The organism is Planococcus shenhongbingii (assembly GCF_030413635.1).
GTDB classification, from domain to species: domain Bacteria; phylum Bacillota; class Bacilli; order Bacillales_A; family Planococcaceae; genus Planococcus; species Planococcus shenhongbingii.
The window spans coordinates 3,570,130-3,627,800 of sequence record NZ_CP129235.1 but is presented as its reverse complement, the minus strand read 5'-3'; the positions used below and the strand labels follow the sequence as shown (position 1 = coordinate 3,627,800).

58 protein-coding genes (2 of these 58 only partly in view) are annotated in these 57,671 nt (G+C 45.3%); 44 read left to right on the top strand and 14 right to left on the bottom strand.

Translation table 11 applies throughout. The annotated features are described in order from the left end of the window. The 12 genes from QWY16_RS17580 to QWY16_RS17525 all read left to right on the top strand — a co-directional run. On the top strand, positions 1-150 hold the final stretch of the coding sequence (locus QWY16_RS17580; RefSeq protein ID WP_300990528.1) for a nucleoside permease. Its footprint begins 1,116 nt before the window's first position; the window shows 150 of its 1,266 coding nt (coding positions 1,117-1,266); its start codon lies beyond the left edge, outside the window; it ends in the stop codon at positions 148-150. Between the two features lie 336 nt (positions 151-486). Beyond that, the gene (locus tag QWY16_RS17575) at positions 487-1,197 is read left to right on the top strand and encodes a GntR family transcriptional regulator (protein ID WP_300990527.1); all 711 of its coding nucleotides are present in this window, start codon (positions 487-489) and stop codon (positions 1,195-1,197) included. 32 nt (positions 1,198-1,229) lie between these two features. Then, complete coding sequence (locus QWY16_RS17570; RefSeq protein WP_300990526.1) at positions 1,230-2,285, top strand: NAD/NADP-dependent octopine/nopaline dehydrogenase family protein; 1,056 nt, start codon at positions 1,230-1,232, stop codon at positions 2,283-2,285. 99 nt (positions 2,286-2,384) lie between these two features. Continuing rightward, the gene (locus QWY16_RS17565; protein WP_300990525.1) at positions 2,385-3,149 is read left to right on the top strand and encodes an amino acid ABC transporter ATP-binding protein; all 765 of its coding nucleotides are present in this window, start codon (positions 2,385-2,387) and stop codon (positions 3,147-3,149) included. Between the two features lie 14 nt (positions 3,150-3,163). Then, positions 3,164-4,003 carry a transporter substrate-binding domain-containing protein gene (locus tag QWY16_RS17560; protein WP_436837153.1) on the top strand — a complete coding sequence of 280 codons (840 nt, stop codon included), beginning with the start codon at positions 3,164-3,166 and terminating at the stop codon, positions 4,001-4,003. Positions 4,004-4,104: 101 nt separating this feature from the next. Continuing rightward, entirely contained in the window at positions 4,105-4,812 is a 708-nt protein-coding gene (locus QWY16_RS17555; protein ID WP_300990523.1) for an amino acid ABC transporter permease, read from the top strand. Then, complete coding sequence (locus tag QWY16_RS17550; protein ID WP_300990522.1) at positions 4,813-5,505, top strand: amino acid ABC transporter permease; 693 nt, start codon at positions 4,813-4,815, stop codon at positions 5,503-5,505. It begins immediately after the preceding gene. A gap of 217 nt (positions 5,506-5,722) precedes the next feature. Next, entirely contained in the window at positions 5,723-7,129 is a 1,407-nt protein-coding gene (locus QWY16_RS17545; protein ID WP_300990520.1) for an MATE family efflux transporter, read from the top strand. Positions 7,130-7,405: 276 nt separating this feature from the next. Next, positions 7,406-8,356 (top strand): ribose-phosphate diphosphokinase, encoded by a 951-nt coding sequence (locus QWY16_RS17540; protein ID WP_300990519.1) that lies wholly within the window; start codon positions 7,406-7,408, stop codon positions 8,354-8,356. A gap of 244 nt (positions 8,357-8,600) precedes the next feature. Further along, positions 8,601-9,290, top strand: a complete 690-nt coding sequence (locus QWY16_RS17535) for a GntR family transcriptional regulator (protein ID WP_300990518.1) — start codon at positions 8,601-8,603, stop codon at positions 9,288-9,290. A gap of 17 nt (positions 9,291-9,307) precedes the next feature. Beyond that, positions 9,308-10,207 (top strand): isocitrate lyase/PEP mutase family protein, encoded by a 900-nt coding sequence (locus tag QWY16_RS17530; RefSeq protein WP_300990517.1) that lies wholly within the window; start codon positions 9,308-9,310, stop codon positions 10,205-10,207. A gap of 119 nt (positions 10,208-10,326) precedes the next feature. After that, a complete protein-coding gene (locus QWY16_RS17525; RefSeq protein WP_300990516.1) occupies positions 10,327-11,637 on the top strand; it encodes an MFS transporter in 1,311 nt (436 codons plus the stop codon). Between the two features lie 74 nt (positions 11,638-11,711). Here QWY16_RS17525 and QWY16_RS17520 read toward each other — a convergent pair whose 3' ends face one another. Together QWY16_RS17520 and QWY16_RS17515 are read right to left on the bottom strand one after the other, a co-directional pair. Then, positions 11,712-12,641, bottom strand: coding sequence for an SDR family NAD(P)-dependent oxidoreductase (locus QWY16_RS17520; protein WP_300990515.1), 930 nt, complete (start codon positions 12,639-12,641; stop codon positions 11,712-11,714). Positions 12,642-12,668: 27 nt separating this feature from the next. Then, positions 12,669-13,274 carry a hypothetical protein gene (locus tag QWY16_RS17515; RefSeq protein ID WP_300990514.1) on the bottom strand — a complete coding sequence of 202 codons (606 nt, stop codon included), beginning with the start codon at positions 13,272-13,274 and terminating at the stop codon, positions 12,669-12,671. Between the two features lie 151 nt (positions 13,275-13,425). Between QWY16_RS17515 and QWY16_RS17510 the strand changes: the two genes are divergently transcribed. After that, the gene (locus QWY16_RS17510; RefSeq protein ID WP_300990513.1) at positions 13,426-14,097 is read left to right on the top strand and encodes an HAD family hydrolase; all 672 of its coding nucleotides are present in this window, start codon (positions 13,426-13,428) and stop codon (positions 14,095-14,097) included. A 370-nt stretch (positions 14,098-14,467) separates the two neighbouring features. Here the strand turns inward: QWY16_RS17510 and QWY16_RS17505 are convergent, their stop codons facing one another. Continuing rightward, positions 14,468-15,292 carry a MurR/RpiR family transcriptional regulator gene (locus QWY16_RS17505; RefSeq protein ID WP_300990512.1) on the bottom strand — a complete coding sequence of 275 codons (825 nt, stop codon included), beginning with the start codon at positions 15,290-15,292 and terminating at the stop codon, positions 14,468-14,470. 157 nt (positions 15,293-15,449) lie between these two features. Here QWY16_RS17505 and QWY16_RS17500 point away from each other — a divergent pair, with 157 nt between their 5' ends. From QWY16_RS17500 to QWY16_RS17470, 7 genes are all read left to right on the top strand, one after another. Next, complete coding sequence (locus QWY16_RS17500) at positions 15,450-17,033, top strand: ABC transporter substrate-binding protein (RefSeq protein ID WP_300990511.1); 1,584 nt, start codon at positions 15,450-15,452, stop codon at positions 17,031-17,033. Positions 17,034-17,121: 88 nt separating this feature from the next. Then, positions 17,122-18,072, top strand: a complete 951-nt coding sequence (locus tag QWY16_RS17495) for an ABC transporter permease (RefSeq protein WP_300990510.1) — start codon at positions 17,122-17,124, stop codon at positions 18,070-18,072. Between the two features lie 16 nt (positions 18,073-18,088). Further along, positions 18,089-19,006, top strand: a complete 918-nt coding sequence (locus tag QWY16_RS17490; protein ID WP_300990509.1) for an ABC transporter permease — start codon at positions 18,089-18,091, stop codon at positions 19,004-19,006. A gap of 68 nt (positions 19,007-19,074) precedes the next feature. Next, complete coding sequence (locus QWY16_RS17485) at positions 19,075-20,097, top strand: ABC transporter ATP-binding protein (protein ID WP_300990508.1); 1,023 nt, start codon at positions 19,075-19,077, stop codon at positions 20,095-20,097. Further along, complete coding sequence (locus QWY16_RS17480) at positions 20,072-21,073, top strand: ABC transporter ATP-binding protein (protein ID WP_300990507.1); 1,002 nt, start codon at positions 20,072-20,074, stop codon at positions 21,071-21,073. The genes QWY16_RS17485 and QWY16_RS17480 overlap by 26 nt, the downstream gene beginning before the upstream one ends. A gap of 20 nt (positions 21,074-21,093) precedes the next feature. Beyond that, positions 21,094-22,218 carry an o-succinylbenzoate synthase gene (gene menC / locus QWY16_RS17475; protein ID WP_300990506.1) on the top strand — a complete coding sequence of 375 codons (1,125 nt, stop codon included), beginning with the start codon at positions 21,094-21,096 and terminating at the stop codon, positions 22,216-22,218. Between the two features lie 102 nt (positions 22,219-22,320). Next, positions 22,321-23,487 carry a M20 peptidase aminoacylase family protein gene (locus QWY16_RS17470; protein ID WP_300990505.1) on the top strand — a complete coding sequence of 389 codons (1,167 nt, stop codon included), beginning with the start codon at positions 22,321-22,323 and terminating at the stop codon, positions 23,485-23,487. A 679-nt stretch (positions 23,488-24,166) separates the two neighbouring features. Here the strand turns inward: QWY16_RS17470 and QWY16_RS17465 are convergent. Genes QWY16_RS17465 through QWY16_RS17455 form a run of 3 tightly spaced genes read right to left on the bottom strand, consistent with a single transcriptional unit; the run spans position 24,167 to position 27,231 of the window. Next, positions 24,167-25,165 carry a VOC family protein gene (locus QWY16_RS17465; RefSeq protein WP_300990504.1) on the bottom strand — a complete coding sequence of 333 codons (999 nt, stop codon included), beginning with the start codon at positions 25,163-25,165 and terminating at the stop codon, positions 24,167-24,169. Positions 25,166-25,177: 12 nt separating this feature from the next. Beyond that, complete coding sequence (locus QWY16_RS17460; RefSeq protein WP_300990503.1) at positions 25,178-26,344, bottom strand: acyl-CoA dehydrogenase family protein; 1,167 nt, start codon at positions 26,342-26,344, stop codon at positions 25,178-25,180. A 23-nt stretch (positions 26,345-26,367) separates the two neighbouring features. Then, positions 26,368-27,231 (bottom strand): alpha/beta fold hydrolase, encoded by an 864-nt coding sequence (locus QWY16_RS17455; protein WP_300990502.1) that lies wholly within the window; start codon positions 27,229-27,231, stop codon positions 26,368-26,370. Positions 27,232-27,393: 162 nt separating this feature from the next. Between QWY16_RS17455 and QWY16_RS17450 the strand changes: the two genes are divergently transcribed. The 3 genes from QWY16_RS17450 (at position 27,394) to QWY16_RS17440 (ending at position 29,862) form a co-directional block, all read left to right on the top strand. Further along, complete coding sequence (locus QWY16_RS17450; protein ID WP_300990501.1) at positions 27,394-29,157, top strand: V4R domain-containing protein; 1,764 nt, start codon at positions 27,394-27,396, stop codon at positions 29,155-29,157. After that, entirely contained in the window at positions 29,150-29,296 is a 147-nt protein-coding gene (locus tag QWY16_RS17445) for a hypothetical protein (protein ID WP_300990500.1), read from the top strand. The genes QWY16_RS17450 and QWY16_RS17445 overlap by 8 nt, the downstream gene beginning before the upstream one ends. Before the next feature lie 92 nt (positions 29,297-29,388). Then, positions 29,389-29,862 carry a flavin reductase family protein gene (locus tag QWY16_RS17440; protein ID WP_300990499.1) on the top strand — a complete coding sequence of 158 codons (474 nt, stop codon included), beginning with the start codon at positions 29,389-29,391 and terminating at the stop codon, positions 29,860-29,862. Between the two features lie 582 nt (positions 29,863-30,444). On the opposite strand, the gene QWY16_RS17435 is transcribed toward QWY16_RS17440, so the two are convergent. The 3 genes from QWY16_RS17435 to QWY16_RS17425 all read right to left on the bottom strand — a co-directional run bounded on the left by QWY16_RS17435 (position 30,445) and on the right by QWY16_RS17425 (position 33,300). Beyond that, positions 30,445-31,500 (bottom strand): hemolysin family protein, encoded by a 1,056-nt coding sequence (locus QWY16_RS17435; RefSeq protein ID WP_300990498.1) that lies wholly within the window; start codon positions 31,498-31,500, stop codon positions 30,445-30,447. 70 nt (positions 31,501-31,570) lie between these two features. Beyond that, positions 31,571-32,875, bottom strand: coding sequence for a hemolysin family protein (locus QWY16_RS17430; protein ID WP_300990497.1), 1,305 nt, complete (start codon positions 32,873-32,875; stop codon positions 31,571-31,573). 38 nt (positions 32,876-32,913) lie between these two features. Then, positions 32,914-33,300 (bottom strand): MerR family transcriptional regulator, encoded by a 387-nt coding sequence (locus QWY16_RS17425; protein WP_300990496.1) that lies wholly within the window; start codon positions 33,298-33,300, stop codon positions 32,914-32,916. A 364-nt stretch (positions 33,301-33,664) separates the two neighbouring features. Here QWY16_RS17425 and QWY16_RS17420 point away from each other — a divergent pair, with 364 nt between their 5' ends. From QWY16_RS17420 to QWY16_RS17405, 4 genes are all read left to right on the top strand, one after another. After that, positions 33,665-34,432, top strand: coding sequence for a TerC family protein (locus tag QWY16_RS17420; RefSeq protein ID WP_300993510.1), 768 nt, complete (start codon positions 33,665-33,667; stop codon positions 34,430-34,432). Positions 34,433-34,689: 257 nt separating this feature from the next. Next, a complete protein-coding gene (locus QWY16_RS17415) occupies positions 34,690-35,016 on the top strand; it encodes a YnfA family protein (RefSeq protein ID WP_300990495.1) in 327 nt (108 codons plus the stop codon). 95 nt (positions 35,017-35,111) lie between these two features. Beyond that, on the top strand, positions 35,112-35,417 hold the full coding sequence (locus QWY16_RS17410; RefSeq protein WP_300990494.1) for a hypothetical protein: 306 nt from the start codon (positions 35,112-35,114) through the stop codon (positions 35,415-35,417). Between the two features lie 79 nt (positions 35,418-35,496). Further along, positions 35,497-35,943 carry a DUF4357 domain-containing protein gene (locus QWY16_RS17405; RefSeq protein ID WP_300990493.1) on the top strand — a complete coding sequence of 149 codons (447 nt, stop codon included), beginning with the start codon at positions 35,497-35,499 and terminating at the stop codon, positions 35,941-35,943. Between the two features lie 61 nt (positions 35,944-36,004). Here the strand turns inward: QWY16_RS17405 and QWY16_RS17400 are convergent, their stop codons facing one another. After that, entirely contained in the window at positions 36,005-36,859 is an 855-nt protein-coding gene (locus QWY16_RS17400) for a metallophosphoesterase family protein (protein WP_300990492.1), read from the bottom strand. 156 nt (positions 36,860-37,015) lie between these two features. On the opposite strand from QWY16_RS17400, the gene QWY16_RS17395 reads away from it, so the two are divergent. The 11 genes from QWY16_RS17395 (at position 37,016) to QWY16_RS17350 (ending at position 46,247) form a co-directional block, all read left to right on the top strand. After that, complete coding sequence (locus QWY16_RS17395; protein ID WP_300990491.1) at positions 37,016-37,630, top strand: glycerol-3-phosphate responsive antiterminator; 615 nt, start codon at positions 37,016-37,018, stop codon at positions 37,628-37,630. A gap of 184 nt (positions 37,631-37,814) precedes the next feature. Beyond that, on the top strand, positions 37,815-39,110 hold the full coding sequence (locus QWY16_RS17390; protein WP_300990490.1) for an ABC transporter substrate-binding protein: 1,296 nt from the start codon (positions 37,815-37,817) through the stop codon (positions 39,108-39,110). Positions 39,111-39,178: 68 nt separating this feature from the next. After that, positions 39,179-40,027, top strand: coding sequence for an HAD family hydrolase (locus tag QWY16_RS17385; RefSeq protein WP_300990489.1), 849 nt, complete (start codon positions 39,179-39,181; stop codon positions 40,025-40,027). After that, on the top strand, positions 40,020-41,099 hold the full coding sequence (locus QWY16_RS17380) for an ABC transporter ATP-binding protein (RefSeq protein ID WP_300990488.1): 1,080 nt from the start codon (positions 40,020-40,022) through the stop codon (positions 41,097-41,099). Before QWY16_RS17385 ends, QWY16_RS17380 begins: the two co-directional genes overlap by 8 nt. Further along, on the top strand, positions 41,086-42,015 hold the full coding sequence (locus tag QWY16_RS17375; RefSeq protein ID WP_300990487.1) for a carbohydrate ABC transporter permease: 930 nt from the start codon (positions 41,086-41,088) through the stop codon (positions 42,013-42,015). The genes QWY16_RS17380 and QWY16_RS17375 overlap by 14 nt, the downstream gene beginning before the upstream one ends. A gap of 17 nt (positions 42,016-42,032) precedes the next feature. Further along, positions 42,033-42,857, top strand: a complete 825-nt coding sequence (locus QWY16_RS17370; protein ID WP_300990486.1) for a carbohydrate ABC transporter permease — start codon at positions 42,033-42,035, stop codon at positions 42,855-42,857. Between the two features lie 282 nt (positions 42,858-43,139). After that, on the top strand, positions 43,140-43,853 hold the full coding sequence (locus QWY16_RS17365) for a glycerophosphodiester phosphodiesterase (protein WP_300990485.1): 714 nt from the start codon (positions 43,140-43,142) through the stop codon (positions 43,851-43,853). Between the two features lie 45 nt (positions 43,854-43,898). Continuing rightward, positions 43,899-44,975, top strand: coding sequence for an acyltransferase family protein (locus tag QWY16_RS17360; protein ID WP_300990484.1), 1,077 nt, complete (start codon positions 43,899-43,901; stop codon positions 44,973-44,975). Between the two features lie 152 nt (positions 44,976-45,127). Then, the gene (locus tag QWY16_RS17355) at positions 45,128-45,325 is read left to right on the top strand and encodes a hypothetical protein (protein WP_300990483.1); all 198 of its coding nucleotides are present in this window, start codon (positions 45,128-45,130) and stop codon (positions 45,323-45,325) included. Next, positions 45,326-45,478: a DUF4181 domain-containing protein gene (locus QWY16_RS19405; RefSeq protein WP_367281346.1), complete on the top strand. Its 153-nt coding sequence runs from the start codon at positions 45,326-45,328 to the stop codon at positions 45,476-45,478. A gap of 91 nt (positions 45,479-45,569) precedes the next feature. After that, positions 45,570-46,247 carry a serine/threonine protein kinase gene (locus tag QWY16_RS17350; RefSeq protein WP_300990482.1) on the top strand — a complete coding sequence of 226 codons (678 nt, stop codon included), beginning with the start codon at positions 45,570-45,572 and terminating at the stop codon, positions 46,245-46,247. A 115-nt stretch (positions 46,248-46,362) separates the two neighbouring features. On the opposite strand, the gene QWY16_RS17345 is transcribed toward QWY16_RS17350, so the two are convergent. Further along, entirely contained in the window at positions 46,363-48,798 is a 2,436-nt protein-coding gene (locus tag QWY16_RS17345; protein ID WP_300993507.1) for an EAL domain-containing protein, read from the bottom strand. Positions 48,799-49,198: 400 nt separating this feature from the next. On the opposite strand from QWY16_RS17345, the gene QWY16_RS17340 reads away from it, so the two are divergent. Next, entirely contained in the window at positions 49,199-50,257 is a 1,059-nt protein-coding gene (locus tag QWY16_RS17340; protein WP_300990481.1) for an LLM class flavin-dependent oxidoreductase, read from the top strand. Positions 50,258-50,432: 175 nt separating this feature from the next. On the opposite strand, the gene QWY16_RS17335 is transcribed toward QWY16_RS17340, so the two are convergent. Both QWY16_RS17335 and QWY16_RS17330 read right to left on the bottom strand, forming a co-directional pair. Continuing rightward, positions 50,433-51,716, bottom strand: coding sequence for an ATP-binding protein (locus tag QWY16_RS17335; RefSeq protein WP_300990480.1), 1,284 nt, complete (start codon positions 51,714-51,716; stop codon positions 50,433-50,435). Positions 51,717-52,071: 355 nt separating this feature from the next. Further along, complete coding sequence (locus QWY16_RS17330) at positions 52,072-52,935, bottom strand: alpha/beta fold hydrolase (RefSeq protein ID WP_300990479.1); 864 nt, start codon at positions 52,933-52,935, stop codon at positions 52,072-52,074. A gap of 225 nt (positions 52,936-53,160) precedes the next feature. Here QWY16_RS17330 and QWY16_RS17325 point away from each other — a divergent pair, with 225 nt between their 5' ends. Next, positions 53,161-53,889 (top strand): class I SAM-dependent methyltransferase, encoded by a 729-nt coding sequence (locus tag QWY16_RS17325; protein WP_300990478.1) that lies wholly within the window; start codon positions 53,161-53,163, stop codon positions 53,887-53,889. Between the two features lie 54 nt (positions 53,890-53,943). Here the strand turns inward: QWY16_RS17325 and QWY16_RS17320 are convergent, their stop codons facing one another. Then, on the bottom strand, positions 53,944-54,837 hold the full coding sequence (locus QWY16_RS17320; RefSeq protein WP_300990477.1) for a YsnF/AvaK domain-containing protein: 894 nt from the start codon (positions 54,835-54,837) through the stop codon (positions 53,944-53,946). A gap of 322 nt (positions 54,838-55,159) precedes the next feature. Between QWY16_RS17320 and QWY16_RS17315 the strand changes: the two genes are divergently transcribed. From QWY16_RS17315 to QWY16_RS17300, 4 genes are all read left to right on the top strand, one after another. Then, the gene (locus QWY16_RS17315) at positions 55,160-55,351 is read left to right on the top strand and encodes a hypothetical protein (protein WP_300990476.1); all 192 of its coding nucleotides are present in this window, start codon (positions 55,160-55,162) and stop codon (positions 55,349-55,351) included. Positions 55,352-55,523: 172 nt separating this feature from the next. After that, positions 55,524-56,441, top strand: a complete 918-nt coding sequence (locus QWY16_RS17310) for an SDR family NAD(P)-dependent oxidoreductase (RefSeq protein WP_300990475.1) — start codon at positions 55,524-55,526, stop codon at positions 56,439-56,441. Positions 56,442-56,480: 39 nt separating this feature from the next. Then, positions 56,481-57,395, top strand: coding sequence for an SDR family NAD(P)-dependent oxidoreductase (locus QWY16_RS17305; RefSeq protein ID WP_300990474.1), 915 nt, complete (start codon positions 56,481-56,483; stop codon positions 57,393-57,395). Positions 57,396-57,434: 39 nt separating this feature from the next. Beyond that, a protein-coding gene (locus QWY16_RS17300; RefSeq protein ID WP_300990473.1) for an SDR family NAD(P)-dependent oxidoreductase crosses the window boundary here: on the top strand, positions 57,435-57,671 show its start. It continues 672 nt past the right edge of the window; 237 of the gene's 909 nt are visible here — the first part of the coding sequence; the start codon lies at positions 57,435-57,437; its stop codon lies off the right edge, out of view.

Here is a 57,671-nt window from a genome sequence, read left to right as displayed (position 1 = left end):
ACGGTGGACGGCATCAAAGACTGGCAGAGCATCTGGCTGGTTTTCGCCGCCTACACCCTCGTTCTTGGCATCCTGTTTGCGGTAAGTTTCAAATCCAAAAAAAGTCCGGATGCAGTGGACTCTGTAGATAAAGCTGCCCAGTCTGTATGATTTAGATTCAAGTTGGGACATAAGCTATAAAAAGCAGCCGATTTTCCTTCTTGAACTGACCCTTTTTAATGGACAATTTAATAAAATCTCCATGCAGCTGCGCTGCGAAAAGATGACTTCGGTATTGTGCCGAAGTCATCTTTTTTTAATTTCATTTCCTTTATGTTCACTCGTACAATTCTATGCCCAAAGAACTCAATCAAGGAGTCTCGATCATCTATAGAATGTATGGAATAGTCCAAACTAAAATGTTTATAGAAAATTCTAAATATTCATTGTAATTGAAAATCTGTACGCTATAATATTTGTATACAGATATTAATTTATGCAAGGGAGGTGGAAATCATTTTTAAAACGATGGAAAATAGTTTGAGCAGGATTTCAGCCAAAGATATCGTTTATGAGCAGATCAAAGAAAAAATCATCAACTGTTTACTCGAACCAGGCCAAGCCATTGTGAATGGGGAGTTGGGGAAAGAGTTGGGGATAAGCAGAACCCCGCTTAGAGAAGCTTTGCAAAGGCTTGAGGGAGAAGGGCTGGTTGTCCGCAATTCGAATGGGACATTCAGTGTTGCTCCGATATCCATAAAAGAAGTCAAAGAATTATTTGTCATACGCAGCAAATTAGAAGGAATCCTAATCGGAGACGCAATCGATAATCTTACTGAAGAGCACATCGAGCATTTATCCTATCTGACTGAAATGGTTAAATTGACTTCCAAAATCGAAAATTATGCAGACACTGAGAACTTCGGCGGCAAATTTCACAGCGCTATTTACTCCATCAGTGAAAATACAACGGTTGTCAATATCATTTTTCAGCTGAATGATCGGATCAACAGATATAGACATTTAGCCCATGAACACGGAGTGGATATAGAAACGTCATCTGCTGAACACGAATTCATCCTTAATTTCATGATCAAAAGAGATAAAGTTAACGCAGAATTGGCAATTGAAAATCATATTATAGGTGCGATGGAAGTGGTCGTTAAAGCAGTAGAAAAATATGAAAGCGCTAACAAATTGGAGAGTAAGATCAAATGATTGAACAATAAAATAAACTTAGAGGTGTTTCTATGACATATGCAGTGATTGGCGGCGGCAATACGGGTCAAGCAATAGCTGGCTATCTGGCTTTATCTGAAGAAAAGGTCAAATTATTCACAAGAGATGCGGAAAGAGCAGACCGGATTTCCAGGAATGGATTAGAACTAAAAGGTGTTTATTCTGGAAGCATAAATTTAGAAGTGTACACATCAATGGAAGAAGTCGTTCAGGATGCTGAAATTATTATTGTTTCAACTACTGCTGATGGCCATAAACCGATCATTAAAGAATTAAAGCCCTTATTAAAGAACGATCAGACAATCGTGTTTATCCCGGGATATTGGGGGGCTGTTGAATGCAAACAGATACTTGGGGAAGATATCGAGATTAAAAATATCACGATTGCAGAAACAAGCGCACAGCCTTTCATCAGCAATGCAGATGAAGAAGGGGCGGTAAGTGTAAGAATGATTAAAAGTAACGTCTTAGTCAGTACACTCGCTACTTCAAAAGGACAGCCATCATTGCCGCCAAAATTTCTTGAGCGATTCCCGCATCTGGTTCCTTCAAAAAATGTATTTGAAACTTCTTTGAACAATTCTAACGTTGTGGTTCACGTGCCAATATCCGTATTTAATGCCAGCAGGATAGATGATGCGCAGGAATTTCAATTTTATCCAGAAGGCATATCTCCTTTGACCATCAGATACATTGAAAAAGTTGATGATGAAAGAAGAAAAATAGCTGATTTGTTCCATGTAGAAACAAAAGACATCCTGACCATTTTGAATGACTTCTATGGAACCGAGTATTCCAGCTTATATGAGGCGCTGCCGAGTTTGTTCCCGGAAGGAGCCGGCCCGACTACTCTGAAGCATCGGTACTTTACTGAAGACATTCCTTTCGGTTTAGTGGCAATTTCAGAAATCGCCAAGAAAGCGGGCATTGAAATACCTTACACAGATTCACTTATTGATATCACCTCTTTATTGTCGGCAGTGGATTACAGAAAAGAAGGCGTTAATCTCGAGAATATAACTTTCGAAGAACTCTCCAGTTATGGAGGGCTGATTGAAAAAATCTAAAAGAGAAAATCTATAGACCGGCAACCTGCCGTTTTAAAAGATCGATTCATAGCTTTTTTCAAGGACAGGAACAGGTAATCGAAAGGGGGAGATTTTCAAATGTTGGATATCCAGAATTTGAAAGTGTCATTTGGGGATGTAGAAGTTTTAAAAGGCGTTGACTTAACTGTCAACAAAGGGGATGTTGTCACTTTTATAGGACCGAGTGGTACGGGTAAGACAACCATATTGAAATGCATCAATTACCTGGTTGAACCAGACGAAGGCCAGATGCAGCTGTCAAACCTGAGCGTGGACTTTAAGAACATCAACAAAAAAGAAATCCTTCAGCTGAGACGCAACACGGCAATGGTTTTCCAGCAATTTAATCTGTTTAAAAACAAAACAGTTGTAGAAAATGTGATGGATGCCCAAATTGCCGTCCAGAAAAAGTCGAAAAAAGAAGCGTATGAGAAAAGCATCGATTTGCTGGAAAAAGTAGGCTTGCTGGAAAAAGAAAATGAATATCCATCCAGATTGTCAGGGGGACAGCAGCAAAGGGTAAGCATTGCAAGAGCTTTAGCTGTTGAACCCGAAGTGATTCTGTTCGATGAACCCACATCTTCACTCGATCCGGAGCTGGTGACTGAAGTGCTGAAGGTTATCGAAAGAGTGGCGAAAACGGGTGTAACCATTCTTCTGGTTACCCATGAAATGGATTTTGCGCGAAAAGTATCAAACAAAATTGTATTTATGGAAAAAGGGAAAATTGTTGAAGAAGGACCGCCTGAACAGATTTTCGAGAACTCGCAAAATGAAAGAACTAAACAGTTTTTGAAAAATTATTATGCAGAAACAGCTGAAGCCGTAGAAGTCAGACAATAAAAATTGAAAAGGGGATGTTATTATTGAAAAAATTATCAGTGTCATTATTAGCTTTAGGAGCGGCTTTTACATTAGCAGCATGTGGCGGGGAACCGGCAGCAGACGGCGCAGCAAGCGGAGACGTACGGACAATACAAGTGACTACACCTCCCACTTCCAAGAATTTAAGCTGGCAAACAACGGAAGGCAAAATCCTGGGTTATGAGCCGGATGTTTTGAGGGCTATCGATAAAAAATTGGAAGGATATGAATTCAATATCCAGGCAGTAGCTGACAGTGCCCAGGAAACAGGCCTGAAAACGGGGAAATATGAACTCAATGTCGGCGGATTCTATCCGACTCCTGAACGTGAAGAGCAATTTTATGTACCGAAAGAGCCGACTGGAAGAAGCCTGATAAAAATGTACGTCAAAGAAGACAGTGGCATTGAATCGCTTGAGGATCTGGTTGGAAAGAACATCTCGCCTTTTACAGCTGGAGGAGGGACTTTACGGGTAGTAATGGATTGGCAAAAAGAAAATCCTGAACATAAACTTGAACTTAAGGAATCGAGTGGTGATATTCCATACGCTCAGCGTCTGAAAGAAATAGACACTGGCAAATATGATGCTTTTATCGGTCCTGCTAACTTGGGGCAGAATGAAGTTATTGAAGAACTTGGTTTGAAAGTGAAAGAAACCGATCCTATTTATGTAGGGGAAACAATTATGCTGATTTACAAATCAGAGCAAAATGAACAGCTGGCAGAAGATGTTACCCAGGCATTGAAAGAATTAAGAGAAGATGGAACACTCTCTGAGATTTCCAATGAATATTATGGAGAAGATGTATTCCAATATGAAGTGACGAAGTAAAAGGTATAAATCATCTGATGGTTGTGCCCCTTATAAGAAAAGAGAATGAACTTACTTATAATGGGGCATTAAATTTATTTATGAAGGGGTGAATCATCGATATGGATGCACCGAATACACTGGAAATCATGACTTTATTGCTAAAAGTGGCGCATATCACTTTCATCATCTTAGTGGTGTCCGCGGTATTGGGATTACTGCTTGGAGCATTGCTTACCATGATCAACGTTAAGAATATACCGGTACTCAAGCAATTTACTGTAGTGATTTCATCGTTTACACGAAGTGTCCCCATCATCATCCAGTTGTTCATTGTTTATTATGCCTTGCCGCCCCTTATGGCGAACTTCGGCATCAATGTCAGCAATATGAGTGCCACTGTCGCCGCTATTTTGGCTTTGACCCTATACCATGGCGGCTATCTTACCGAAGTCCTGAGAGCGGCATATAAAGCAGTCGACAAGGGGCAGCACGAAGCTGCAGACAGCTTAGGCTATACGCCAATGACCAAATTCTTTAGAGTCATACTTCCTCAAGTCGTGCCTGTTGCTTTGCCTGGATGGGGCAACGCCCTGATCCACTTAATACACGATACTTCGCTCGTTTTTGCTCTCGGGGTTGCGGATATCATGGGACGCGCAGAGCTGATTGCGGCAGCATCGTTCGGTGTGAACCAGGTGCAGGTGTTTATTGCCGTTGCGGTAATTTACATTATTGTTACTTTTCTTTCGGATGGGATGGTTCGTCTGTTTGAAAAGAAAACAAGAAAATACAAGTTGGATTCGGGACTTAAGGCAAGGGGGATTTAAATGCTTAACTTTGAAATATTAGTCGAGAACTTTTTTGGAATATTGACGGTAGTTCCGCAGACTGTTGCCTTGGCTGTCACTATATTTATCTTGTCTATTTTAATAGGGACTGTGATGGCTTTGATCCAGGAATATAATGTGCCTGTGCTTCAGCACCTTGTTATGCTGTTTAAGCTGTTTCTGAGAGGTACTCCATTGATTGTGTTTATCTTTATCATGTATTATTCCTTGCCTGGGGTTGTCAGCTTTTTTACGAATTTACTGAACCTGGATTACAACCCTCATAATATGTCGCCCATTGTCATACTCATCGTTGCTGTATCCCTGACAGTATCTGCATTCCAAGCGGAAACCATCAGAGCTTCATTTCTGTCGGTGCATTATGGCCAAATAGAAGCTGCACGGTCCTTAGGATATACCCCTTTCCAGACATTTTGCAGAATCATCACTCCACAGGCGCTGGTGGAGGCCTTGCCGGAGTTCGGGAGTGCGTTTTTAGTGGTCATGAAGGCCATTTCGTTAGGGTTTATGATTACAGTGGTTGACATATTCGCTGAAGCGAGACTCATCGCATCTTCAAACTCATATTATGTTGAAGCATTTATTGTAGCTGCTTTGATGTATTGGGGAATTGCGTATTTTGTAGTTACACTTACCAGCAAATGTGAATCTTATCTGGTAAGAAGAACTTAGCAGCTCTATAGCCGGAATGATTTCCATGATTTTCTATACGCCTGTTAAAAAACATAAACCTTTAGGTGATATGAACGGAGCGCCAGTTAATGGACAGTTTAATAAAAGCACCCTGCAGCCTGTACTGCGACGAGATGAGATGACTAAGGTATCGAGCCGGAGTCATCTTTTTTCGGATTCGCTTCATCTTTAAATGGCTAAAAAAGGAGAGGGAGGTATGACTGCACAAGGATTGGTTGAAAACCGGAGCACGAAAGAAAAACTGCTGGCCATCGTCTTCCTCGCCGTCCCGGCGATGATCGAAAACATTCTGCAGACCGTCGTGGGATTTGTCGACACCTTGTTCATTGCCAAAGTGGGCTTGTTGGAAGTGACGGCAGTGGGCGTCGCCAATGCCGTGCTCGCTATCTACCTGGCAATTTTTATGGCGGTGGGGATTGCCGCTTCTTCCCTGATTGCCCGCAGCATCGGCGCCGGGGATATGGCGAAGGCGAAGGCGGTGGCGAAACAATCCATGGTCATTGCCTTGGCCGTCGGCGCTTTTTTCGGCCTGCTCACGTTGGTTTTCGCGGAATTTTTGATCGGCTTGTTCGGGGCGGAAGCACGGGTCGTCGCGGAAGGCGCCACCTATCTGCGGATCGTGGGGATCCCTTCGGTGTTCATTTCGCTGATGCTCATCTTCGGCAGCATCCTCCGCGGCGCCGGAGATACGAAAACCCCCATGAATGTCGCATGGGGCATCAACCTGCTGCACATCCCGCTGGATTACGTGCTGATTTTCGGGGTTGGTGATTGGACCGGCTGGGGTGTGGCGGGAGCGGCCTGGGCCACCGTCATCGTGCGGATCATCGGGACCTTCGCTTTGTATGCCTACATCCAGAAGTCGGCCGTGTCGTTTTCCCTCTGGGAAAAAACAGAGGCACACTCCATGTTTTCCGCGCTGTTCGCCCTGGCGGCCCCGGCAGCAGCCGAACGGCTCATCATGCGCCTGGGGCAAGTGCTGTATTTCGGGCTGATTGTGGTAATCGGGACGAAGACCTTTGCGGCACACACCATTGCCGGAAACATCGAGATGTTCTCGTACATGCCGGGCTACGGGCTGGCGGTCGCGGCCGCCACCTTGGTCGGCCAGTATCTGGGGGCGGGCAAGATCAAAGAGGCTTACCAATACGGCCTGTTGACGATGGGGGTGGCGGTCGGGTTCATGAGCGTGATCGGCGTCTTCCTGTTCCTGTTTGCCCCTTGGCTGGCGGCTTTGTTTACCCAAGATCCGGAAGCGGTCCGGATGGTGGCCGTTGCCTTGCGCATTGATGCATTCGCCCAGCCGGCACTGGCGGTCGGGTTGGTGCTCACCGGCGCGCTGCAAGGGGCCGGCGACACTAAAAGCCCGATGTACAGCACGGCGATTGGCATGTGGCTGATCCGGATTGTCGGCATCTACGTGTTGGGAATCTATTTCGGGCTCGGGATTGCCGGCATCTGGCTGGCCATTGCCCTGGATATCCTCATTCGGGCAATCTTCCTGTTCTGGCAGTACCGGCATCTCTTCAAAAAACTCATTCAAGAAGAACAAAAAAGCCTCCCCTTTGAAATAAAAAGAGCTGAAATAAACAAAGGAAGTTAGGGTTTCTCATTGAATTTTATATGATATGAATTTTAGGTATGGGTTAAAAAAGAGAAAGAATGCTGCAATAGAAAAAGTGATTAAGCAAAAAGAATACGTGATTGTCACAATTAAACTATTCAGCAAAGTGAAAATACCAACTAAGTTATGGCTATTGCCCCCTCAAAAAGGTATCATAAAACTAACTGCTGCAGGCATATGCCAGTTGGTTAACCGGCATAATAACCAGTCAGCTTTCACTTGTACAAACAATTTTTTTGCGGAGGGGACTAAACATTGCCTTATCAATTAAGAAAAAACTTCAAACTTTTCACATTGAATTCAAATCCGGAATTGGCTCAGGAAATCGCCGATCTGCTGGGCTGTGAGATGGGCAAAAGTTCCATCACGCGCTTCAGCGACGGGGAAGTCCAGATTAACCTGGAAGAAAGTGTCCGAGGGGCAGAAGTCTTTTTGGTCCAGTCGACATCCCAGCCGGGAAATGAGCACATCATGGAACTGCTGATCATGATTGATGCGCTGAAGCGGGCATCTGCGGAAAGCATCGCTGTAGTTATTCCGTATTACGGCTATGCGCGCCAGGACCGGAAAGCGAGTTCCCGCGAGCCGATCACCGCAAAATTGGTGGCCAATATGCTGGAAAAAGCAGGGGCTACCCGCATCATTACAATGGATCTTCACGCTCCGCAGCTCCAGGGATTCTTCGATATTCCGGTAGATCAGCTGCTGGGCGGAACGATTTTAGCAGAACATCTCCATGATAAGGGATTGGAAAATGCGATTGTCGTAGCGCCGGACAACGGAGGTTTGGGAAGAGCCCGTAAGCTGGCAGACCATCTGGATGTTCCGATCGGCTTTCTTGATAAACGCCGGATGCAGCCGGGCAAACCCGAAGTGGTGAATATTGTCGGGGACATCCAAGACAAGAACGTCATCATCATTGTGGATATCATCGATACCGCAGCCACTATTTCTTTAGCTGCCAATGTTCTGGTGGAGAATGGTGCTAAAGCTGTCTATGCCTGCTGCACACACGGGGTCTTATCCGGCCTGGCGATTCAAAGAATCGAAGAGTCGGCCGTCACGGAGCTGGTTGTTACCAATACAATCCATCTGCCCGAGGAGAAGCGCATTCCAAAAATGACGATTCTTTCAGTGGCCCCTCTATTGGCTGAAGCGATCGAACACGTCCATAACGAAAAGCCGGTAAGCCCTTTATTCGAATAATTCCCGGTGATCAGAGTAAAAGGAGAGCCCATTGTTTTTAGACTCGGCATAAGCTCTTACCAGTTTAACAACCATTATATTACGCAAACCAAAAGGCACCGCTCCATGCGGTGCCTTTTTATTGTTGATGGAAAATTCGAATTAAATTATCAGAAAATTGTTGACATTCATTTTAGATAATTGTTTAATTGCATTAAGGTGTAAGTGTATACAATTATAGCCTGAAAAGGAGAGGAGATTTACCATGGATCTTTCCTCAATGGACAGTAAAAGGTACTCGGCAAAAGATTTTGTTTATATGGAACTGAAAAAGCTCATTATTTCGGGTGATTTAGAGCCTTCCCAGCAGGTCAATGAAAAAGCGCTGGCTGAAAAGCTCAGCATCAGCCGGACGCCGATCCGTGAAGCGCTGAACCGCATCGAATTGGAAGAATTGATTGTACGGATGCCGAACGGCCGCATCCGAGTGGCGCCCGTATCCGTAGAAGAGGCAAAAGAGATTTTTACCGTACGGAGCTTGCTGGAAGGGGTGGTCGCCAAAGAAGCGGCGATGAAAATCACTTCCGGTGAACTGGACGAACTGAAATTCCTGACCGAGCTGTTGATCCGCTCTGCTGAACAAGGCGACAGTGAAAAAGTGATTTTCTACGGGGACAAGTTTCACCATATGTTGTACGATGTCAGCGGCAACCGCACGGTGGTGAAAATCCTGAACAATATGAATGACCATATCATGCGCTACCGTAGCCTTGGCCCGAAAACCAGCAAATCCCGCAGTTCTGCGGCAGCTGAAGAGCATTTGGCCCTTTATAAAGTCATCGAACAAAAAGACGGGGAACAAGCCGAAATCCTGATGAGGGAGCATATCCGGAACAGCTTGGAAGCGGCGGTCCATTCCATTCAGCGCCATCTTAAACTGGTGGATGCACCTTAAAAAGAGGAGGTCATTTAATGGATAAAAGAATACGGCTGCGGGAACTGATTAATGCACCCGATTCGTTTATGCTGCCCGGGGCATATGACGCAGTGTCAGCTCTTCTCATTGAAGAACTGGGTTTTCAGGCAGTCTACGCTACAGGCGCCGGGATTTCGAATGCCCAGCTTGGATGGGCGGATGTAGGGCTGACCAGCATGAAGGAAGCGGTCGATATTGTCGCGCGCATAACCGATGTGACGAATATTCCGGTGATCGCCGATATTGATACGGGATTCGGCAATGCCCTCAATGTCATCCGCACAGTGCGGGAATTTGAACGTGCCGGAGTGGCCGGGATGCAGATTGAAGACCAAGTGTCTCCAAAGAAATGCGGGCATTTCAACAATAAAAATGTCATCTCCAAAGAAGAAATGGTCAACAAAATTCACGCCATAGTAGATGCGCGCAAAGATGAAAACCTTGTGATCATTGCCAGGACAGATGCTTTGGCTGTTAACGGGCTGGACGATGCGATTGACCGGGCAAGAGCCTATAAAGAAGCTGGCGCGGATGTGTTATTCATAGAAGCTCCGACTTCTTTGGAACAAATGAAAGCGATTACAAGTTCACTGCAAGGCATTCCTCAGCTGATCAATTTGGTTGAAGGAGCCAAGACGCCGCTGATCAGCCTGAAAGAAGCGGAAGATCTGGGCTATCAGATCGTGCTTTGTGCCAATACCGCTTTGCGGGCATCGATCCAAGGCATGAAACAGGCATTAAGCGTGCTGCATGCCGATGGCTCCCAGAAAAACTTGAATGAGGCTATTTGTTCCTGGGAAGACCGCCAAAAGTTATTTAAACTGAGCCAAATAAATGAGTGGGAAGAAAAATACTTATCTATTGAAGCTAAGGAAGAAGTCAAAATACCTGAATAGCGCTTAAAACTGGAAAGCGGCAATCTGGATCTCGCAGTAAAAATTCATACATTCAGCCATGACATACACCATAGAGGGCATGCGTATTTTCTATAAACCAATTATAGGGAGGCTCGTTTATGACAAGCAGCGTTCAACCGCAAAACGAAAAAATGGATAAAGCGAAGTACAAAATTTTCTTTGGTGCATATATTGGCTGGATCTTTGATTATTACGAAATATTTGTTTTGAGCTTCCTCGTCATTCCGATGGCAGCAGCATTGGACTTATCAACTGCACAAGTGGCGGCTGTTTTTTCTGTTCAACTGGCTTTCTTAGCCGTTGGCGGCGTTGTCTTCGGATATTTGGGGGACCGGATAGGGCGGAAGAAAATCCTGATCGCCACTTTGGTGATTTTCTGTTTAGCAACATTGATGCGCGGATTTACATTCGATTATGAATGGCTGATTTTCTGGACGGCCATTGCCGGGTTTGGCTTAGGCGGGGAATATGGTGCGGCGCAGGCGCTTGTCAGTGAGTCTGTGCCTTCCAGACAACGCGGATTCTGGAGCAGTATGTTATATGGCGGCGCTTATATGGGGATTTTCCTGGGGGCTACAGTGGGAGGCTTCATCCTTCCTTTAATCGGCTGGCGCATGACCTTCATCATTTCAGCCCTGCCGATTCTATTCGCTCTTTGGCTCAGGAGAGATGTAGAAGAGTCGAAGGTATGGGAAGCCGATGTGAAGAAGCAAAAATCGCTTGAAAAAGTGGATTGGCGTAAAAAATACGGCCTCAGAAGATTCTGGAAGCCCTTCACCATTGCGTTAATAGCAGCGGTGCTGCAATATTTCGCTTACTACGGCATTACCAATTTCCTTCCGACCTACTTAGTGAAATACGAAGGATTCGAGATGGGGGCTGCCGGCTGGTGGCTGTTCTTTACAGCCTTTGCAGGTCTGGTCGGTTCTTTCATTGCAGGCTATACAACCGATAAATGGGGCAGAAAAATTACATTGAGCTATTTGGCGTTTGTCGCGGCACTTGGCGGGCTGGCCCTTTACTTTACTTGGGCAAGCTTGATCAACTCTTTATGGATTCTCGTGCCTATTTTCTTCCTGTACTTCGGTTCCAATGGTGCCTCTGTATTCGGCTCGCTGTTCAGTGAAATTTTCCCGACCGATGTGCGGGCTACGGGGATTTCATGGGCTTTGCAGATCGGACGCGGATTATCCGCTTTCCCGCCGTTGATCACGGCAGCGGTATTTCCGGTCTACGGCTATCAGCCGATTATACTGGGCGGTGCAGGATTATTCATGCTGCTGGCGATGTGGGCCTGGGTCTTCCCGGAAACGAAAAACCGGCGCTTGGATCACCTCGATGATGTGACGAAGACCGCTAAAGATCCGGCGGAAAATCCGGAACTGCAGCCGGAGACTTCCGCGCCTTGATATCAAATACGGTTTAAGTGAAGGAGCGCACAATTACGTGCGCTCTTTTCATATGTCGTAATAACTTCGGAATCTTATTTCTGCAGTTTCCCAGCTGTAAAACCGCCATCGATCGGCAGCATAACACCGCTGATCTGGCCGGCGAGATCCGAACAAAGGAACACGGCTGCATTGCCCACGTCTTCCGGAGTGGCAAGATTGCCGGAAGGGAGTGTAGCCTTGACGGTTTCCGCTTGTTCCGGCGCCGCAGCGAACCAGCCTTCGACGGCAGGCGTCGAGGTGATGCCGGGGCAGAGGGCATTCACACGGATGCCTTTCCGGCCATATTCCAGCGCCACGGTTTTAGTCATGCCGTTGATGCCGAATTTTGACGCGACGTAGTCAACGATGTTCTGCACGCCTTCGAGCCCCGCACCGGAAGAGGTGTTGACGATGGCGCCTCCGCCGGTTTTCAGCATCGCTCTCACTTCGTGCTTCATCGAATAATAAGTGCCGTACAGATTGGTCTTCATGACCCGGTCAAAGTCGGCGCTGTCGGATTCCGCGATGGGAGCGATGGAAGCCGTGATTCCTGCGTTATTGTGGGCAAAATCCAGTTTGCCGAACTCGGCCACAGTCGCATCGACCAGCGCTTCCACGTCGTCTTCGTTCGACACATCGCAAGGGAAGAACGCCGCCGCACCACCCGCTTTTTCGATCATGCGCACGGTTTCTTTGCCGCTTTCTTCGTTGACGTCCGAGACCATGACTTTTGCGCCTTCCCGTGCAAATGCCAGCGCACTGGCGCGGCCGATTCCCAATCCTGCTCCTGTTACCAGTCCCGCTTTGCCTTCCATCAATTTCACCACTCCCATTCCTCCTTTTGGTTTTGATCTCCTATATCCCATTATAATCCGAGGCGAAATCAATAAGAATGATATAGCGAAAAATTCGGATAACTTATAACGTATGTAAACTGAATAGGCATAAACAGCACGCAGCTTCATCAGGTCCTTGATGCTCATTGATGAATCCGCGTGCTGTTTTTATTTTCAAGACGATTTTTTCTTATTCACCCACATCACGAGCACCGGCCCGAGAATCGGAATCCATGCAAGCCCTTTTGCTTTCGCCTCTGGGCAGTACCGGTTGACGGCGTAAACGGACAAGCCCCACAGGACAAACCAGTCGACGGTCATGACGGACACCAGACTGGAGGCGAAGAAAGCCTTACGGTAAGCTTCCGGCGAAAATCCCTGGAGCAGTGTCAGGAGGTTGCCTGCCCACATCAGCATCAGGAGGATGAGCCAGAAACGGGAAGACAGAAAGCGCATGAGCCAGCGCGGCGTCCGGACTTTGGTTCTGTTTTTCGCCGGCCGGTCGCCGAATGCGAAATACGGCAGAAGTGAGAAAGCGCCGATTCCAAGAGACAAGAGAGCAAACGGCCACGCTGGCCATCTTTGGCGGTCGTGCAAGAGCAGAATGGTCAGGAATACGAGCGGGAACAGGCCGAGTGAATTGAAGACGGCAAACACGAGCGGATCGATGTCATCCCATTGGCCGCTCAGAATCTTTGAAAACACGGGATCCGGGTCTTCGCCGGGTGCCAGAAATGCAGCGTAGCCGATCAGGACGAGCCAGACAATCAGAAAAATCATATCGTCACCTCTTTTTTTCATCATACAGGATGAGCTCGGAGAGAGGGAATTAATTCAATGCGGATTGTTTTATTGTAAAGCTTTTGGTGAATGATAAGAGTAAAGCAGATATGGAAGAAGAGTTTCTTCTCTATAGAAAGGAAGTTGCACCATGATCAAAGGAATCATTTTCGATTTTGATGGACTCATACTCGACACCGAAACGCACCATTACCGGATCTTGCAGGAAATGTTTGCGGAATACGGCAGCGAATTGCCGATTGAGCGCTGGCAGCAGGAGATCGGGACGCAGACCGGCTTTTCGCCGTTTCACTATCTCGAAGAACTGATTGAGCAGGAAATCGAGCACAAAGAATTGCAGGAACGGTTAGTAGAAAAGTTTCACGTGAAACTAATGGAGGAAAAAGCGCGCGACGGCGTAGAGGATTATTTGAAGGCCGCAAAAGAGCTCGGCTTGAAAATAGGCCTCGCTTCCAGTTCCGATTATGAATGGGTTTCCAAGTACCTGAAAAACCTTGGGCTGTTCGATTACTTTGAGTGCATCCGGACGTCCGACGATGTCGAGAAAGTGAAACCGGACCCTGCCCTGTACGTACAAGCGGCAGAATGTCTGGGGCTTCGTCCGGAAGAATGCGTGGCATTCGAAGATTCGGCGAATGGCGCGATGGCTGCAAAACGTGCAGACATGGGATGCGTCATCGTGCCGAATGAAGTGACGTGTACGATGGATTTCTGTGAAGTCGAACACCGCTTGTCTTCGATGGCGGACATGCCGCTTGAAGAGCTGATCGATCATTTGAACGGCTTGAAGGTTTCAAAATAAAAAAACCCGGAGGCTCAGGGCTGCGGGTTTTTTTATTTGTAGATAGAGAAGGGAAAACACTTAATAAACTTATCCACATGTGGATAAGCAACGGAATGTTATTGTTTTGAGATGGGTGACAAAAGAGCTGCAAGAAGAAGCGGATAAGTAAAGGGAATGCGACTCTAGTTCATTTTACAGAGTCACCAGATTTTTCGCTTCGAATAAAACGCAGCTTGAATTTCAAACGGTACATGGACAATCTTTGTGCACTAAAAAGTATGCTGCTCTTGCTGATTTCCCATAAGTACCTTTTCTGAAAAGCATAAAAATTAAGGCTGTATGGAAATTCGGTATGAACCGAATTTCCATACAGCCTTTTTGAGTTATTTTAAGTCTTTTCTTTCAAGAAGTACTTGAACTTATCGCTATTTGTAACTTTCTTCTCAGCGCGTTTCATTACTTCCCGAAGAATAGAATTTATCAAGGACATGGTAACAGGTCCTTTATCGAAAAGTGATTGATTACTATCTTCAACAAGTGCAACGATGTCGGCATGGTCGACAATCGGTGCAAGACGTGAATCCGTAAAAGCGATGACTTTGACGCCCTTTTTCTTGGCATCTTCTGCAAAGCGAATAGTGTCCAAAGCATATCGCGAGAATGAAAATACGATAACACATGAATTATCAGGCAGGAAATCAAAAACGAGAGCATCAGTTTCCGGCCGGTACAATGACGCATTGCCAAGAGTATAGTTTAAATTGAAAAACAGCCAATGTGCGAAAGTAAAAGATTGATAATATCCAGCAATGACAATCCGTTCACTTTTAATAATTGTTTCGACAATGTCTTCGAATTTCTCAGTATCCAAGGTCCGGATATTATTTTTCAAAAGATCGATATCTGCTTTAATGTGTTTTGCGAAATTGTTCAGCTGAGAAATTTCTATATTCTGCTCATTAGAATCTTCTTTAGTTTGAAGTAGAAGATAATTGCGTACATCTTTTTGAAGTTCACTGAAACCTTGATAACCGATGGAAACGCAGAACCGAATGACCATAGTTTCACTTACACCAATGATTTCTCCAATCTGTTTTGCTGAATGGCGTGCAAAGATTGAAGAATCATTTAAAAGAGCATCTGCAACTTTCTTTAATCCTTTTGTAAGCTCTGGGAATTTGTTTTTTGTTTTTAATTCATAGGTTGGTATCATAAGCTCTTTCTCACTTTCTTAAAGTTTTAACAATATTTCTTGTTGCAATAAAGTATAGGCTTCAATATAATAATTAACAAGTCTGAACTTTCTGACAACAAAGGGGGGAGTAAATTTTTTCGAATATATTCATTTTCAATAAAAAGGAGGAATTAAAATGAATTTAAACAGAAAATCTTACTTTTTCATAATGATTTTACTTTTAATTTCTATATTTTTCATGGGTTGCAGTTCGGAGAACACAGCTTCAGACAAGGAAGCCAAAGAAGGTACGGACGCTGTAAAAGCGACTGGCGGCACAATAAAAGTGGCTTATCCAACACAGCCACAGACCTTAGATCCACATGCAACAACTGCTGACGCTACTCGTGACGCTGCGAAATTGATTTATGAAGCACTGGTAACTTTAGATAGCAACTATGAAGTGATACCGCAATTGGCGGATTCTTATGAAGTGAGTGAAGACCGGAAAACGATTACATTCAAGCTTAGAGAAGGCGTTAAATTTCATAATGGCAATGACATGACAGCAGAGGATATTGTCGCTTCCATGGAAAAGTGGGGGAAAGACTCTGCAGAACTTGGTGAACATCAATGGACAGTGGAAGATGAAAGAACTGTTACATTAACTTTAACAGAACCATCATCTCTTATTATGTATTTTCTGGCTGACCAAGGAAAAATCGCTGCTATCATGCCTAAAGATATAGCAGAAAGTGCTGAAACTACAGGGGCCGCAGAGTATATCGGAACTGGACCATTTAAATTCATCGAGTGGAAACAAGACGAAGTCATCAAGTTTGAGAAATTTGATGACTATGTACCGGACACGGACGAAACAGACGGATTGGGCGGGAAGAAGGAAGCATTAGTCGATGCAATTGACTGGCAGTTTGTTCCCGATTCTTCCACACGTGTCAATGGCTTGATTAGCGGACAATACCATTTCGCTCATATGTTAGCATACGATTCAATTCCTCAAGTTGAAAACTCACCGGGTAGTGTGGTTGATATTTGGCCATATGGAATTGAAGGTCTAGTCTTCAACAAGAAGCAAGGTGTTTTCAGTGATGTAAAAATGCGTCAGGCAGTTAATGCTGCTCTTGATATGGAAGTGATCATGAGCTCCGCTTTCACTGACAAGGAATTCTATCAATTGGAAAACAGCTTGTTTCTTCCGAGCCAAAAAGCCTGGTATTCGGATGCCGGGAAAGAGAACTATAACCAAAAAGATATGGAGAAAGCAAAAGCTTTATTAAAAGAAGCTGGCTATAAAGGGGAAGAAGTGGTTATTCTGACAAGCCGCGACTATGAGCATCATTACAATGCGGCCGTAGCTACGCAGCAACAACTCGAAGAACTTGGCATAACTACGAAACTGGACGTCTACGACTGGCCGACGCTATTAGAACGGCGCGATGATCCTGAAGCATACGATATGTTCTTTACCGGATTCTCAACAACATCAACGCCGAATCAGTATGCATTCTTAGATTCCCAAACAGCTTGGCCAGGCTGGACAGAAAATTCCGAAATTGACCGTTTGCTTGGCGAAATAAAAGTAGAGGAAGATCTAGAAAAAGCTTTGGCGCTTACTGCTGAAGTGCAGACCATTATGTGGGAGGACCTTCCAATCATCAATACGGGCCATAACTCTCGAGTATCAGGTTACTCCGAAAAACTTCAGGGGTACAACCAAATGCTCGGACCGAACTTCTGGAATGTCGGCTTGAATGAGTAATAGCCTAAGGGTACTCATCAACCTTCTATAACTATAGAAGGTTGATCCCTTTTATACTCTATACCCCAGTGTTAGGAGGTTAGATTCTGTGAAATCCTATATTTTGAAGAGAATGCTTTCTATGATACCGGTCCTGCTCATTGTATCGGTTATCGTTTTTATGATTATTCACCTGATACCGGGTGATCCAGCGTCCGTCATGCTTGGAGAAGAAGCGACCCCTCAGGAAGTCCAGGAACTTAGAGATGAACTCGGCCTCAATTTACCGATTTATGAGCAATTTATCCAATGGTTTTCTGGGATTTTTCAAGGCGATTTCGGTAATTCTATCTACATGAACATGCCAGTGCTCGAAGCGTTTCTTGGTCATATTGGACCGACATTATCCCTTGCGCTGCTTGCACAAAGTATTTCGATTGCCATCGCTATTCCAATTGGTGTAATTGCTGCGAAACGTCGCGGTACTTATGTCGACCAACTGTTCATGACCATTGCAATGCTTGGTTTGTCTCTGCCGAGCTTCCTAATGGCGCTGTTACTCATGCTCTTGTTCGGTGTCAATCTTAATTGGTTGCCAGTTGCCGGATATGCCCCCATCAGCAATGGCTTATGGAATCATCTTCAGTATATGATTCTTCCAGCCATTTCGCTTGGCGCTATTCAGGCAGCAGTCATCTCCCGTATGAGCCGTTCCTCTATGATTGATATTCTAAGCATGAACTACATTAAAACTGCCAAAGCGAAAGGTGTAAAAGACCGCGTAGTCATTTACAAGCACGCTTTAAGAAATGCCTTCATTCCAATCCTAACAATTCTCGGGGAAACATTTGGATCTCTTATCACCGGGGCCGTGGTCACAGAAACGGTATTCAATTTGCCCGGCATCGGACAATTGGTGATTAACGCTATCGTCAGAAGAGATTATGCGGTCATTCAAGGAACCATCTTGATCATTGCACTTGCATATCTGCTGCTGAATCTGCTCATCGATTTGCTGTATGGTCTCGTAGATCCGAGAGTCCGGTTTAACCGGAAATAGAAGGGAGATGAAATGAATGGCTACAGAGGCAAAAGTGAAAGCTGATGCTGGCGTCAGTGGTTTAAAGGTAATGAAGAATGATTTGAAAAAAGAGCAGAAACGCTTGTTTTTCCGCCGCTTTTGGTCTAACCAGTCGGCTGTAGTTGGAAGTGTTCTGCTTATCATATTGAGTTTGTTTGCGCTGTTTGGACCGATGATCAGCCAGTTTACTCCGCTTGAGCTGGATCCGATGGATCGACTGAAAGCGCCAGATGGCATGCATTGGTTTGGGACTGACAATTTCGGACGCGATTTGTTCAGCCGGGTAGCTTCGGGAGCACAGGTATCTATGGGGGTTGGGTTTTCAGTAGCAATTCTAACAGCGGTAATTGGTATGATTATCGGACTGTATGCTGCTTTCTATTCAGTGCTAGACCATATTCTGATGCGGATATGCGACGCCTTGATGGCGTTTCCAGATATTCTTCTTGCAGTTGCTATCATGGCGGTATTGGGACCGCAGCCCATTAATGTAGTTATTGCGGTGACGATAGCGAAAATACCGACAATGGCACGGATTGTTCGTTCTTCTGCACTTGTTATAAAAGAACAAACCTATATCGAAGCAATGAAAGCTCAAGGCGCAAGTTCCTTTAGGATTATCTGGCGACATATTGTACCGAATGTTATGTCTCCGCTGATCGTACAAACAACTTATGTGTTTGCGATTGCTATCATTTTGGAAGCCGCATTAAGTTTCCTTGGAGCTGGAATCCCGGCGCCTGAACCAAGTTGGGGGAACATACTTTATGACGGGAAAATTGTGATATTCAATGCTTGGTGGATGACGGTTTTTCCAGGCGCATTCATCATTCTGGCTGTATTAGGACTGAACCTTTTCGGAGATGGCCTTCGTGACTTGCTGGACCCTCACTCAAGTAAATCGAACAAATGATCAAGAATTGAACCTCAGGCCGTTCTGCTTTTGAAGATGGAAAGCGACGGAGTGGAAGGAGGATAAAGATGACCCAACAGAATTTATTGGAAATCGATGGATTGAAAACTATTTTTTCAACTGAAAATGGCCCGGTGACAGCGGTTGATGGAATTTCTTTTTCTATTGCTCCAGAAGAAACGCTTGGCGTTGTTGGAGAGTCAGGGTGTGGGAAAAGTGTTACTGCTGAATCAATTATGCGCTTGCTGAATGAAAAATCGACGCGTTACGAAGGAGCCATTAACTTTAAAGGTGAGAATTTGTTGGCTCTTCCGGAACACAAGATGCGGGATATCCGAGGAAACGAAGTATCAATGATATTCCAGGATGCCATGACTTCACTAAATCCAGTCTTTACTATTGGCAATCAAATATCAGAATCGATTATGATTCACCAGAATTTGAATGCAAAGCAAGCTATGGAGAAAGCCATTGAAATGCTGAAGTTGACTGGAATCCCATCTCCTGAAAAACGTGTACATGAATATCCGCATGAAATTTCAGGGGGAATGCGGCAGCGGGTCATGATTGCAATGGCGCTATCCTGTAAACCGAGTTTGCTCATTGCAGATGAGCCAACGACGGCACTTGATGTAACCATCCAAGCACAAATTATCGATTTGATCAATGATCTGAAAAAGGAAGCAAATATGAGCGTCATGATGATCACTCACGATTTAGGAGTCGTAGCGGAAGTTTGTACGCGTGTAGTGGTCATGTATCTTGGTCAAGTGATTGAAGAGGCAGATGTAAATTCCTTATTCACAAAACCCTTGCATCCGTATACTAAAGGGCTAATTAAGTCCATACCTAGAATAGATGGCGATCGAACGCAGAAGCTGCATATGATTCCAGGTACGGTGCCTTCTCTCCACAATATTCCGAAAGGATGCCGGTTTGCTCCGCGCTGTGTATTCGCTGATGAAAAATGCTTGAACGAAGCGCCGATATTAAAGGAGGCCAATGCAAGCCAAAAAGTAAGATGCTGGCATTACGAAAAAATAGAAGAGGGGGAGGCTTTGCAGCATGAAGCAGTTGGATATGGAAACTGATTACATGAAACAACAATCCCCCATGCTTCAAGTCAAGGGACTGAAAAAATATTTTCCGATTCACTCTCCTTTCGGGCGAACAGTCGGACATGTAAAAGCCATAGAAGATTTGAATTTCAATTTATATGAAAAAAAGACACTTGGACTGGTTGGAGAATCCGGTTGCGGTAAAAGTACTTCTGGAAGAGCCTTGCTGAGATTGACGGAACCGACTGAAGGAACTGCTCTTTACAAAGGGAGAGATATTTTTCAGATTAAAGAAAAAGAATTTACGAAGATGCGAAAAGAAATGCAAATGGTGTTCCAAGATCCGCATTCTTCATTGAATCCCAAAAAACGGATCGGTGAAATAATTGAAGAACCGATGAATATCCACAACATTGGATCGAAGCAGGATCGTATGGAAATGGCAGTGACTTTATTGGAGAAGACGGGAATACGGCAGGATCAATACTTTCGTTACCCCCATGAATTCTCCGGGGGGCAAAGGCAACGGATTGGATTGGCCAGGGCACTTGCACTTAATCCGAATATCATTGTATTGGATGAACCAGTTTCAGCTCTCGACGTGTCTATTCAATCTCAAGTCATAAACTTGCTTCAGGAGATACAGGAAGAATTCAGCTTAGCTTACTTGTTTATTTCTCATGATTTGAGTGTCGTTCGCCATATTGCAGATGAGATTGGTGTGATGTATTTGGGGCATCTGGTGGAAAAGGCACCTACAGATGAATTATTTGCGAATCCGCTTCATCCCTATACAAAAGCTTTATTGTCTTCTATTCCATTGCCGAATCCAGGAGCAAAACGTGAACGAATCATCCTTAAAGGGGATGTACCTTCCCCCATCAACCCGCCTTCTGGATGTGTTTTCCATACGCGTTGTCCATTTGTCATGGATGTCTGTAAAACGGTAAAACCGGAATCCCGAATCCAGATACCCGGTCATGAAGTGGCCTGTCATTTATATAATTAAAATTTGAAGGAGTGGTTATATTGGAGATTAATAAGATTGTGTTACGTAGGATGAAATTAGATTTACTATCACCATTTCAAACTAGTTTCGGAGTCCAAACGGACAGAGAATTTATGATTGTTGAGCTACATGGAGAGAGCAATATTGGATATGGAGAATGTGTTGCATCAGCTAAACCTTTGTACAGTGAAGAAACGGTTGGGACAGTTGAATTAATGCTGAAAGACATTTTAATTCCTGCCTTACTTAATGAAAAAGCTATCAAGCATCCCGATGAACTTAGTGAAATTTTTAAGCCTTTCCGTCGGAACAATATGGCGAAATCGGCTCTAGAGGGAGCTTATTGGGATCTTTATGCAAAAGAAAATAACGTTCCATTGCATGTTGCCCTTGGCGGCACGAAGAGTGAAACTGAAGTGGGCGTGAGCATCGGCATCCAAGACTCTACGGAAGAATTGCTGAAAGTGGTGGAAGGATTTCTTGAGGAAGGGTATAAGCGAATCAAGCTGAAAATTAAACCGGGCAACGACATGGTGATTCTGAAAGCAGTTAGAGAAAAATTTCCGGACATAAAAATGATGGCTGATGCAAACTCTGCCTATACATTAGAAGATGTTGAACTGTTCAAAGAAATGAGTGAGTTTAATCTTATGATGATTGAACAACCTCTTGCGCACGATGACATCATTGACCATTCAAAACTGCAGCCAGAAATCCAAACCCCAATTTGTTTAGATGAAAGCATCCATTCTTTGGAAGACGCAAAAAAGGCAATTGGTCTCGGAAGTTGTAAAATTATAAATATAAAAATTGGCCGGGTCGGAGGGTTATCAGAAGCAAAACGGATCCATGATTATTGTCAAAGCCAAGACATTCCAGTGTGGTGTGGAGGAATGCTGGAATCTGGAATTGGACGGGCACATAATATTGCCATATCGAGTTTGCCGAACTTTACTCTGCCTGGGGATACGGCCGCGTCTTCAAGATACTGGCACGAAGATATCATTACTCCTGAAGTAGTAGTAGAACAAGGAGTCATTTCGCTTCCGACTGCACCAGGAATTGGCTATGATCCGAATATGGAATTAATGGAAAAATACACAACAAGCATTGAAGAAATTATTCCGCAAAAAATGACGTCTTAATAGTTTAAAAAGAAAAACGGAAATCGAATACTATTTAAGGAGAAACCATTTCAGCAGGAATTTGCAGGGATGGTCTTCTTTCTGCTAAAGGAGTGAAGAAAAGTGAAAGAAATTTTGCAGGAAATTAAACCAATAGTGGAAGAAGTATTCCACCATTTGCATGCAAATCCAGAAATCAGCTGGAAAGAAGAAAAAACGACTCAGTACTTGAAAGAATTGCTTGAAAAAGAAGGGTTTGAAGTGCAGACTTTCAATGATTCCACAGGACTCATAGTAACCGTTGGTCCAGGTGAGCCTACTGTCGGCTTACGGACAGATATTGATGCGCTTTGGCAAGAGGTTGATGGAGAATACCAGGCAAACCATTCTTGTGGACATGATGCTCACATGACAATGGCGGTTGGAACAATGCTCGTTTTAAAAAAACTTGGAATTCCTAAATCCGGTCGATTAAAAATACTTTTCCAACCGGCAGAAGAAAAAGGGAAAGGTGCTTTGTCATTCATTGAAAAGGGACTCGTAGATGACATCGACTTTTTATACGGCGTCCATTTGCGTCCAATTCAAGAGATTGGAAATGGCTTTTCTGCTCCAGCCATCATGCATGGAGCAACGAAGATGCTGAAAGGCTCTATTTTAGGAAATGATGCACATGGAGCTCGGCCGAACCAGGGGCAGAATGCCATCGAGGTCATGGCTCTTCTTGTAAATGCTATCCATTCCATTCATCTGGATTCAACCATTCCGCATTCAGCAAAAATAACGATGTTCAATGCAGGAGGCGAATCGGCGAATATTATTCCGGGTACTGGAATTTTCAGTATAGATCTGCGGGCACAGACTAATGAATTAATGGGAACTTTAGTAGAAGAAGTAGATCGGGCGATTCAATTCGTTGCTAAGTTCTCAAAAGTTCAGATTTCATATGACATCGCATCTGAAATAGCAGCAGCGAAAGTGGATGAAATTGCTGTAAAATTATTGGCGGAAGCAATTGCTGATACGGTAGGAGAAGAATTTTTAACTGCACCGATTCTCACTCCAGGCGGAGAGGATTTTCATTATTACACGCTGAAGCGACCAACAATCAAAGCGACAATGCTGGGATTGGGATGCGGTTTAGCACCTGGGCTTCATCATCCGAAAATGACATTTGAGCAAGAAAGTATGCTGACTGGAATCGAAATTCTAACACGCACTGTTATAAATACCTTTGAACATCTTGAAAAAGATAAAGAAGAAAAAGAAAGTATGAGTTTAAAAGGTTAACTCTTGAAAGTTGAGCGTCAAAAAAACTCTTTATTATTAAGGGGCTTTTCATGTAGCATTACTTAAATTTTTCAATAATCGATATTTTTTCTAAGGAGGCCTTCGAGTATGGCAACACTTAATTAAGAGTAAGTTTCTTCCGGATGAAGTAAGTGGCGGAACTAATCGATTACTTGAATAGCTTGAAACTATCAAAATAGAAGATGTACAAGACCCTTAAACCCGCCGCTTCAAAAAAGGTTGGGATCTAAGGGTTTTATTTTAGACATTGTGGATTCAGCTTCGTGACCGAAGAATGTGGGTCAGCCGAACTGAGGGTTCAATATCCAGTCTATTATAAGACACCCTTTCATTTCAAGGTAGATTCCACAAAACGTTTTATGGAAAAAGTAATTTTATTTTAATTTCCTTCTATAATTATACAATTAATTTCATCCCTGTTAAATTCAAAAAATACCCTAATGACTTGAATCCAGTCATCAGAGTATTTTTGTCTGCCGCAACTGTATGCCTTGGAGGGCGCTGTTTCTTCGTCACAAAGACTTGGCCTTGCCTGCAGTAAGCGGAGCTGATTGGCAGAATATCTGCTGCTGTAAATTAGTAGTTCAACTTATATAAGAACAGAATTTTAGCGGGGTCGTCCATTTGCAGGACGGCCACCGCTAAAATATCCTTAGAATTATTTAATAGCTTGTTCAATTGGACTGCCGGCATTGATGGTGGTATTTGCGTCTTCGCCAGCTGCGGCTTGTTCACCCCAATAAGTGAAGCCGACTTGCATTTCTTCCAAGCTCCATTCCACAGGTTCCCAGTCAGGATCTAAAATTAAATAGCTATTGGAGAATAGTTCCAACCGCACGCCGCTGCCTGGATCGGTAGTATACACATACATGGCTTGCGAAATGCCATGTTTGCCAGGGCCAACGAAGTGAACGCCGTTTTCACGCAAAATATCGGCGGCGCGTAAAATGTCCTGCGCATTATCTGACCAATAAGAAATATGATGCAGTTCATGAGATGTATCGAAGACCGGGTTAGACATGACGGCGATATCATGGACTAAAGCTGTCACACTCATCCATGCGGCTACAACTTGATCATCCGGAGATTTTATATATTCGCGAATTTTAAAGCCTAAGTTTTCAGCTAAAAAATCCACAATATCAGAAGCTTTAGCATTTGTTGCAATATTCACATGGTCAAAGCGGCGAGGTGATACCCCTTTGCGCCAAGCTTTATACGGCTGATTTTTCAGCACAGACTTCAGTTTCGGATCGGTAACTTTAGGTTTTTCCATTTGATAATAAATTTCAAAGTGATGGCCGGATGGCAATTGGAAACGAATCGCATCTCCTTGTCCAGTTTCGGTCCCTGCAACTACTTCTGTAACATCTACACCGGCATCACGCAGCAAAACCGCGAAATTATTTACATCTTCCGGGCGCTTTGCTTTCCAGGCAATATGATCTACTGAAGGTTCAGGACCTGCTTTAATGGAGAGCGTATGATGTTCAAAATCTCCCCATGCCCGCAGGTAATGGACCCCATCAACTTCTGTTGTTTTTTCTAAACCCACGACTTCTTCGAAAAACCATAAAGACTTTTCAAGATCGTTTGAAACCAAAGCAACATGTCCTAACTTTGCGATTTCCGGTAAAGCATCGAATTTTTTATTCATTGAATTTCCCCCTTAGCCTCTTGAATTGTTTGGTACGTCAAACATAAATTTACCGAAATTTGAAATGCCATCTTCGTATAATGAAGTTATATGCGTGCTGATGGTGATCAAGTCGCGTGTCATTACTTCCAAAACGGAGCCCCGTTTTAAACCGCTTGCTCCGATTGAAGAGGTTGCCCGGACTGCGATTTCGACGCATTCTTTGATAATATGGACACGAATCATGTTATATTCGGCATTGTCATGCTGGCCGGCATCTTCTGCTAGCATTTCCACATAATCACGAAGCAATGATTGGACAGCTTTTAGCTTCATCTTTAATTCGCCTGCAACACGCTGGCTGCTTGGCGATTGTCCTTCATTTGTGCCATCAAAGCGTATACGATTTTTAGCACGCTGGACAAATTCATCCACTATGCGTTCTGCAGCGCCGACAGCCATGGAAGGAAACCCGATGAAGAAGGCAGGGAAGTATGGCTTGTTGAAATACAAATAGTCTTCGCTGATTTCCAAATTTTTAGGCCTGCGATTTACAGTAACTTCGCTTAAATCAATCAGCATGTCGGAAGGGACGAATAAATCTTTTACGATGATGGTATGGCTGCCTGAGCCGCGCAGCCCTAAAGAGTCCCAGTCCTCTACGATTTCAACATCCTCTACTTTTAAAGCAAGGAGGAAATGCAAGGGCATATCGCTGTCAGGAGTGAAGCGCAGTGCGCCTACCGCTACCCAGTCAGAATATTTGATACCGCTTACAAAATTCCATTTGCCATTTAAAATGACGCCGCCTTCCGTTTCCTCCAGCCGGCCGACCGGTGCAAAAATATCGGTCAATAAACCGCCATGCGCGTAGATTTCATCCATCCGGTGCTTTGGAAGCAAAGCGACCCAGGCATTGTGCAAAGCGTAGAAATACGTTACCCAAGCGGCTGACAAGTTGTAGTAGCCAATTTTTTTAATTAAATCGGAGAAAGTCGGAAAATCAATTTGCGGATAACCATATTCTTTAGGAATGATCAATCTGTTGATCCCGGCATCTACAATTGCATTGACAACATTCTTGGAAATTGTGCAATTTTGCTCTGCGATCAATACTTCCTGTTCAGCCAGCTGGCCGATATGTTCCGCACTTTTTATCAGCTGGCTATATATTTCTTTATTGGCTATTTGTGTTTGCATACTATTCCTCCTGTCAATTGGCATTAAATGAGTGCTAATTGGTGATTGCGCTGATCGATAAATTGATCGACCAGTTGGATGAAACGGTCAGATTTTTCAATTTGTACCCAGTGTCCGCATTGTTTCAGTAAAATAAGTTCTGCATTTGGAATATGCTCGAGTAAACTCAAGCTTCCTTCTCTCGGAACAAACTGATCTTCATATCCATGGATTAATAATGTTTGGTTTGTCATGCGGCGGAGCGCACTTGGCGGGATCAGCATCTCTGCTGGATTCTTCGGAAATAACTTCGGATATAATTCACGGACTTCCGGCCGCATAATATTTTCATACCGTGTACGGATAATGTCGTTAATGTCGTCTTCCAATACCGTCTCGTCATACATAAACCAACGAATTAAGTTTCCGAAAGATTCTATGGTCGGATCATTGAAGAAGCCCGTCATACGGACAATTTCAGCTGTCGGACCGCTGGTTTTACCGCCGCCGCTTCCCATTAAAATCATTTTATCGAAGCGCTGGGGGGAATGCATGACGGCATTTAACGAAATGACTCCACCCATTGAATTGCCGACAAGATGCGCTTTGTCGATATTGTGGTAATCCATGATTGCCAGAATTTGTTTTACACGCAATGTGGTCCATTCCCAAAACGTCATATTCAAATCAGCCGGCAGCTCGGTGCTTCCAAACCCCACTAAATCCAGTGCAATTACCTGGTATTTGCTGCTTAAAACATTCAATGCTTTTTTCCAATTTGATAAAGCGTTTGCGCCAGGGCCAGATCCATGCAAAAAAATTAATGTTTCAGCGTTTGTTTCACCGCCATGGCAGTAAACAGTCTTAAATCCTTCTGTAATCAATTCTTTTACTTGATAGTTGCTCATCTCATTACCCCTTTCAAATTTGAATACGCTTTCAATATATATAACTAAAGCTATGAATCATATATCGTTTTTTACTTAAAATAGCGTATAATACAGAAAAAAGGTTCATAATATTCCGATAAATATAAAAGAATTTAATCCAAGGGAGGAAGGGGAAATAGAATGGACAAGTTAAAAATGGAAAAACAATCGGGTTTAATCATTACAACCAGCCTGATCAATCTGCTTCGCAAAACCTTATTTGAAAATTTGGGACAGAAAAAGGCAGGGAAGTTTTTGCTGCGATTCGGAAAAGATCTGGGGCTGGAGACAGGAAAAGCGCTTCTGGAAACGGGTAAAAATAGAATAGAAGCTTTACAGTTAGCGGAACTCTTACATATCGATACGGGGCATATCTCGCAGCTTACGAAGTATGGTGTAGTTCAAAAGCCAGAAGAAGACATGATCTTTAAAAATTTTTCCGGCATGTGGCACGGCTCTTTCGAAGTTGAAAGCCATTTACAAGATTTTGGGAAAGTAAATGAGTGCTCATGTTACATTATCAGCGGTTTTATAAGCGGCGTATTAACAGTCGTTTTGGAGGAAGATATTTTTGTGAAAGAGCTGACATGCCGATCGAAAGGAGATGAACATTGCACCTATAACGTAAATACACGTAAATACTGGGAAAGTAATGGTGAAGTATTAGATATCTATGAGGATGATAAATTTATTGAGGAGCTTGAAATGACGTATGACAAGCTGCTTAAAAAAACAATGCAGCTTAACGAAGTGAATAACTTCCATAGTAAGATAACGGATACAATTGCTCAAAAAAACGATCTGTCCAAATTACTTGAAACGGCTTATACGATATTGAAAATCCCCATCTTTATCGTTAATTTAAATGGAGAAGTAATAGAAAACATAGGCCATGAAAACATTAGTACTATTGAATGGGCAAAAGTTATAAAATCGAACAAACATACAAAAGTGCACTTACAGAAGAGTTATAAATTACATATGGCACCGATCTATGTAGACCAAGAAACGTTTGCGTATTGCTGCTTTGTTTATCCCAAAGATAACGAATTGACGCAAAATGATCTCGTTTATCTGGAGCGTTTAGCGGTTGCAAGCAGTGTTTGTTTCTTGTATGAAAAAATTAGTTTTGAAACAACAGAACGCTTTAAGATCAACTTTTTAGAAAGGATGATTTATAACCACTTTAAAGACAATGGAGAAATGTATTTGCATGCAAATTATATAGAGCCTAAAATTTCGCCTGCGTTTTGCACATTAGCCATTGATATTAAAGAAAATAGTAATGTACCAATAGACGCCTATCAAATTATTTTAAACCTATCCAGAGAACTGAAAAAATATCAATTAACAGGCATGCTTAGTAAAAAAGATCGTTATATTGTGTTGTTTTTATATAATTTGGAACCACAGCAAAAGTATATGGATAACGTAAAAAGCTTATTAAATAATGCTCTGCAAAGTTTCAACTGCAAAGTGGGCATCAGCAATAAATTTATCGAGTTGCATGATTTCAAGGTTAGTTTAGCAGAAGCGGAGAAAGCAATGAATTTTCCAACGAAAGACAAATTTATTTATTACAGCGAGTTAGGGATATATAGTTCCTTACTGGAAAACTTGAAGCCGGAAACTTTGCGTCAAGTAGCTAAACAAGAATTAAAAAGTTTACTGGATCCTGATGAAAAAAGCAGGACATTGCTTTACACTCTTTATATTTATTTGAAAAACAATCAGAAGTTAGAGAAGACGATGATGGATTTATCGCTTTCAATAGGCGGAACTAAATACCGTCTGCAAAAAATTGAAGCTATCATAGGGAAAAAGTTAAAAGATGCAACAACTTTTGCATTTTTATTAATTATCATCGAAACATTGTTATTGTCCAAAGAAATTTCTTTTGATTAAAGTATTACCAGTCGATGCGGCAAATTTAATGCGTTATGAAACAAAGCTTGCCCAAGGTATATTGGGCAAGCTTTGTTTTATAACTATAGAGGAATGTATGGATGCAGTTGGGCTACAGGGTTTTGAATTAAACAACTAAAACTTCTGCGATTTTCAATAAAAAAATACAGTGATATTAGGGGAATGATAATTTAAGATGAAGTTATTCGAAAAATGAATGGAGGAATTAGGATGGATGATCGGTTGTTTAGAGATGCAATGGGGAAATTTGCGACAGGTGTCACGGTGTTGACAACGGAAAATGAAGGTGTCCCTCACGGGATGACCGCCAACGGGTTCATGTCCGTGTCGCTAGATCCGAAGCTCGTCGTCATTTCAATCGGGCATAAGGCAAAGTTTCTGGAAAAAGTAAGCGCTTCAAAAAAGTTCGCGGTGAACATTTTAAGCGAAGATCAGGAACAGTATTCCCGTCATTTCTCCGGCCGTCCCGGAGAGGATCCGGTTCTGTTTGATACCTTGCAGGGCCTCCCGGTGTTAGAGGGCGCCGTGGCGCAAATCGCCTGTGAAGTCGTCTCCACCCACGTGGAAGGGGACCATACCTTGTTCATCGGGAAAGTGCTGGATTTGAAGCTTGAAGACAAGAGCCCGCTGCTGTTTTTTGCAGGACAGTATCGCCGGTTGCATCAATTAGAAGCCATTAAGTAGAGGGATAAAATACGTATGTTCAATCCAAGCAGATCAACATGAAATCATCAGTGATAATATGAAGAAATTCTATACATTAAAGAATTATTTTTTCTCGTCTCTTCTATAATAATTTAGGAAAATCTCTATAATTTAAAGAAATGATTTTCGATTTGAAGGGTTCATAAAATGGATTTTGCAGCGTTTAATTTGCCTGTAACCTGTGGACGAAGACTAGTCCCTTCCTATACAGCTTATCCACATGTGGATAAACCCTAAAAGACTGACGAAACAGGAAAGTTATCCCCGGTTCCGGATGAAACTGTCCACATATCCAGTGCCCGCCGGCTAAATCGGCGGGTTTTTATCATTATGCAAGATTTTTTTAAGACTGCAGCTCCTCTAGGCAATCGTTGGCAATGCGCTGTTCGTCAAACAGAACGTTACCAGCGAAGCGGACGGGCTACGGTTATGGAACAGCCGGAAAATGCATTCGGAACGGTAAACGTATTGGTGAACAACGCTGGCATTAGTGCTGGAAATCAAAAAAAGAAGAGATTGCCAATCGGCAACCTCTTCTTTTGCGTGTCTAGAATTTAAATTTTAAGCTGGGTCAATGCTGATGGATTCATCGCTGATTTCACCGACGATTTCCTCTAAAATATCTTCCATCGTCACGAGTCCGACAGTGCGGCTGTCTTTGCCCGTTACAACGGCCATATGAATCCGGCTTTGCTGCATTTTCGTCAGGACTTTTTGGATCGGTGTGGTTTCCGGGAAACTTGTCATTTTGTGGATGAATGACTCCGGCTCCTCCGTTCTTCCGGCAGCCATGCTGGTCAGCAGCTCTTTCGTATTGATAAAGCCGAGAATGCGGTCTTTGTTGCCGCCTTCAGTGACCGGGTAACGTGTGTATTCGTGTTCATCCAGTGCTTCAAAAAATTCCGTGCGTGATAGTCCTTGATCGACCGTCACCATTTGATCGCGCGGAATCATGATGTTTTTGACAATGCGGTCATCAAACGCGAAAATGTTCTTTAAATACGTCAATTCGGTCTGGTTGATTTCGCCGCTTTTATAGCTTTCCGCCATGATGAGCTTCAGTTCTTCTTCCGAATGGGCTTCTTCATGTCCTGATGGCTCGACTTTGAAAAGTTTTAATAACAAACGGGCAGACCCGTTCATCAGCCAAATAAATGGATTCATGATTTTTCCGAACCAGTAAAGCGGAGGAGCCAGCAGCAATGTCATCCGTTCAGCAAACTGAATCGCTAAAGTTTTCGGCGCCAGTTCTCCGATGACCACGTGCAAGAATGTCACGATTCCTAGAGCGATTGCGTAAGAAAGGGCAGTAGCCAAGGCTTCCGGCACCGCAAAGTACTCAAATGCCGGATGCAGCAGGCGCTCGACTGTCGGTTCCCCTAATGCCCCGAGTATCAGGGCCGTTATGGTGATTCCGATCTGGCAGGCTGACAAATAGTAATCCAGTTTATTTGCCACTTCTTTGGCACGTACTGCTTTTTTATTGCCTTCTGAAATCAGTTGGTCGATCCTGGACATGCGCACCTTCAAGATGGCGAACTCGGCACCGACGAAGAACGCGGTCGCGAGAATCATCAGTACGATGAGCAGTAAGTTGATTGTTATTTGTCCATCCAATATGGTTCCCTCGCAATGAGGGATTCACCTCCAATTATTAATTCCTTCCATTTATAAGCTGTTTCCAAACTTAAGAGAGTTCCTGATGGAACATGACTTGTTTGATCTGCTGGTGGTCCATTTCGGTGACGGTCCATAAGGTGTTGTCTTTGCTGAGCGTATCGCCGGGTTGGACTTCACCCATGCTTCTGTAATGAATCCAGCCGCCGATGGTGTCGATGTCTTCGCTTTCATCAAAGATTAAGCCGAAACGCTCCTCCAGATCTTTTAACAAGACCCGTCCATTGATCAAGTACTGGTCTTCACTGATTTGGCTGATATCCGGCTGTTCATCGGCATCAAATTCGTCGCGGATTTCGCCGACGATTTCTTCCAGGATGTCTTCCAGCGTAATCATCCCCGCGGTGCCGCCGTATTCATCGGCCACAACGGCGATATGGACATGGGCATGCTGCATTCTCAAAAGAGCGTTCTGGAGGCCGGTTTGTTCAAAAACCGTCGGCAATTCCCGGACAAAATCCGCAAGCTGCCAGTGCCGGCCGGCCACGATATGGGGAAGCATCTTTTTAGCGCTGACAAAACCGATGATGCGGTCTTTGTCGCCATCTTCCGTAACCGGGTAGCGCGTATAATTATTTTCATCCAGTACTTGGATGATTTCTTCCTGCGGCATATCCTTGTCGAGTGTCACCAGTTCCGTGCGGGGCACCATGATTTCCTTGGCAGCGCGTTCGTCGAATGTAAAGACATTCTCCATATAGGACAGTTCGGTTTCGTTGATGGCCCCGCCTTCGTGGCTTTGGGCCATGACAATTTTCAGTTCATCTTCCGAATAAGCCTGTTCCTGTCCGGCCGGCTGTACGCCAAATGCTCTCAACAGAACTTGGGCAGCACCATTCAGAGCCCAGATAAATGGCTTCATGATTTTCCCGAACCAGTAAAGGGGCGGGGCGAGAAGCAAAGACATTTTTTCGGCGTACTCGATTGCCAAAGTTTTCGGCGCCATCTCTCCGACCACGACGTGCAAGTAAGTGACAAGCAAAAATGCGATGGCATAGGAAGCCGCCGATGCCACTGCATCGGAAACGGCGAAGAATTCGAATATCGGATACATCAGACGCTCGACGGTCGGTTTCCCGAGCGCCCCGAGTCCAAGGGCAGTTACCGTAATCCCCAGCTGGCAGGCGGACAGGTAATAGTCCAGGTTGCTGGCTACTTTTTTGGCCGTTATCGCTTTTTTGTTTCCTTCTGCTATCAGTTGGTCAAGGCGGGACATGCGGATTTTGACGACCGCAAATTCGGCTCCGACGAAAAAGGCGGTCAAACCGATTAATATGACCAATAGCACTAAATTCAGTATTGTAATTATATCCACTAATGTTCCCTGTAAAAGGGATTCACCTCCAAAATTAATTACAGCAAAGCGAGCAATGCGGTGATCGCCGCCATTTTATTCTCCAGCGCTTTGCTGATTTGCACTTTCACATGAATGGGTGCGTCTTTCAATTGTTCTTCCAGCCGCGTAATCTTGCGCTGCAGGCAGTCAAATTCTTCAATGACATCTTCCATTAGCACTTCTGTTTCCGGCATGCCGCCCGCTTTAAGAATTTCTTGGATCTCGGCAATGGACATGCGCTGTTTTTTTAAAAACTGAATCCGTTCGAGGGTGTGCAGAACGGTGTCAGGGTAGAGCCGGTAATTGGCTTCTGACCGTTCAACAGCCAACAGCCCACAATTTGTGTAATAGTCAATGGTTCTCGTGGACACGCCACTCAATTTTGCGATTTCGCCAATTTTCATCAATCCCTTCCCAATGCACACACCTCCTTTTTTGTTAAGAATATCCTACCACATTCATTTCTTAACCATACAGCGATAGGTGATGGTTTAAAGCATCATTTATAAGTTAACTGAAAAGTCCGCCATGGTTTCGACAAATTCTTGGCTCCAATTCCTTTTATCGGATGCTATACTATTAATAACAACTCAATAGACTTTGACTTTATGTCAAGGGGGAGTAGCTGTAGGGAAACCTATTTCATAGTCGTCATTACATGGTTCGTAGCCATCGGTTGTGATAGCAAACAATTTTGCTTAGCGAGACCTTTGCCTTTTATTAGGCAAGGGTCTTTTTTGTTGGCAAAAATTAAAAGGAGGATGAATGATGGAAGCGATTTTATTGGAGTATTTATGGGTTCTTTTGGTGCTAGTGGCGCTGGAGGGATTGTTGGCTGCCGACAACGCGGTCGTTATGGCGGTCATGGTCAAGCACTTGCCGAAAGAGCAGCAGAAAAAAGCCTTGTTTTACGGATTGATGGGGGCGTTCGTGTTCCGTTTTGCGGCGTTGTTTATGATCACGATATTGGTGGATGTGTGGCAAATTCAGGCACTGGGGGCAGCTTATTTACTGTTCATCGCGTTTAAGCACATTTACGATCAGCGAAAAGGGAAAGAACATTCCATCGAGCCGGAAGCGACAAAAGGCTCCGGTTTCTGGATGACGGTATTGAAAGTTGAATTGGCGGATATCGCGTTTGCCATCGATTCGATGCTTGCGGCAGTGGCGTTGGCCATTACGCTGCCTCATTTGGATTTGTTCGGTGTCAGTGAAATTGGCGGCATCAACTCCGGACAGTTCGCAGTGATGTTAGCGGGTGGATTGGTCGGCCTCGTGATTATGCGATTCGCCGCTCATAAATTCGTCAAATTGCTGGCAAACTATCCGCAATTGGAAACCACAGCGTTTGTGATCGTCGGCTGGGTAGGAGTCAAGCTGTTAGTGCTTACGCTAGCGCATAAAGACCTTGGAATCCTGCCTTATGACTTTGCCCATTCGGCGGAATGGAAACTCATTTTCTGGGGCGTGCTGCTTGCAATTGTAGCGGTAGGCGCGGTGATCAGCGTTAAGAAAAAGAAAGAGCAGGATGCATAAAAACTTTTGTTTTTGAAAGTTGACTTGGCGCCCGGCAGTTCGACTTATTCTGTGATGGTTAATTGACAGCTGGCAGCCTATAAGGAAGGAAGGAACTTGAATTCAAGTTCCTTCTTTTTTTGGTTCACTAAAATGCGGGGGGAATACGAAGAGATAAAATAGTTTTTTCTGAATTAAATGTTACGATTAAAGCAGAGTGAAATTCAGATGACCAGACGTTTACCGATAGAGCTGGCAGATTGGGGGAAGCATCAGCAATGATTTTTACCATTTTTTTGTTTGTCATCGCAGGACTCGCTGAAATAGGCGGCGGATATTTAATCTGGCTATGGCTGCGGGAAGGAAAGCCGCTGTATTTAGGGATCTTCGGCGGCATAGCGTTGGCTTTATACGGAGTCATTGCGACTTTCCAGTCCTTTTCTTCATTCGGCCGGATTTTCGCTGCCTATGGCGGCATTTTCATTGTCCTCTCCGTTTTATGGGGATGGGGAATCGATAAAAAAACACCCGATCTGTATGACTGGATCGGGGCGGGCATTTGCCTGGTCGGTGTATCCGTGATGCTGTGGGCTCCGCGGGGGTAGCGGAAGTTATTGCATACATATGAACACTTATCAGAAAGAGCTTGGAATAGAGACAATGTTGATCCGAATAAAAATCCTTTTGATAGAGGTGGGAAATGAAAAAAACGTGGATTGCCTATCAAACAGCCGTGCTGCTCCTCCTGGTTGCTGTGATTCTTCTGGGGCTGCTCGTTAACCAGGGTGACAGCATAGAAACTAAAAGCATTATTTTTGCCCAGGCGGCTATTCTGTTAAGTGTTTTTAATATTGTCATAGCGATGCCGATTTGGCTGATTGTGCTGCTGGTAAATAGAAGAAAGATGGATAAAAAAGCATGGGGAATCGGGTTATTGCTGTTTCTGTTTTTTGCCGGACTGGCTGTTATTCCTTTTGTGGAAATGCTTGGCTATATGTACTTCTAAACCAAATTACCCATTTGTCTCTTTTTCTTCACGAACTTTCTATATCTATCATAAAGACCTGATAGAGGGAGGATCAAAGATGAGAAAAGAGTTTTATTTGAAAAAAGTCATCCATGAAACTTACGGGGAATTGTATCAATTCCTTGAAATGGACGCAGAAACCGGGCAGGAGCAAGTGATCAACCCTTTCGCTACGGGATTGTTCCTGGAAACTGTCCAAGAGCCTGAACCGGAACTGCTTTACATCAAGTCGAAGCGCGGTGCGGATGCCAGCGGCTATTATAAAGGCAGCCGCTTTGTCGTCAAGCAAGGCTCCAAATTCGCCAGCACCACTTCGCCGAAATGCCCGAAAAAGTATATAATTTCCCGGGAAATACTGATGCTTCAAAAACGGGTCATTCCTCTTGGGGAACAGCTTCTGGTCATGGAGGACATTGAATTCGATTCGCCGGCAGCAGCGATGGGTGCGGCAATCGGCGGCTGGGTGAGAGGGGCGCACGACTGGAAAGAACATCAGATGAAATGACCGTAAATATAAGAATCCCCCGTTCAACTCGAACGGGGGATTTCTATATGGCCATAATCCGTTAGACTTTCTCAGGCTCCTCGGAAACGGAAACCGGAAGCGGAATCAGGTGCTTCATATCGCTGTCTATGCCAAGCGGATGCGGGTTCAACTGGAAGTGATTGATGGCGTCGCCGATCACTTGTGCTTGCTTATTGAGTTCGGGGTCGTACAGGTCGACTGAGTCGATGGAGATATGCGAGTCGGACACTTCGATGACACGCACTGCCTGTTCATCAAGCACCGCCGCAATCTGCAGAAAGTTCCATTGCTCTCGTTCAGCGACGGAATTGAAGTGGTTGTGGCCGTTCACATAAAGGCCGCAGCCTTGTTTTTTGCTTAACAGTTCCCATACCGGGATATCCGGATGGATGCTGAGCATGGCCTGGTTTGAATTTGTGGTAGTGGCATGGACCGGATGATGGGCGAAGACAAGCAGCGGAAGCTCTCCGCTTTCTTCAATAACCCCTTCCAGCCAATCGAGCTGTTCCGCATCAAGCGTGCCGCCCCAGTCTTCAAAGTCCTGTTCTTTTGCTGTATCGAGAAAGGCGAGTGCCGCGGAATCGGTCCGGAAGGCGCGGTAGCGCTGCTGCTTCGTGACCATAAGGACTTCTTCGCGCGTTGACCCGTAAATGTCATGATTTCCTAAAACGTGGACGAATGGTTTCTGATGCTGATCGATGATGGCGTAGACTTCTTCCAATTCCTCTTTCCATCCAAAATTCGTCAAATCCCCAATGGATACATACAAATCAGCCGGAATCGAAAAAAAGCGCTCCAAAAATTTCTCGTAAAACACGTTGCGTTCTTCCTCGGTTAACAAATAACCTTCTTCTAACGCCGGGTAATGCAAGTCGCCGATTACTGCAATCTTCAAAGTCTCCATCTCCTCTCATTCGCTTACTTTCCCAAGTATTGCAGACGATTGATAAGCTGCTTTTAAAAAGTTGTTAAGGTTTGTAAAGTTTCCGTTTTGCGGGAATTCGAACTTCTATAATAGGAAAGGAATAGAACATCGAGAGGGGCAGAACAGATGAAAAGCCAATGGAATAAGGAAGAACTGCTTCGCCGGCTGCACCGGCATAAAAAAATCGCTGCCGTCAAATCCCCGAAAGGAATCGAAAAAGCGCTGGCCAATAAGGAAGACATTGCGGCAGTGTTTCTTCTGATGGGTTCCATCTTGAACGTTAAACGCTATGTCGACGCCTTTCAGAACGAAGGCATCCCGGTCCTGATCCACGCCGAGAAAATCGGAGGGCTGCTGTTGAACAGCGAAGGCCTGGATTTCATCGCCAATTACGTCAAGCCGTTCGGGATTGTCACAACGAAGCCCGCACTGATCAAAAAAGCGAAAGAGCGGAGCTTGTTTGTGGTGCAGCGGGTGTTCATGATCGATTCGGAAGTATACCACAATGTTCTGGACAACAAGCAGAAACCGGGGCCGGACATTATTGAAATCATGCCCGCCACTTTATATGGCGTCATCCGTTCCTATTCGGAACAGCTGGACATCCCGGTCATCACAGGCGGGCTGCTGTCTACTGTAGACCATGTGAAAGCTTCGCTCGAAGCCGGGGCACTCGCCATCAGTACATCCAATGAGTCGCTGTGGGCAGAAGATTTTTCAACGGCTGAATTGTTAAAGTGATTTTTACATCTTTCACATACTGGGTTAACAACCGGCAGATACAATCAATTATGAAAAGTAGATAGCTAACTGGGTGCACTAAGAGAGACCTCAAATACCTTCCGGGCTGCCGGAGGACTATTTGAGGTCTTTTTGCGCGGCGCTAGAGCAGCTGTCCCTTGAAAAAGAAAACGGAGGCAGGAAAATGAAAAAACTCGGCTTGTTTTTGGTAATGGCAATTGCACTTATGGTACTGGCGGCTTGCGGAAGCGAAGAAAGCAAAGATACATCTTCAGGATCTGCAGAAGCGGCAAGCGACAAAATTGAACTTACATACTGGTATGCCTGGGGAGATAAAATTGGTGAAAATAACGAGAATCTGGTGAAACAGTTTAACGAATCCCAGGACAAGATCCATGTGACTGCGGAATTCCAGGGAACGTATGATGAATTGCATGCAAAGACACAAGCGGCATTCGCTGCCGGCAATGCACCTGAAGTGACACAAAACGAAATCGCTTCAATGGGCGTTTTCGCGAAATCAGGAATGACACAGGATCTGACTTCTTTCATTGAAAACGACAAGGAAATTAATATGGACGACTTTAACCCAGGACTTATGGGGAATTCATATGTGGACGACAAGGTATACGGACTGCCTTACTTGAGAAGTACACCAATCCTCTACATGAACGCTACAATGGCTGAAGAAGTCGGATTGGATCCGGCAGGACCGAAAACATGGGAAGAGTTTGAAGAATACGCGAAAGCTTTTACCAATGGTGAAGGGCGCGTCGGCATGTCTTTGCCGATCGACATTTGGTTCTATGAAGCACATGTTGCACAGGCTGGGGGCACTATGATGAACGAAGACAATACGGAAGTTGCTTTTAACAGCCCGGAAGGCGCAGCAGCTTTTGATTTTTGGAGAAACATGTCTAATGAAGGAACGATGAAATTATCATCAGGAACAGAAGCGGGCGACAAAGCGAAACAAGACTTTGTCAATGGCCATTCCGGCATGCTGTTCTCTTCAACTGCTGATTTGTCCTACCTGCTGCAGCTTGCTGAGGAAAAAGGCTTTGATTTGCAAACTTACTTCATGCCAAAAGGAAAAGAAGCGAAAGTTCCGACTGGCGGGGCCAACCTGGTCATGACGAGCGGCTTGGATGAAGAAAAACAACAGGCAGCATGGGAATTCATCAAATTCATGACGGCTACAGAACAAACAGCTTACGCATCAGAATACACAGGCTACTTGCCAAGCCGTCTGTCAGCTGCGGAATCCGAGAAAATGCAGGCTTTGTACAAAGAAAAGCCGCAATTCAAAGTAGCTGTCGATCAGCTTGAAAACGGCATCGCACGTCCGATGGCCGAAAACTATCCGGAAGTCGTCAAAATCCTGATCGATGAAATGACACGCGGCATCCTGGATGAAAGCATCCCGACAGAAGAAGTATTGGATACGGCGGCTGAAAAAGCGAATGCCGTACTGAAATAAGCATTTTAAAACAAAAGAAGAAAGCACTGAAAGGTGCTTTCTTTTCAACTGATGGGGGAGAAAGCAGTATGCAATGGCTAAAAGACATCAACGTATTGATTTTCGACATGGACGGAACACTTTATCAGGACTATACATTTATGGGCCGCTATATCGCCAAGATGATGAATGGGAACTTCCCGGAAATTGAAATAGAAGAGACAGTGGCTCTCGCTTATGACATTTTGGAAGGCAACAAGCATTTCAAACTGGGATTCATGTATGACCCGGAAAAATTGATCTTCTACCGCCAGCAGGACTTGCTTCCGGTAACGTCCTACGACTGGGACGGACTGGAATTGGAAATCGCGGAAAATGGGGACAGCGCACTTTCCTATATCGGAGACCCGTGGGGAATCGCCCAGCTGATCGCTGTCTGGAAGAACATACCGGCTGAATCAGTGAAGAAAGCGTTCGATGATGTACGCAGCGAAATGCTGACAGAAGCTTATTGCATCATCAAACGGACGGATCTGTTTGAGGAAATCAAAAAGCTTGAAAACAAACGCGTGATTCTGATGACGAATTCGCCGGTGCCGACAGCACAGGAATTCGTCGATTTTCTGGAAATCAATGAAGTATTTGATGAGTTTTACTTTGACGGAAAAAAACCGAACGGCATCAAAGAGCTTGTTACGAAGCTACTGGCAGAAGGCTATGAGCCGCATGAAATCCTGTCCGTCGGCGACCATCCATGGAACGACCTGTACCCGGTGCATAAAATAGGCGGCCATACCTGCCTGATCAGCGAGTACAAGCATGACGATGCGACAGAGTGGTCCGTGTCGGTGGAATCGATTGATGAATTGGTCGATTTGGTCCGGATGTTGAATGAAGAATCCATGATTGCAACTGGAAAGGAAGAGACGTATGGCTGAAATCAGACTTGATAATATTTCAAAGACGTTCAATGAAGACCGCGTCGTCAAAAATATTTCATTGACCATCAAGGATGGCTCGTTCACTGTTTTGGTCGGCCCTTCCGGCTGCGGGAAATCCACCATTCTGCGGATGCTCGCGGGCTTTGAAAAGCAGACGGAAGGAGACATCTGGATTGACGGCAAGCTGGTCAATGACTTGGCGCCGAGCAAGCGCGATATTGCGATGGTGTTCCAGAACTATGCGCTGTACCCGACAATGACCGTAAAAGGCAATATCGAATTCGGCCTCGCGAACCGCAAAGTGCCGAAAAAAGAACGGCAGCAATTGATCGAAGAAATCGCTGGGATCGTTGGCTTGACGGAGCATTTGAACAAAAAACCGGATAAACTGTCCGGCGGCCAGCGCCAGCGCGTTGCTCTCGCTCGCGCCATGGTCAAGAAGCCGAAAGTCTTTATCCTCGATGAACCGCTGTCGAACCTGGATGCCAAACTGCGCACGCAGATGCGGACGGAACTGATTCAGCTGCACGAAAAACTGGGCACCACTTTTGTGTATGTGACGCACGATCAAGTCGAAGCGATGTCGATGGGCGATGAAATCATCATTTTGAACAAAGGTGTCGTCCAGCAAAAAGACGCGCCGATCGAAGTTTATCAGAATCCCGGGAATATGTTCGCGGCCGAGTTTATCGGCCAGCCGCCGATGAACGTATTTGAACGGCAGGCCTTTAAAGGAGTTCTGGATTCGGTGTCGGAAGAAGTGAGTTATATCGGGTTCCGTCCGGAGCATGCCGGCATTTCGATGACAGCGGCAAGTGTTCCGCATACCATTGAATTGGAAAGCGAGATCCTGACGCTTGAAACTTTGGGGGCGGAAACGGTCTACAAAGTGAAAAACAGCCTCGGTACGATGAACATCCGCAGTTTCGACTTGCCATTGCCAAAGCACAGCAGTTGTTTCATAACGATTCCGTTGGAAAAATTGTATCCGTTCGATGCTGAAAAAAATGCCATTACGGAGTTTAATGTGTCGGTGAAAAAGGAGGCGGTATTGAATGGCGTTCGCTAAAGTCCAGATGGACATGGATGAACGGAAAACAGGGCGGCAAAGCTTCCTTTCCTGGGCAAACGTGCGCCCGTACGCCATGATTTCCCCAGCAGTGCTCGTTTTTTGCCTGTTTTTTATCTATCCGATCGGCTACATGATTTACCTGAGTTTCCATGACTGGAACTTTGTCAGTCCGACAAAGGATTTTGTCGGGACTGCGAACTTCAGCCACCTGCTGACCGACCGGGATTTCCGTGAAGTTATTTCCAACTCATTTATCTATACGTTCTTCACCGTGTCTTTGACCATCGGCCTGTCTATGCTGCTGGCGTTATGGCTGAACCGGACAGGGGCAGTCTACTCGTTTATGCAGGCATCGATTTTCAGCCCTCATATCATTTCTCTTGTATCCGTTTCGATGCTTTGGATGTGGATCATGGATGCAGATTATGGCTTGTTGAATTGGGCTTTGAATCTGGTCGGCATCGAGTCGATCGCCTGGCTGACAAGCCCGGATTATGCGCTCGCTTCACTGATCATGGTAGCGGTATGGAAAGGAATCGGTTTTAATACCTTGGTCTTTATCGCAGGCCTGCAAAGCATTCCGAAGGATTTGTACGAAGCGGCAGAGCTTGATGATACACCGCCGTGGAGAAGGTTTATGAAAATCACGGTGCCGATGCTGTCGCCGACACTGTTCTTCCTGACCATCATCGGCGTCATCAACTCTTTCCAGGTGTTTGAGACCATCAACCTGATGACAGCCGGTGGCCCCATCAATTCAACGAATACATTTGTCTACTATATTTATCAATACGGCTTCCAGTTCTTTAAAATCGGTTATGCTTCAGCGGCCGGCGTCATTTTGCTTGTCATCCTGAGTGTGCTGACCGTCGTTTACTTCAAAGTGTTGAGCAAACGAGTACATTACAGATAAAAAGTGAGGGGAAATAGATGAAATCATCACCAATTTTTAAAGTCATCAATGCATTAGGGCTGATCCTGCTGTTCTTCATCTTCGCCATCCCGTTTCTTTGGATGGCGAGTACCGCATTCAAAACGCTTGGTGAGACGATGACATTCCCGCCGGTCTGGATTCCGGAAACGCTGCAATGGCAAAACTTTGTGGACGCCTGGAATTCCGGCCCGTTCCTGAAATATTTTGTCAACAGCGTCGTGGTGACGTTTATGATTCTGATTCTGCAATTTGCCACCATCATTCCGGCTGCTTACGCGTTTGCACGCTATGACTTTCCTTTGAAGAACTTTTTCTTCGCGCTGACGATGATCTGCCTGATGATTCCGAGCCAGCTGATTTTCTTGCCGGTGTATTTGAACTTGAGTTCCTGGGGAATTCTCGACACCATCTGGGGGCTGATTCTTCCGTTTGCGACCAGTGCGTTCGGTATTTTCCTGCTGCGCCAGTCGTTCATGCAGGTGCCGGAAGAACTGCTCGAGGCGGCCCGGCTGGACGATGCCACAGAATGGCAGATCATCCGAAAAATCATGCTGCCGCTTGCGAAACCGGTCCTGATTACGCTCGCTCTATTCAGCTTCATCGCCCATTGGAACGATTATTTCTGGCCGCTGGTTATGACAACAAGTGAAAATGCCCGCACCTTGCCGCTTGGCATCGCTATGCTGCGCCAAGTGGAAGGCGGTGCTTCCTGGAATATCGTGATGGCCGGAAACCTGCTTCTGGTGCTGCCGATTCTGGTCATCTTCTTTTTTGCCCAAAAGCATATCATCCGGGCTTTCGTTTACACGGGAGTGAAGTAATAATTTTTATCTGCTGATGTCTTTGCTGTTTTGCTCCATACCTAAGCAAGCAATCAGCAATCAGCAAACTGAGTGATCATTTCCTTTATAGAAAGCCTCTCCAGCGAAGGCGCGTCCAAGGGCGAGGCGGAGCAATAAGGTGACCAAAGCTCTTTTGGGCACCTCATTTGCGACGAGCTTGCGCAGGAGCACGAGTCTTTGCCCTGCCCAAAGCGTCCGAAGCGGCATAGTAAAAATTATTTTTGTGTATACCCGTCAATGAATCAAAGAGGAGGAATTTTTATGGGACAACTTATCGCACACCGGGGCTGGTCAGGCAAAGCTCCGGAAAATACATTGAGCGCCATCCAGCTTGCGCTTGAAGAACCGAAAATCGACAGCATTGAAATCGATGTGCATCTGACAAAAGACGGCGTCCCGGTAGTCATCCATGACCATAAAGTCGACCGCACCACCAATGGATCAGGTTATGTGAAAGACATGACGGCCGCTGAAATTCGCGCTTTGGATGCAGGAAGCTGGTTCGGCCCGGAATTTGCCGGTGAAAAGGTTCCGACGCTGGAAGAAGTGCTCGAACTTACGAGCGGAGGGAAAAAGCTGCTGATCGAACTCAAGCAAACTGCGGGAGTATATGCGGGGCTGGAAGAAAAAGTGATTGTGCTCATTCAACAATATGGAGCACAAGAGCAATGCCAGCTGATTTCGTTTGACCATAAAAGCCTGCAGACTTGCCTGGAATTTGATGCACAGGTAAAGCGTACGCTCGTGATGTCCGGCTCTCCTTTGCTGCTGATTGATCAAGTCAATGAAATCGGAGCTTCCGCAGTGTCCGTCAATCATCAATACGTCGATTCCGAAATGGTGGAAAGCCTGCACGGAAACGGAACCGACATTATCGTCTGGACCGTCGACCACAAAGCAGAAGCTGAAAGAATCCAAGAGTTGGACGGAAGCATCGCTTTGACAACCAATCATCCGGAGCGTTTGTGGATTTAAGGCTGAAAGAGTTTCGAATTTCCACATGAAAAATGAGGTGCTTTTTTGACTCAGACTCAACTGAAGGCCGGCAAGCGGCAAAGAGACCCCTTTTTTGACAATGCCCGGTTTATTCTGGTGGCGCTTGTCGTGCTTGGCCATTTAATAAGCCCGGTCCGTGAAGGGAATGGGGCTCTTTTCTTTGCCAATAATTTTCTTACTTCTTTTCGGATGCCCGCGCTTATCCTTCTTACCGGCTTTTTTACGAAGCATTTTTGCCGTGAACCGAAGCGCTATATTAAGAAGCTCCTAATCGGTATTTTCATCCCTTATCTGCTGTTCCAGATTTTCTATTTACGGATGGACGGCCTGGCTGAAAACGGAGAGCAGCTGATGGCCAACTTGTTCGCGCCGAACTTCGGCATGTGGTTTTTATTGAGTTTGTTGGCTTGGAACTTGCTTCTTTTTCCATTCTCTAAGCTGAAGCATCCGATTTTGACAGCTTTCTTCATCGGCACTGCGATTGGATGGGTGGATTGGGCAGGCGAATATTTAAGCATATCGCGAACCTTTGTCTTTTTCCCGTTATTCCTGATTGGTCATTACCTGCAAAGGGAGCAAATGGAATGGTTCAAGAAAAAGAAAGCCAAAATAGCAGCGGTGTGCAGCATGGCGGTAAGCTGGATGATTTTGTCTTTCTTTTCGCTGGAACAGGCTCGCAATGCGCTGTTGGCCAGACAGCCCTATGCGGAAATTGCCGGTTCGGCTTTAGAAGGAACTGCTATCCGCCTGGTTTTCTACGGGTTGATGTTCCTTGGCATCCTGTCTTTCCTGCCTTGGGTGCCGAAAAAGGAATTTGCTTTTACCTATCTTGGCAGGCGCACTGCCTATGTCTATCTGCTTCATCTTTTCTTTATAAAGGTTTTTACCGGCATAGACCTTTTCCCAAGCGAGCCGGGAATTTGGTTTTTCGTGGCGCTGCCTGTGGTGTGGCTGGCTATCGTTTTTTGGACCAGCTCAAATGCGGTGGTTTTCTTTGCGAAGCCGGCAGTGGAAGGGAAATTTGCGGCTCTTTTATTACAGGGATCTCCGTCCGTTATGAACACAATCAATCAGCTGACTTGGCTGGCCCATAAGAAATAAGGCGTCCATCAGATAAAAGCGCCTCAAAATAAACAAAGAAAAATAAAGGCATGAAAAGCGATTTAGCGAGCACTGGCTGAAGCGCTTTTTTGATTTAGGAACTTTCATCTATTTCATCCGTATGAATAGAAATGGATAAAGGGGGAAGGCTGATGGTGTTTTTTCTTGTGGCAATTGCGCTTTTTGCGTTGTTGTTTGGGTTGGAAATGATTTCGAGAAAAGTATTTGGCATCAAAAAGGCCAGCCTTTCCGATACTCCTGCGAAAAAGTATGGCCAATGGGGACAGGGAAGTATTTTTATTGCTGTCCTAATTTCTATTTCTTTGATCACCACCGGAAACAGCAGCTAAATTGTCTGGTTATGGATTGTGTTTGCCTTGGCATTGCAAAGTTTTGTTGCTTTTTTACAGTGGAAGTACATGAAAGAATCAAAAGAGCATTTGCTGACCCTTATAACAATTCCGGTTTTGATCGCGCTGCTGCTTGCCATTGGCTCTGCATAATTCATGATGCTGTCAGTTCCAGCAGAATTAAATTATACTGAAACAGGAGCACATACATATTTTCAGCAAGCACCCATAGAGGAGAGATGGCATGGAGCATACATGGCAAGCGGCAGCAGATGCCCTGTCCAACATTACAGTAACGTCAAACCCCGACAATGAACCGGTCACGATTCGGGGAACGTCTGAAGACATGCGCTGCATCGGGGTTGGGACGGATGCTGCTGTATTTCAGTCATTGTCGGCGCCCGGTTACGCGTTCAAAGTTTATGCGGAAACCAAAATGGCTAAATTGGAGGCGGAAGCGGAGGTTTATAAGAGACTCGGACCGTCGCCTTATTTTTCGGATTGTTTTGGTGCCGGTGACCGCTTTCTTGTCTTGAAATACGAGGAAGGCCCCACACTCTTCGACTGCCTGCTGCAAGGGATCCATGTTCCGGAGCAGGTCATTGAAGACGTGGAAGCGGCGCGGCAGTTTGTCCGCGAGCGCGGGCTGAATCCGCGTGACATCCACTTGAAGAATATTCTGCTGCAGGATGGACGCGCGAAGCTCCTGGACGTTTCAGAATACATCAAAGCCGGCAACGATTTCAGATGGGAGCATTTGAAAAAAGCGCACGATGAATACTATGGTCTGATAGATGGGACACCGATGCCTTTCTGGCTGCTCGATACCATCCGGAAATGGTATCATCATTGGAACAACTATTCCTCGTCAATCGATGAATTTATGCAGATTATTTCAAAGCAGCTGAATATCCGGAGGTAAAGGAAACGAATCCGGCAATGCTTATCCATAGAAAAATCCCCTGCCAGTTTTGCAGCTTAAAACTGGCAGGGGATTTTTCGGTTATTTAACAGTATTTATTTGATGTTGTCCTGCTTTAACGGCCAGGATGAAGAACTCCTGCTGATTGAAGTTTCTCTTTGGCCAGCATCTCCGTGAATGCTTCCACAGTCAACGGCTGGCTGAAGAGATAACCTTGAACTTCATTGCAATCCAGGTTCTCGAGAAACGCAAGCTGCTCATTTGTTTCGACTCCTTCGGCGATGACCGACATGCCGAGGCTATGGGCAATCGAAATCATGGCTTCTACAAGCGCCATGTCATCGGGATCTGTTGCCATGTCCTGAATAAACGGCTGCGCAATTTTGAGATGATTGATCGGGAAGCGCTTCAGGTAAATGAGCGATGAATAGCCGATGCCAAAGTCATCGATGGCAATCTGTACACCGAGTTCCCTTAGTTCCTGCATCCGCGAAATGGCTTTTTCAACATCAAAGACCGCGACGCCTTCGGTGATTTCAAGTTCCAGCAAAGAAGCGGGAAAGCCGGTTTTCTCCAGGACATTTTGAAGCGTCACCATCAGATTGTCATGCAGAAATTGCAGCGGAGAAAGGTTCACAGCCAGTTTTAAATGGGGATGGCCGTCCTCATGCCATGCTTTAGCCTGCCTGCAGGCGTTATAAAGCACCCATTCATCGATTTGCAGGATCAGCCGTGTTTCCTCCGCCAGTGGAATGAATTTTCCAGGAGAGATGGTATTTCCATCGCTCATTTCCCAGCGGATCAAGGTTTCCATTCCGATAACTTCGCCGGTTCGGGTATGGATCTGGGGCTGATAATGCAAGACAAATTCTTCATTGGCAATGGCCTGCCGCAAGTCTTTTTCAAGCTGTATTTTTGTCAAGAGAGTCGATTTCATGTCACTGGAGAAGAACTGATAATTGTTTTCCCCTTTTTCTTTTGCATGATACATGGCGGTATCGGCGTGCTTCATCAATTCGTCCGTAGTATTCCCATCTTCTGGATAGACTGCGATGCCGATGCTCATGGATACATGCAATTCCTGCCCTTTGATGGTCACCGGTTTGTCCATAATTGACTGGATCCGCTCCACTAAAGGCACAATGTCTTCCCGTGAGTTGAGTTCATTCAGTATGATGGTGAATTCATCGCCGCCTTGCCTGGAAATGGTGTCGATCTGGCGCAGGCTTTTGGCCATTTTTTGCGAAAAGCCTTTCAGCAATAAATCCCCGAACTCGTGGCCGAACGTATCATTGATATTTTTAAAGCGGTCCAAATCAATAAACACGACGGCCACTTGCCGCCCATTGCGATCTGCGCTCGACATGGCTAATTTCAGCTTGTCGAGGAACAGCCTCCGGTTCGGCAAACCGCTCAAAACGTCATGGTAAGCTATATGTTTCATTTTTTTGACAACGTCTTCAAGCTGTTCGTTTTTTGTGCTGAGTTCCAAGGTTCGCTGCTCGATTTTATGCTCCAGCATTGAAGTCAATTGATGGTAGCTGATCAGCAGTTTCTGATTTTCTAAAGTCGTGTAGAGCTGCCTTGAAATAAGCAGCAGAACCGAGGTTCCGGCTCCGGCAATCAGCCCGTTCATTTCACCTTTGTGTTCAAAGATCATGACGATAAAAAGCAGAACCAGGCTGAAATAAGGCAATAATAGACGCAGGGAAAGCCCGTTTTCGGCAGACGGGCTTTTTTCAGGCGAAGGCTTTATTCCGATTGGCATCTTCTGTTGTTCATCCAAGGCATATAAACCAGCAAGAGCGGTTAGGAAAAGCCCGAGAGACCAAAGCGGGTCATAGAAGGTGCCGGGGATGTAATTCTCTGCCGTTGCGGAATAGTAGAGAAGGGCTGTGTCCGCTACAATCCGTGCAGCCAAACTTCCACATATCAACGCTAAAACAGAACGGGAGAAAAAGCGGTCCCTGCCAAAGTAAAAACTGATGGCGCAGAATAAGAGAAGCAGATCCCCGACAGGATAACCGATTGATATCGTCAGCAAGAGCGGAGAAAGAGCATCTTCGGAAAAAATATGCTGAATGATAAAATGCCAGCTGAGGGCAATAAAGACAGCCATGATAATGCACATATCAAATAGGAATTTTACTTGGTCGGTGCTATTTTTTTTATGCCCGACATAATAGAGGAACGCAGCAATATAAAAAAGGATTTGAAGAAAGTAAAACAAGTCCGGCCATCCCGGAAACGGAACTTCCGCTTTCAGGATATGCTGGTAATAAAACCGGAGACCTTCGGCGATCGTATAGCTTAAGCAGCCCAAAAAAGACAGCAGCCAGAAATACTTTCCTGGCCCTTTGATTTTTGAATAGACATAGAAAAGAGCGATGGCCGCAATAATTGAAGCAAACGATGAAGTAATATCAGTGCCCCACACATAAGGAGACTCCGCACTTTTACCGTAAAAAACCCAAGCATAGTAAACGGCAATATGAAAAATTAAGTAATAAGTAAACAATTTTTTCGTCGAAACGCTAGTGATGGTGGTCACCTCATTCAAAGTAAGAAATTCCTATGGCCTGACCGATAGGAGATAGGCTGCAACAGACAGGTAATGAGCGGTATACGCATCCGGAATTGATTTTTTGAACAGCTCTTTTACTTATTATAGTTAGTTATTATAAATAAAGAAACATATATATTACAAAATATAACATTTATTTGTAATATATATACCAATATTGAATATTGAATAATTTGAATGGACAAATAATTTGAATGGGTCAATTGTCGGCATTCTTGTTGTTTCTTTCGTTTATTTGCAGAACAATGCTCAAGAAGATTATTGCCATATAAGCGCTTTATTTACTATCCGTCTAATTGAAAGATATACTGAAGTCAGGATGTTAGCTTCAGGAACCATTAGCAGCCAACATGGAGGGAATGAGAACATGGAAAAATACCGCATCAACCAAAAAGCCGGCATGGAATTTGGCCTGTATACACTCGGGGACCATATTCCCGACCCGCAAACCGGCGAACGGATTTCTGCTGGAGAGCGCATCACGCAAATCATTGAACTGGCAAAACTTGCGGAACAAGCCGGCATCGACTTTTTCAGCGTCGGTGAAAGCCATCAGGAGTATTTTGCAACCCAGGCCCATGCAATCGTGCTTGCGGCAATCGCACAAGCGACCGACAAGATCAAAATTTCCAGTTCCTCGACCATTATCAGCACATCGGACCCTGTTCGCGTCTATGAAGACTTCGCGACCATTGACCTCATCTCGAAAGGGCGCGCGGAAATCATCGCTGGGCGGGCATCGCGCATTGGCCTTTTCGAACTGCTTGGCTATGATGTTCAGTACTACGAAGAATTGTATGAAGAAAAATTTGAGCTGCTGCTGCAGATCAATGAGCAGGAAACGGTCAATTGGAACGGCCAGTTCCGTGCCCCTCTCCGCAATGCACGGGTGATTCCTCGTCCCTTGAACGGCTCTTTGCCGATTTGGCGGGCAGTCGGCGGACATCCCGCAAGTGCCATCAAAGCCGGGCATGCAGGGGTCCCGATGATGCTCGCCACTCTTGGCGGACCGGCGCAAAGTTTTAAGCATACGGTGGACGTTTACCGGGAAGCGGCCGCAGAAAGCGGATTTGATCCGGCGGCTCTTCCGGTTGCCACTGCAGGGTTTTTCCATGCTGCTGAAACCACGCAGCAGGCATTCGAGGAAATTCATCCCCATGTGGACAAAGGCATGATGCTGACAAATGGCCGGGGTTATCCAAAGCCCCACTTTTTCCAAGGTGCCCATCCGCATGATGTCATGAACATCGGCAGCCCGCAGCAAATTATTGAGAAAATCCTTTACCAGCATGAACTGTTCGGCCATCAGCGTTATATCGCCCAAATGGATTTCGGCGGAGTGCCGTTTGGCCGTTTGATGCGGAATATCGAATTGATCGGCAATGAGATTCTGCCGGCAGTTAAGAAATATACCGCCAAACAGTGAAAGACATAGAAAACAGGCTGCCTTCGGAGGCAGCCTGTTTTCTAGATGCGCGGAGAATTGGCATTTATCCCGTTTTACCGGCAAGTTTAACAGAAAATCAATTAAGCAAAAAAGTCTGGGTGGACCAACTTCAATTAGTGGGTAGAAGAACAGCCTTGCAGGTTGAAGTTTTTCATTATTCGTATACTGCACTTTCAATGGGACGGTATTTCACCAGCAGCATGTCTTCATCCTCAGTAGAAACAATTTTCAGCTTGTCATAAATAGTGCTGATGGTGTCGTGCAGTTCTTCCGTTGAATTGGCGACAATTGTGAAGCGGCCGAACATTTGGGTATACGAACCAGTGACACGGACCTCGTCGCCCGCCGATTTGCTGATGGCGGTATGAATCACGGCCGGCAACTCCCGGATAATGTCGATACCCGTAATCTCACTGATGGTACCGCCTTTCAATAGAATAGGCAGGTTGCATGAAGGATAGGGCATATGGCCGTTATCATAAAGGCTCATGTCTAAATGGTCGATGTTTTCTCCAAGCGCCAGTGCCAGCATCATCTCAACTTGATTGACTCCGGTCTGCTTTTCAATGATTGAATACAGCTGAGAGCCGCCAAGCCGGAAGCCCATCTCGTAAATATAGAACGAGCCGTTTTCAAACAGCGATTGGATGAAAACTACGCCATTGCGGATGCCGATGCCTTCAATCAGCTTTCGTACATATGGATCAACAGACTCGATATACTGCTCCCGATGCTGGGAAGAGAAAATCATTGCAATCGGCAAGGGTGGAAATTCTTCAGAATGCTTATGGACAAATCGGTCAGCCACACCGTTCAGCACAATATTTCCATTTTGAATCGTGTAGATAGTCTGTACACCATACGCTTCATCAACAAAGCGTTCAACGATAACTTTCTTCAATTTGGAGAAACCCAGCGCTTTTTCATAGCCTGTCCGTACTTCTTCAGGAGAGTGGCAAACAGTAATTCCTTGGCTGGCATAGCTGTCTACAGGCTTTATGATGACCGGATATTTTAGTTTTTTCAGGTTTTCTTCACTCAAATCATCATCCAGCTCGTATTCCTCAATAACCGGGGCGCCGAAAGCCCGGCAGTATTCCTTGAATTTGTTCTTATCAGAACAGATTTCCAATTGCTCAGCTGTAGCGTAAAAGGGCAAATCCAACTCCTGGCATAAAGCCTGTGCATTCCAGGTATTGACGTCGTCAAAAGCATTGAAAATACCGTCAACTCCTTCTGCTCTGGCGATTTCCGCTAGTTTTTCCGTGTCGGAAGTACTGATATTATAGTGCTTATCTGCATATTTTTTGGCGGGAGAGCTGGGGTCCCGGTCGGTGACAATGGTATATAAACCCATTCTCTGTGCAGTTTCTATCACATCAATCATTTGGACAATGCCACTTAGAATCAAAATCTTTTTCTGTCCTGTTTTCTTCACTGGAATACCTCCATTGGATTAATTTCGATTTTTTGACGGTTGTTGCTTTTGCTTTGAGCATAACGAAAGAATCCTATTAGTGGTTAAAATGAATCATTAGATTTGAGAAACTTAATACAAAAATACCAATACTATTAGCATGTGTCAATCTAATTATTTGAATTTTACGAAAATGAAATATAGTCAAATTCAGAAGCAGGCGCAATAAAAAAAGACTGGCCGATTGCTGGCCAGCTTTATGAATGTAAATATTTAACTAACAGTGAAGTTGCTTTCATCTTTTAGCATGACAGTTAGCGTTTCTCAAAACAGTGCCGAAAAATCGCAAGTTTTTCGTTTCGGCATGGCATTCCCTCTAACAATTTTTCAAAAAACGCAAAAGTTCCTCGTATGTTTCTTCCGGAGCTTCCTCTGCCAGGTAATGTCCGCAGCTGATGCCGCGCCCATTTACATCGTCAGCCCATTCACGCCAGACCTCCAATACGTCGTACCAGTTCGGCAAAGAGCCTTTGGCGCCCCATAACACGAGAGTGGGGCAGGCGATTTTACGGGTTCCCCGGTCCTGTTCATCGATTTCGCTGTCGATGGAGGCTGCTGCCCGGTAATCTTCACACATCGCATGGATGGTGCCGGGCTTATGGATGGCGCGCCAGTATTCGGCGAGTGCTTCAGGATGAAACAAATGCCGCGTGCCCTGGAAATAGAAGTTAGCCGGATTCTGGCCGATGACGCGTTCCGGGAAATCGAACGGCTGGGCGAGGAAAAACCAGTGCCAATAACCCATGGCAAAATCCTTGTCAGTCCGCCGGAACGTTTCACCGGTCGGAATGATGTCCATCACCGCCAGCTTGTCCACAGCATCCGGAAAATCAAGTGCCAGCCGGTAAGCGCAGCGCGCGCCCCGGTCATGCCCGGCGACGGAAAATCGCTCGAATCCCAACTCTTTCATAACGGCGATGTGGTCTTTCGCCATTTCCCGTTTAGAGTAAGTGGAATGGTCTTCGACAGATTTCGGTTTGGAACTGTCGCCGTAGCCTCTGAGGTCGGGCATAACCACAGTAAAATCTTTGGCAAGAAGAGGGGCGATCAAATGCCACATAACGTGAGTTTGCGGGTGTCCGTGAAGCAGCAGAAGCGGCGGACCTTCACCTCCGCAGCGAAGATTGATCTGCACATCGCCAGTATCGATTATGGTCTGCCGGAAATTTTCAAACAGCATGAAATCCACTCCTTTTCCAGGTTATCTTCTACTTTAAAAGTCCCATTGGATCAACTAGCAATCAGTGGGAAGAACCTCCGCTGATTGAGTTTCTCTTTATCCCCATGATTCCCTAAAAACTCATTCTCAATCCATGGAAGCGGGGCTTTCATGCGGTATTGACAAGCGGAAGAAATGGCCTTATAGTTCAATCAATTTAAAACTGGAAAGGCGGAGGAGCAAGCAATGAAACTGTACAAGGAATTGGCAGAGTGGTGGCCGTTGATGTCTCCCCATACAGAGTATGAAGAAGAAGCTTCGCTTTACCTGGAAATTATCCGGCGCTATCATCCCGATATTAAAACGGCATTGGAGTTCGGGTCTGGGGGCGGCAGCAACGCCTATTATCTGAAACGGCATTTTTCCATGACCTTGACTGATTTATCTCCGGATATGCTGGAAGTCAGCCGGAAGTTGAATCCGGAATGCGAACATTTCCAAGGGGATATGCGGAATTTGGTATTGGACGCCAAATTCGATCTCGTATTCATCCATGACGCGATCATGTATTTAACAACCGGAGAGGATTTGCTGGAAGTGATGCGCAATGCAAAAAGACACCTGAACGAAAACGGGATCCTGTTCATTATGACAGATCAGTTCGAGGAAACTTTCCGGCCAGAAACTAGCCACGGAGGAGTGGATAAAGACGGGCGGGGCATGCGTTATTTGGAGTGGACCTATGACAGCGACCCTGAGGATCAGATAACAGAAACCGAATACGCCTATATTCTGAGAGACGAAAATGGAAATGTATTCAGGGAATACGACCATGCGAAGTCTGGCTTATTTTCCATGGGAGAGTGGGAAGAACTGCTAAGAGGAGCCGGGTTTAAAGCCATATTTGAGCAGATCAACTATACGTCTGTCGATGGCATTTATTACGGCATCGTTGCTGCTCAGACGAAAACCTAATAGAAACGCAAAAAAGGCAGCCGTTGAAGGCTGCCTTTTTATTAATTTATTGGATTAGAAACGGTCTTTGTCTTTACCTTTTCTTTTGATCTGGCCAGTTTCATCGATATCCGCTTCTTCACGGCGCACTGTTTCGTTAACTGTTTCAGTGTCTTGGACTTTACGTTTGCCGACTACGATTTCTTCAGTCACAACGTCTTTTTTCGTCACTTCCACACGTTCTTCAGAAAGCGGAACATGGATGGTATCATTAGCATCTTCGTAAGCGGCAGTACCCGTTACTTCTTCGTTTACTGGGCGGCGCTCGATATACACTTCTTCACGTTCTACTGGAACTTCGATTGACTGGTTGCTTTCCACAACGCGTTTGCCGACATTCACTTCACCGGTTTGCACCCGTTCCTTATCGACATTCAAGCGTTCTTCGTGAAGGCGCAGCCGCTCATCTTCAGTTTCTCCGGTTGTGCCAAATCTGCTGTCTGTTGAGTCATAAGTAGAATCCGTTGTTCTGCCTGTGGCAAACGGCGCATCAGTTGCTGTGCCCGTCACTGCTGAATCGCGGCCGGCTCTATCGCTGTAGCTTTGGTAAGAATCACCATATTCGTCGTCTACATAAAGCAGGATTTTGCCGTTTTCCACTTGGTGGTAATACGCATCTCTATCCGCAGGATCAAGTCCCATATTGTCGAAGACGCTGCGCGTATTGTCGTCGCCTGAAAGGAAGTTTACAAATTTCCCCATAAATCCTTCATCTTGCTGTTGGCTGGTTCCCTGTGTATCCAGGTTTACATCAGTCTGTCTCCGGATCATGTTCAATTGATCATTGTCCCGGGCCACAACATACATATGATCTTCACTATGGCCTTGAGCTTTCAATTCGTTTACTTGGCTTAATACCTCTGCCTGTACATCATATACACCTATAAGTTTGTTACCTCTTTTTTCCATTACGAATTCCTCCTTGTGGTGATGAATCCCTTTTAAAAGCAAGGTACTTTTTATGTACCCCATGACCCAAGAGCTAAACATTCTTAATAATAAGGCAACTTAAAAATAGCGATAAAGAAGTATCCTGAATTGAATTCCTTCTATAAATTACATGCATCGGAATTGCCGAGACATTATGAGCATTTTTCTTATAGGCGCCATGAAAAGATGGTTTAATAAAAGAAGAAACAAGGAATAGAAAAGTAATTTAATAGAAAAGTCTGGAAAATTTAAAGTGATGCATTATAATGGATTTCACAATAACGAAAGGGAGGCTGTGAAGATGGAAATGATCAAAGGGTCAAGCATGGTAATAAAGATGACGCGTGTTCTTATTGAAGACGGATGGTCTTTCATTCAGGATGAATTCGATGTCATCGTTCGGGCAGAAAATAAGCTTACCGGTGAAGCCGTCTCTTTCCCATCAGTTGGCAATTTAAAAAGATGGCTGTATGAGAAAGCGCTGAGCTATTAATTGAGCAATTATAGAAAATGATGCAGAAGTAAGAGAGCTGGCCTGAATGTTTGGCCGGCTTTATTTTTTGCACTAAAACCTGCTGATTCCAGTAAGATTAAAACGTTTTACTGAAGTGGAAGGGCTTTCGAAACTCCTGAAACTATTCGAACCGTCAATGGAGGGATTCCCGATGAAGAGGAAGAAATCACGCCAAGGCCTGACAATTGTCATTACTGGAGCATCGAGCGGTTTTGGCAAAGGAGTGGCGCAGAAGCTTGCGGCACAAGGGGCAAATGTAGTGCTGGCCGCCCGCCGCACGGACCTGATTGAAGAGTTGGCAGCGGAATGCGGGCCAAATGCGACGGCGGTGACAACTGATATCAGCAATGAAAAAGAGATGGTGGAGTTGATGGAAACGGCTTTGTCAAAGTTCGGAACGGTCGATGTCTGGTTCAATAACGCCGGGCTAGGCATTCTCGGTTCGTTTACGGACACGCCCTTGAAAGACTTAAACCGGCTCGTAGATATCAATATGATTGGGACGATGTACGGCAGCCACTTGGCACTTCGGCAGTTCAAGAGCCAGGGATACGGCACGCTCATCAATATGTCTTCTTTTGTCAGCAAAGTCCCGCTGCCTTTCGGGGCGGCTTACACCGCCACCAAATTCGGCATCACCGGGATGAGCGCCGGATTATACCAGGAGATGGAGCTGGAAAAACGCAGCGATATCCATGTCTGCACAGTCCATCCGTGGGTTACGGATACGCCGTGGGTGGAGCATCTTGCCAATTACAGCGGCCATGAAATCATACTCGGGCCGGTGGACGATCCGGAAAAAGTCATTGAGGTGATCATTGGGCTGATCGACAAGCCGCAGCCGAATGTGGATGTCGGCTTCAAGTCGAAAACTGCGGTCGCTTCCTATGAACTAATGCCGAAAGTGGTGGAATACTTGAATGGTAGGTCATTGCTTGCCATGCTTCGGTCAGCTCCGCAAGCGGAAAGGACATCCGGCAGCCTCCATGAACCGAAACGGATCGGCACGGGAGTTTCAGGAGAAATGCGTGAGCGGCTAAAGAAAAAGTTAAAAGATGAAGAAAAATGACAATCTGAAAACGAGACATCGATAAGAGGAGGAATTCGCATGGCAGATGAACAGTCTCGCAGCGGATTGACAGTGGTCATTACCGGCACTTCCAGCGGCATCGGCAAAGGAGTTGCCAAGCGGCTGGCAAGAGAAGGGGCGAACTTGGTGGTTGCCGCCCGCAGAACAAATTTAATCGAAGCGCTGGCAAAGGAATGCGGTCCGAATACGGTTGCCGTAACGGCCGATGTCAGCAGAGAACAAGATGTCGCCCGGCTGATTGAAACGGCGATGTCGTCATTCGGGAAAATTGATGTCTGGATCAACAATGCCGGCATCGGGACATTCGGCTCGTTTACCGATACACCGCTCAAAGACCTGAACCGCACTATTGAAATCAATTTGCTGGGCACTTTCTATGGCAGCCATTTTGCGCTGAGCCAATTCAAGAAACAGAAATACGGCACGCTTATCAATGTTTCATCTTTTGCCAGTAAAGTTCCACTGGCTTTCGGAGCCGCCTACACCGCAAGCAAATACGGCGTATCGGGGGTCAGCAATGGGCTGCATCAGGAGATGGGGCTGGAAGATTTCAAGGACATCCATATTTGTTCCGTGGATCCATGGGTTACCGATACACCATGGACCGCCCATGCCGGCAATTACAGCGGCCATGAAATTGCCATAGGGCCGGCAGATGACCCGCAGCAAGTGGTGGATGCTATCATCAGCCAGATCGATAGTCCCCAGCAAACCCTGGAAGTGGGGGCAAAAGTAAAAGGGGCAGCCTTTTCAAGTGGTGTATTGCCAAAAACTGCCCGTAAAATGAACAGCGAACTGTTCGGCAAAATGCTTTACGAGGCACCTCCCGCTCCCGCAACTTCAGGCAGTTTGTTTGAACCGCGCCAAGAAGGGACTGATGTAACGGGTGATTTGCGTGAACGCTTCGAAAAGAACATGTCTGATCGGAAATAAATGCAGCCCAGAATTGTTGAAGAGAAGGAGGAATTGATCATGTCTAAAAAGACGTCCCGTGAAGGGATGACGGTGGTCATTACAGGCGCTTCGAGCGGCATCGGCAAAGGCGTGGCGAGGCAGCTGGCAGCTGAAGGCGCCAATGTGGTGCTGGCAGCACGGCGTACCGGTTTGATCGAAGCGCTTGCGGAAGAGCTGGGGCCGCAGGCGATTGCGGTTACAACCGATGTCAGCAACGAACAGGACATGGCCCATTTGTTTGAACAGGCGCTTGAG

Excerpts from the sequence above, each read along its gene's own strand:
- QWY16_RS17570 (WP_300990526.1), top strand. The coding sequence starts at position 1,230 with ATGACATATGCAGTGATTGGCGGCGGCAATACGGGTCAAGCAATAGCT.
- QWY16_RS17565 (WP_300990525.1), top strand. The coding sequence starts at position 2,385 with ATGTTGGATATCCAGAATTTGAAAGTGTCATTTGGGGATGTAGAAGTT.
- QWY16_RS17560 (WP_436837153.1), top strand. The coding sequence starts at position 3,164 with ATGTTATTATTGAAAAAATTATCAGTGTCATTATTAGCTTTAGGAGCG.
- QWY16_RS17555 (WP_300990523.1), top strand. The coding sequence starts at position 4,105 with ATGGATGCACCGAATACACTGGAAATCATGACTTTATTGCTAAAAGTG.
- QWY16_RS17550 (WP_300990522.1), top strand. The coding sequence starts at position 4,813 with ATGCTTAACTTTGAAATATTAGTCGAGAACTTTTTTGGAATATTGACG.
- QWY16_RS17545 (WP_300990520.1), top strand. The coding sequence starts at position 5,723 with ATGACTGCACAAGGATTGGTTGAAAACCGGAGCACGAAAGAAAAACTG.
- QWY16_RS17535 (WP_300990518.1), top strand. The coding sequence starts at position 8,601 with ATGGATCTTTCCTCAATGGACAGTAAAAGGTACTCGGCAAAAGATTTT.
- QWY16_RS17530 (WP_300990517.1), top strand. The coding sequence starts at position 9,308 with ATGGATAAAAGAATACGGCTGCGGGAACTGATTAATGCACCCGATTCG.
- QWY16_RS17525 (WP_300990516.1), top strand. The coding sequence starts at position 10,327 with ATGACAAGCAGCGTTCAACCGCAAAACGAAAAAATGGATAAAGCGAAG.
- QWY16_RS17520 (WP_300990515.1), bottom strand. The coding sequence starts at position 12,641 with ATGAGCATCAAGGACCTGATGAAGCTGCGTGCTGTTTATGCCTATTCA.
- QWY16_RS17515 (WP_300990514.1), bottom strand. The coding sequence starts at position 13,274 with ATGATTTTTCTGATTGTCTGGCTCGTCCTGATCGGCTACGCTGCATTT.
- QWY16_RS17510 (WP_300990513.1), top strand. The coding sequence starts at position 13,426 with ATGATCAAAGGAATCATTTTCGATTTTGATGGACTCATACTCGACACC.
- QWY16_RS17505 (WP_300990512.1), bottom strand. The coding sequence starts at position 15,292 with ATGATACCAACCTATGAATTAAAAACAAAAAACAAATTCCCAGAGCTT.
- QWY16_RS17500 (WP_300990511.1), top strand. The coding sequence starts at position 15,450 with ATGAATTTAAACAGAAAATCTTACTTTTTCATAATGATTTTACTTTTA.
- QWY16_RS17490 (WP_300990509.1), top strand. The coding sequence starts at position 18,089 with ATGGCTACAGAGGCAAAAGTGAAAGCTGATGCTGGCGTCAGTGGTTTA.
- QWY16_RS17485 (WP_300990508.1), top strand. The coding sequence starts at position 19,075 with ATGACCCAACAGAATTTATTGGAAATCGATGGATTGAAAACTATTTTT.
- QWY16_RS17480 (WP_300990507.1), top strand. The coding sequence starts at position 20,072 with ATGAAGCAGTTGGATATGGAAACTGATTACATGAAACAACAATCCCCC.
- QWY16_RS17465 (WP_300990504.1), bottom strand. The coding sequence starts at position 25,165 with ATGAATAAAAAATTCGATGCTTTACCGGAAATCGCAAAGTTAGGACAT.
- QWY16_RS17460 (WP_300990503.1), bottom strand. The coding sequence starts at position 26,344 with ATGCAAACACAAATAGCCAATAAAGAAATATATAGCCAGCTGATAAAA.
- QWY16_RS17455 (WP_300990502.1), bottom strand. The coding sequence starts at position 27,231 with ATGAGCAACTATCAAGTAAAAGAATTGATTACAGAAGGATTTAAGACT.
- QWY16_RS17450 (WP_300990501.1), top strand. The coding sequence starts at position 27,394 with ATGGACAAGTTAAAAATGGAAAAACAATCGGGTTTAATCATTACAACC.
- QWY16_RS17440 (WP_300990499.1), top strand. The coding sequence starts at position 29,389 with ATGGATGATCGGTTGTTTAGAGATGCAATGGGGAAATTTGCGACAGGT.
- QWY16_RS17425 (WP_300990496.1), bottom strand. The coding sequence starts at position 33,300 with ATGAAAATTGGCGAAATCGCAAAATTGAGTGGCGTGTCCACGAGAACC.
- QWY16_RS17420 (WP_300993510.1), top strand. The coding sequence starts at position 33,665 with ATGGAAGCGATTTTATTGGAGTATTTATGGGTTCTTTTGGTGCTAGTG.
- QWY16_RS17415 (WP_300990495.1), top strand. The coding sequence starts at position 34,690 with ATGATTTTTACCATTTTTTTGTTTGTCATCGCAGGACTCGCTGAAATA.
- QWY16_RS17410 (WP_300990494.1), top strand. The coding sequence starts at position 35,112 with ATGAAAAAAACGTGGATTGCCTATCAAACAGCCGTGCTGCTCCTCCTG.
- QWY16_RS17405 (WP_300990493.1), top strand. The coding sequence starts at position 35,497 with ATGAGAAAAGAGTTTTATTTGAAAAAAGTCATCCATGAAACTTACGGG.
- QWY16_RS17395 (WP_300990491.1), top strand. The coding sequence starts at position 37,016 with ATGAAAAGCCAATGGAATAAGGAAGAACTGCTTCGCCGGCTGCACCGG.
- QWY16_RS17390 (WP_300990490.1), top strand. The coding sequence starts at position 37,815 with ATGAAAAAACTCGGCTTGTTTTTGGTAATGGCAATTGCACTTATGGTA.
- QWY16_RS17385 (WP_300990489.1), top strand. The coding sequence starts at position 39,179 with ATGCAATGGCTAAAAGACATCAACGTATTGATTTTCGACATGGACGGA.
- QWY16_RS17380 (WP_300990488.1), top strand. The coding sequence starts at position 40,020 with ATGGCTGAAATCAGACTTGATAATATTTCAAAGACGTTCAATGAAGAC.
- QWY16_RS17375 (WP_300990487.1), top strand. The coding sequence starts at position 41,086 with ATGGCGTTCGCTAAAGTCCAGATGGACATGGATGAACGGAAAACAGGG.
- QWY16_RS17370 (WP_300990486.1), top strand. The coding sequence starts at position 42,033 with ATGAAATCATCACCAATTTTTAAAGTCATCAATGCATTAGGGCTGATC.
- QWY16_RS17365 (WP_300990485.1), top strand. The coding sequence starts at position 43,140 with ATGGGACAACTTATCGCACACCGGGGCTGGTCAGGCAAAGCTCCGGAA.
- QWY16_RS17355 (WP_300990483.1), top strand. The coding sequence starts at position 45,128 with ATGGTGTTTTTTCTTGTGGCAATTGCGCTTTTTGCGTTGTTGTTTGGG.
- QWY16_RS17350 (WP_300990482.1), top strand. The coding sequence starts at position 45,570 with ATGGAGCATACATGGCAAGCGGCAGCAGATGCCCTGTCCAACATTACA.
- QWY16_RS17340 (WP_300990481.1), top strand. The coding sequence starts at position 49,199 with ATGGAAAAATACCGCATCAACCAAAAAGCCGGCATGGAATTTGGCCTG.
- QWY16_RS17330 (WP_300990479.1), bottom strand. The coding sequence starts at position 52,935 with ATGCTGTTTGAAAATTTCCGGCAGACCATAATCGATACTGGCGATGTG.
- QWY16_RS17325 (WP_300990478.1), top strand. The coding sequence starts at position 53,161 with ATGAAACTGTACAAGGAATTGGCAGAGTGGTGGCCGTTGATGTCTCCC.
- QWY16_RS17320 (WP_300990477.1), bottom strand. The coding sequence starts at position 54,837 with ATGGAAAAAAGAGGTAACAAACTTATAGGTGTATATGATGTACAGGCA.
- QWY16_RS17315 (WP_300990476.1), top strand. The coding sequence starts at position 55,160 with ATGGAAATGATCAAAGGGTCAAGCATGGTAATAAAGATGACGCGTGTT.
- QWY16_RS17310 (WP_300990475.1), top strand. The coding sequence starts at position 55,524 with ATGAAGAGGAAGAAATCACGCCAAGGCCTGACAATTGTCATTACTGGA.
- QWY16_RS17305 (WP_300990474.1), top strand. The coding sequence starts at position 56,481 with ATGGCAGATGAACAGTCTCGCAGCGGATTGACAGTGGTCATTACCGGC.